Consider the following 57,671-nt stretch of genomic DNA (forward strand, 5'->3'; position numbering starts at 1 on the left):
TTTTCGCTGGATGATCTCATAGAAAAGTGTCGGACGATCCTGCACGGGCTTGGTGAAGATCTGGAGCAGGTAGCCTTCTTCATCGCGGTCAACGAGGATGTTGAGATTTTTCAAGGGTTCGAGGTCTTCATCGATCTTTCCCACCCGATCCAGCAGATCGTCGTAGTAGGAGGCGGGAACTTCCAGAAATTCCACACCACGTCTTCTCAGTTCGCTTACGGTCTGGCAGATGTCATCCGTAGCTATGGCCATGTGTTGTACACCTGGCCCGCCGTAAAAGTCGAGGTATTCTTCGATCTGAGATTTCTTTTTGCCTTCGGCGGGTTCGTTGATTGGGAATTTGATATAGCCGTTGCCGTTGGAGACGACTTTGGACATCAGGGCGGAGTACTCAGTGGAGATGTCCTTGTCGTCAAAAGTCAGGAGCAGCTTAAAACCCATCACGTTTTCATAAAATTCTACCCAGCGGTTCATCTGGCCTAGCTCCACATTACCGACGCAGTGGTCAATGTATTTCAATCCGATGCCCTCGCTTTTGAATGTGCTTTTTCTGGGTTGAAAGCCGGGAAGGAAAACGCCTGAGTAGTTTTTTCGCTCGACAAACGTATGGATTGTTTCTCCGTAGGTTTTGATCGAAGCGAGTTTCACTTCCCCATATTGATCTTGAATCACTTCAGGGGCAGACGCAGACTCGGCTCCTCGGGTTGTGGTTTCCTGCCAGGATTTTTCGGCATCATCCACCCAAAGTGCCAGGACTTTTACACCATCTCCATGTAGACGGATGTGCTCTGCAATCGGGTGATCGGAACTGAGCGGAGAGGTGAGGACTAGACGAATTTTGTCCTGCTTCAAAACGTAGGATGCACGGTCACGAACACCGGTTTCTGGACCGGCATAGGCGATCAGTTCGTATCCAAAGGCATATTGATAGTAGAGTGCACTTTGCTTGGCATTGCCGACGTACAGCTCAATGTAGTCTGTCCCGTTGAGCGGGAGGAAGTCCTGAGTCATAGCTAAGTTAAATTTGGGTTTTGAATTCTTTTCTAAAGTTAGAAACAAAACCAAAGATTATTTGGCGAGACTCAATTCTTTTTTTGACCATCGAAAAATAGAGGTCTGCTACTCCTGCGGGTTCTTGTTTCTCCAAAGAGTGATCCAACCCAGAATCAGGAATGTCAATCCCCAACTTCCTAACGCGGTGTCCATTGCCAGCCACAGCAGGAAAAAGTAGTAGGGGACAGCGAGTGTAAATCCGATCAGAAACTTCCAAGTGGAGCTGAATACTTCATCCTTCACGCTTGGCTTCTTCCAAAGCCAAAGTGCATAGAGTGGGAAATTGAAGATCTTCATCATCTTGTTTCCAATGCCGCTGACCGACCCGATGGGATTTGACACGGCCCCGGTTTCAAGGAAGGTTTCTACATCTTTCTTCGAAGTCAAATCGACTTCATGCTCAATCAGTCGTGTAATTGTTGCCTCATAGCCTTCGTCTGGAATGTCGACAACAAGCGATCTCAGGGCTTTTTCCACGCTCTTTGTCAGTTTGCCGGATTGAGAGGAAGGCATGTCCACGGGGATGGTTTTGCCGAATGTGATTCTGACCAAACTTCCCGAGCGCATGTGGGCGCTGAAACCGATTCCGACAGGCAAGATCACCGGCTCGAGCGCCGGGTATTTTTCTTTGAGACCAAAAGCCATCCGGGTAAATCCCTTGCTGAGTGGTCTCAAGTTTCTTACCCGACTGTGACTGCCTTCGGCAAAGATGACCACAGTTCCATTTTTGCGCAGCACCTCATAGGTATCGTCAAAGGTCTGCTGGTTTTGCTGGATTGTAGAAAAACCGTCCCGCAGGCGATACACGGGAAGCATTCGGATCAGGTGAAGGAGCCTGCGGACAAAAGGGCTGGTAAAAACCGCTGCGCGGGTCAAGAACCAGGGATTGAGGCGGGTGTGAGTGGCCAAAAGCAGCGGGTCAATGAGTGCATTCTGATGGTTGGCTACCAAGATCACCGGCCGGTCTTTGGGGAGATTTTCTTTGCCTTCGACAATGATCTTTTTGAAATAGCCGTGCAGCGCAACTTTCACAAGCAGTCTGAGAATGGCATTGATAAGGTTTTTCACGTGTTTACAATTGCTTTTTTATGCCCATTCCCCCGAACGCTTCCGGGACAATCGGAGAAATCTCGCTAGAGCGTTAATCAGCGAGCAGTTTAATGTCTCGCTTAAGCCTGTCAGCCTCTGACGGACTCGGTTTCATGTAAATTTATTCCAAACACTGGCGATAGTCATCCCCGAGATCAGGTGCCAGATACCCCACCAAGCGGCGATGATGGCCATGCCGCCAAGGCCGTCAAAGTAAGTGAAAATCAAAACCAGCGCCAAGCCGGAATTTTGAATTCCTGTCTCTATCGTCAGGGTTTTTATATCAGTGGGCGGTAGTTTGCCAAGTTTTCCAGTGAAAAAGCCGGCCGAAAGCGCAACAAAGTTGTGAGCCAAAACCCATAAAAATATGACACCGATGTACCTGAGAAACAAGTCAAAATTGCCGGCGAACGCGATGACGACAAATGCCGCAAAAATCAGCATACTCAGTGGCTTTAGGATTTTGGTCGCTTTGTCTGCAAATGCTGGAAATTTTTGACGGGTGAGGATTCCAAGTACAAGCGGTGCTCCAAGAATTAGGATTACCGTGAAAAAGACGTCACCCGTATCGAGTTCGATGACTCTCAACAGCGCGGCTGTAGGAGGGTAGAAGCCGGCCCAAAGCGTGAAATTCAGTGGAGTCAAAATGACTGCTGCCACGGACGTAAAAGCAGTCAAACTCACCGACAGCGCTGTATTTCCTTTGGCGAGGTTAGTCAGGAAGTTGGAGACATTGCCACCAGGACAAGCCGCGACCAGCATCATTCCCAATGCGACGCTTTCCGGAGGCGCGATCAGTTGGATAAGCACCCAAGTCAGGAATGGCAGAATCAGGATTTGAGAGAAGACGCCGAGAAAAAAACCTCTGGGATTATTGACCAAATATCGAAAATCCGCCCAGCGTAGATCCAAGGCTACTCCGTACATGATCAAGGCCAGCGCCAGGTTGAGCAGGAGCAGATCTCCTTGCGAGAAATTCAGGCGAATCGAGTCGAGTGGTTCGGGTGAAGACATTTCCCGAAAGTCACGGGAATTGATGAGATAAGCAAACAACAGAGAAGAGGGAAATGGAAAATCACCTATTTATTATGTCAGTTATGATTTTTCTTCTATCCGGTTGTAACGAATTCCTTATGTTTGCCGTCAAGGCTAAAAAATAATCCCATGAAAAACTTTGGCTACCTCATCGTGCTTTTAACTCTTGTTACTTTTTCCTGCTCGGACGATTCAGATCCGATTCAGGCCTGTAACGTGGACAATGTGTTGGACTTGCCTTGGCTACAGGAAAAGATCGAAATGTATCAAGTCGGAGACCACACCATTACCATGGGAACCTATGATTCCCAAACTGTTTTTGTGGCTACGACCTGCTGCGCGCTCTGTAATATGACGGCACCCCCGGTGTTTGATTGCAGTGGAAATCTGATCGGGAAGATCGGTTATGATGGGATCATGCTAGAGGAAATTGCCGACAAGGAAATAGTCTGGAAATCGGAAGATAAATCTTGTGGGATGTAGGGGATTGGAATTAGAGATACTCACGGTTTAGCTAAAAGAAATGAAAAACCTACTATTCGCCTTCCTGGTATTGGCAGCTTTCTCCTGCTCGGAGGATCTCAATCCGGTAGCAGGTTGTGATGTGGACAATGTGTTCGATTTGACTTGGCTGAAGGAGCGGATTGAGGACTCGGAGAAGTCCGAAATTGGCCGAAAGTACACTTCGCTTCATGCTGCACAGTATGGTTCTCAGACGGTTTTTATGTTTATGAACTGTTGTCCGTATTGTAGCATGGCACCTCCATCGTTGTATGATTGCAGTGGAAACAACCTGGGACAGGTCGGAACTGACCGTATCGATTGGGAAGAAATCACAGATTTTGAAGTGATCTGGAAGTCGTCCGAAAACGAATGCATCTTCGATTAAAACTTTTACCAAATCAAAATAAGAAACGGTGAAAGTCCTCTTTTACCTCTTCACCTTTTCGCCAAACAATTCCTCTGGTACATGATGGGGAAAAGCAGTCACTGGCAACTTTTAGTTTCGTGTCACTTTTCCAATGCCGTTGATTTCTTCCTTGATCACATTTGGATTGCCGGTGTAGCTAACTGCGCCGATGCCATTCACGGTGATTGACAGATCGCCGGTACAATTCACGGAAACTCTGCCTATACCGGAGCTGTTTAAAGTCATGTCTTGAGCCTGTAAACCGGAAGCTTCGATATTTCCAATGCCTTCATTCGAAATTGTGATCTCCTCGGCACTGCCTCCCAAAGTAAGATTTCCCATCATGTTGAAGTCCGCATCGATTTTTTTAGCCTCAAATTGCAATGAGATATTCCCGACTCCATTGCCTTTTAAACGGAGGTCATCCACTTTAAAAGGACGGTCAAACTTAAGGTTGCCGACTCCGTCAAACTCCATCATTTCCAGTTCGCTTAGCGTCAGGTAGACGTCAGGACGGGATTCGCCGAAGAAATTATTCTTGATTTCGTCAAATTTCAATTCCAAAGTCTCTCCGTTTTGGATGACTTTGAGTTTCTTGATTTGTTCTTCGTCGCCGTCAATTTTCAGTGAGGGCTTGTCTCCCTGCGATAGGTAGAGGTTGAAAATTCCGCTGACTTTCAGCTTCGTTACCTTGTCCAAATCGCGTTCATCCGTTATCCGGTTGTCGGAATCTTTGGAGGAGAAATTTGCGGTGCAGGAGAATAGTGCTAAGACTGCGAGCAGGCTTAGGAGTGTGGTTTTGGTTTTCATGGGTAGGTTCGGGCTAGATTTTGATTTAGGCGAATGCCGCTTTTCGTCTTTTGAAGGTAATCATGTTCCTGTAAGAATCATAGAGACGTGGTTTCCAATTGAAGACAAGTGAAAATGGTGAAATCAATGAAGTCATAACGGGACAAATTGATTTCCCTTTGCGTCGACTCGATCTTTTGTCGATGAAGAAATGGAGAATGCCCCGTTGAGGCGAATGTCACCAAGTCTAATTTCGGATTCTCTGTTTTTTTCAAATTCGAATCAGGAAAATCCACTTGAATTGTCTATGTTTTCAAGGTCGAATCAAACCACTGCAATGAGAAAACTGCTATTTCTTTTCCTCCTCAGTATTACGGCGGCTGTTGCCCAGCAAACCAGTCCACTGCCACAGAGAACTTCCGTAGAAACCACCACTCGCGAGATCCGGCGTGATGTCCCGCTGACCAATTCGATCCGGAGAGCATTTGAGGCTGGAACCCGTGATTTTTCGGGAAAGCCCGGCCCGAATTATTGGCAACTGGAGACGGACTTTACCATCCACGTCAGCCTCGATCCACATACCCAAACCCTGACTGGAACTGAGAAAATCCTGGTTCACAACAATAGCAAAGACGATTGGGACAGAATAGTGCTGAGGCTAGATCATAATATCTTCAGAGCGGACGTTCCCCGCGGATTTTCTACTCCGGCAGAGCAAACCAAAGGGATGGTCGTCACCAGCATCAAAGTCGCTGGTGAATCCATTGATCTCACAGAACAGCGCTTAGGACGCAATCAAGCTCCAAAGCCAGGCGCGACCGGACTCAAGAAAACCGTTGCCACGGTTTACCTTACCCAACCCATCAAAGCAGGGAGCAAGACCGAAGTAGAGATCGACTGGCACACCAAGTTGCCCGGCGGACCAGATGGGCTAGGTCATCGGATGACACAGCGCTTTGACAGCACCTTGTTTCAGCCTACCCAATGGTTTCCACGATTGGCAAAGTATGATGATCTGAGAGGCTGGGAAACCAGTCCTTACCTCGGCCCTGCTGAATTTTTCAACAACTTCGGACGCTTTGACGTGTCGGTCACCGTTCCGGGTGGTTGGATCGTGAGCGGAACCGGAGTTTTGCAAAACCCAGAGGAAGTCATGACCGCAGAGGCGATCAAGCGTTATGCTCAAATTTTGGACTCAGACGAAGAGACCACCATTGTCGCTGAAGAGGAAAGGGGCCCGGGCAAAGCCACTGCCGCGGGTGATCAACTGACTTGGCGCTTTGTTGCGGACAAAGTCAATGATTTCGCTTGGGCGACATCTGCGGATTTTATCTGGAAAGGAACGCGGGCAAACATCCCGGGCAAAGGCTACGTGCCAATCTATATGGTGTACGAACCCGAGCGGGCCAAGTCTTATCTAAACGCAGCCAAGCTTACCCGTCACGCGATGGAGTTTTATTCCAAGCTTTGGGCGCCTTACCCTTTCCCCCAACTGACCTTACAAGACGGCCCCAGTGCGGGAATGGAGTATCCTATGGTGATCAATTCAAATCAGGGAGCTGCTGATCACGAGACCGCCCACCAGTGGTGGCCGATGATGCTTGGCACAAACGAAACCCGATACGGGTGGATGGATGAGGGTTTCAACCAGTACATGAATATTTTATCCGGCGCTGATATGAGAGGAGTTCCAGTTAGCCTGGATGGATTTGGCCAAAGCTACGGTAGGATCAGCGGGAGCGAGGATGAAGCGCCACTGATGTGGAGCGCCAATGACGCAGGGACGGGTTACAGCTTTCAGACCTATCAGAAAACGCCACTCATGCTATCCATGTTGGGAGGAATTGTCGGAGACGAGGCTGTCGTCAATGCAATGAAAAAATACACTGCCGCTTGGAGTTTTAAGCATCCTTCACCTTGGGATTATATGTTTTTCATGAACAACGAATTGGGGCAAAATCTAGAGTGGTTCTGGTACTATTGGTTGTTTACGACGGAATCTGTGGAGGGATCTATCGCAAATGTCAGCGGCAAAGACGACAAAACTGTAGTGACCGTAAATCAGGCAGGGCAGATGCCTTCGCCAATTGTGCTGAAAGTCGAATTTGAAAGTGGCAGCGAAGAAATCAAAGCGATGCCAAACTCTAAATTATTGGATGCAAATACGGCAGAAGTGACCTGGCCGGTCGACGTTTGGTGGAATGGCAGCAAAACTTTTGATGCAGTGTTGGATTTTGGAGGGAGAAAGGTCACCAAAATTACGCTTGATCCTCATGGCCGTTTTCCGGACGAGGATGTCACGGACAATGTATGGCCAAGGGAATAGAGTTTCCCTTGGCCGGTTTTCATGCAATGAAAGAAAATGGTTTGTGACCCTGTGGCTCTCTGTTTAAGAAAAATCGGGCATGCGGCGGATTTTGAGTGGATGGGGGTAATGGGGATTTGGCAACAGAACCTACGTTATATTTAATTCAATTGATTGATTTCTACGTATTTTTGAAAATAAATCAATTGTATTCAGCTTTCGTTACTTTTTAATTCAATTTTTGGATAGCTTCGCGCCAGAATTAAATTTGGAAGTACGGCCCGGAAAATCAGCTGAATTGCACCGTCCGAAAGCTCCCAGTGCAAATCTCGGAAATTGAATTTTTCGGATTTCAGTCTTAAGTTCTTTAGGAAAAGAAACCAGTTAGTCGAAAGAGAGATTCGGCGGGCTCCTATCATCGCTATTGGCATGTCGGTAGATGTTTTCCGTTTTGGAGACGGTTCAAATCGCGCCTCTTTTGTGTCATAACGAAACGAGTTGTCAGCACCTGTCTCATGGGTAGGATGGAACCGGAAGTCTTTCGAAGAAAAGTGTAAATCGCTCCTATACCTTATAAGAAGGTCAAAAATGGAAGGATCAGCATATTGGGTAACACTGCGCGACCCTACCTGCTAAATTGGGTGGTTGAAACGCACTTTTATTTATATGAAAAAACCGGCAAAAAATTGAATAAAAAATGGCAGATTAAATGAGTACTAAAATTGCTCATTTTGTTACCTTTGCGAAAGTTAACAAGTTGAAATGCCTCTAATATTCATTTGGAGGCCATTTTTTTACTTTAAAACCACTAAAAAAAGGCAGAAGGTTTGCCAAGAAAAGCAGAACGTTGCTAAGACCAGAGAACTAATACCGAATCATCTTCTGAGTGTTCCCGGCTTTTTACAAGAACGTCGGGAATGTTTTTAGGTTCGGATTAAGGGTTCCATGGGACTGAGAGGGCGAAGCTGTGTCTAGGGGAGTGTCTCCATTCGCCAACTACGATACCTCGAGGATTTTATTTCTAGCTAAGTTTTTTTGCAAATGAGGCTCGTAGCAATTTGCAGCTAAATAAAGGTGTTTGTCGATTTTAGTGGCAGTGTCATTTAATCTCTATCAAGAAGATGAAAACGATTAATGTAATTCTTTCAGGTGGTGTCGGCTCGAGGCTTTGGCCCTTGTCACGCAAAGCACGACCGAAGCAATATTTGCCGATTTTTGAGGGCCATACCTTATTTCAGAAGACTGCTTTAAGAAACAAGGCGTTTTGTGATCAGGTGATCGTAGTAGGCAATTGCGACAATTACGAGCTGTCTCGGGCCGACCTGAGAAATGCAGGAATCGAAAACTACAGTGAGATCGTAGAGGCCTGCCCCAGAAACACCGCAGCGGCGATTGCCTTTGCGGCTTTTGCAGCCGAGCCGAGCGACATTTTGTTTGTAACTCCGTCGGATCATCTGATCCAAGCGGAAGATCTGTATGCATCCGCGGTTTCCAGGGCGATTCAGCTCGCCAATGACGGATTCATTGTGACCTTCGGGCTGAAACCCACCAAGCCAGAAACCGGTTTTGGATACATCGAGTCTGAGGGAGAAGAGGTAAAGAGCTTCCGGGAAAAGCCTGATTTGGCAACCGCACAAAGTTTTTTGGATCAGGGGAACTTCTACTGGAACTCGGGGATGTTCTGTTTTCAGGCAGGTGTTTACCTGGAGGAGCTTCAGAAATTTGAGCCGGAGGTTTTTCAAGCTTCGAACAAAGCCTTTGAAGATGCGGTTGATGGAAGGCTTGATTTCGACCTTTCGATGAGGATTCCTTCCATTTCTGTCGATTATGCCGTCATGGAAAGAACCAAAAAAATAAAGGTAGTCCCCTCGGCCTTCCAGTGGTCAGACATGGGCTCTTTTGAATCCATCTATGAATACCTCAACGAAGTCGGACATCCCATAGATGAGCAGGGAAATATGGTCATCGGCACGACGGTTCACACCGAATTCACCGGTTTGACAAATACCATTCTCGTTCAAACCTCCGATGCAATCCTCGTGCTTCGAAAAGAGAATGCCCAGGACGTCAAGAAGGTATATGAACGCTTAGAACGGGACAAGTCAGAGTTGGTTTAGAGGTTAACAGTTAAGAGAGAAAGTAAAGTATGAATAAGAAGATTTATATAGCCGGACATAGAGGGATGGTAGGTTCGTCTATCTGGAGAGCCCTGGAAGCGAAAGGATATGCCAACTTGATTGGGAGAACTTCCGCTGAACTAGACCTCAAAAACCAGAATGCAGTGGTGGATTTCTTTCAGACCGAAAAGCCTGAAGTGGTCATCGATGCGGCTGCGAGAGTCGGTGGGATTATGGCAAACAGCTCCTTTCCCTACCAATTTTTGATGGAGAACATGCAGATCCAGAACAATCTAATCGACTCGGCGTTCCATTCCGACGTTCAGAAATTTATCTTTTTAGGCTCCTCTTGCATCTATCCCAAATTCGCTCCGCAACCACTGAAAGAGGAATATCTATTAACCGCACCGCTTGAACCTACCAACGAATGGTATGCAATTGCTAAAATCACAGGAGTAAAGGCCTGCGAATCCATCCGCAAGCAATACGGCAAAGATTATATATCCTTGATGCCGACCAACCTGTATGGGCCTTATGATAATTTTGATTTAAACACTTCTCACGTTCTTCCGGCTATGATCCGTAAGTTTCATGAAGCGAAGGAAAAAAACGAAGCAATCGGGGTCAGTGAGCCCGTCGAACTGTGGGGCTCTGGTAACCCGATGCGTGAATTTCTCTATGTGGAAGACTTGGCGGATGCGGTGGTTTTTGCGCTGGAAAATGAGTTTCACGACAACCTTTACAATGTCGGAACAGGAGTGGATTTGACGATCAGAGAGCTTGCACAGCTGATTCAACGCACGGTGGGGCATACGGGCGAAATACTCTGGGACGTAGACAAACCTGATGGCACCCCGCGTAAGCTAATGGATGTTTCCAAGATGGAGAATGCCGGTTGGAAGGCAAAGGTTGGACTGGAAGAGGGCATCGCAAAAACCTATCAGTGGTTTCTAGAGCATCAAGGGACTTTTAAGGAAGTGAAAATCTAGTCACTGTAACACAGAGTCTAGCGGAGATGACACGGAGTTTTTCTCTTGATTGATATGCTTGAAAAAGAAAAGTTGACTGAAATATTTTAGGATGCGCTTTTAAAGTGCACTCTAAGCTGGGGCCGGGACTTTTGGAATCCGCTTATCAGGCTTGTTTAAAATATGAGATTTTCAAAATGGGGCTAACTGTTGTCACAGAAGTTCCTGTACCACTAATTTATGAAGAGATTAAACTTGAATGCGGATATAGGATCGATTTGTTGGTAGACAATCAAATTATTTTAGAGCTCAATGCGGTAGAGAAATTGACTGATGTTGACGAAGCTCAGATTCTGACCTATTTAAAACTTTCTGGATATAGAGTAGGGTTGCTTTTGAATTTCAATACTAGAAGTCTTAAGGACGGAATTAAAAGATATATACATTAATTAAACTGTGAGACTCTGAGGCCACTCCGAGAAACTCCGTGTAATAGATATTATGAAAACAGCATTAATCACCGGCGTAACTGGCCAAGACGGGTCCTATCTAGCCGAACTTTTAATAGAGCAGGGGTATATGGTGCATGGGATTAAGCGTAGAGCTTCATCTTTCAATACCCAGCGGGTCGATCACCTGTATCAAGACCAACATGAAACGTCTGTCAATTTTAAGATGCACTATGGAGATTTGACGGACTCTATGAATATCATCCGGATCATCCAGGAAGTCCAACCAGACGAAATCTACAATCTAGGTGCGATGAGTCACGTGAAGGTTTCATTCGACTCGCCGGAATATGTAGCTAACGTTGACGGCATAGGAACATTGAGAATACTCGAAGCAGTCCGAATCCTGGGGCTGGAAAAGAAGACAAGAATCTACCAAGCATCAACATCCGAACTCTACGGTGGCCTGCCGGAAAACAAGAATGCGCAAGGGTTTTATGACGAGAGCTCCCCTTTTTATCCTAGATCTCCATATGGAGCGGCCAAAATCTACGGATTCTGGATCACGAAAAATTATCGCGAAGCCTACAACATGTTCGCATGCAACGGGATCCTCTTCAACCATGAATCACCGCGAAGAGGAGAGACTTTTGTCACCAGAAAGATCACGATGGCTGCTGCTGCCATCGCTTTAGGTGTTCAAGATTGCTTATATCTTGGAAACCTGGAGGCCTTAAGAGACTGGGGTCATGCCAAAGACTATGTCAGAGCGATGTGGTTGATACTTCAGCAAGAGAAACCTGAGGATTTTGTAATTGCGACTGGTGTCACTACCAAAGTGCGTGATTTTGTGGAAATGTCTTTTGCCCATGTCGGATTCACGATCCGTTGGGAAGGTAAAGGGGTGGAGGAAGTAGGCGTTCTGGCGTCGATAGATCAGGAAAAGTACGAAAGAGCTACCAGTGAGGCGATCAAACCTTCAGTCCTGAATCTCTTAGACTCCTCCGTCGTAAAAGTCGATCCCCAATATTTCCGTCCAACGGAAGTGGATTTGCTGTTGGGCGATCCAACCAAGTCTAAAAATCAATTAGGTTGGACTCCTGAGTATGATCTCGCGGGATTGGTAGAGGACATGATGGTATCAGATGTCAAGCTGACGCAAAAGGACATCCTGCTGGCCGAAAGGGGACATGAGATTTTTAGACAATCTGAATAGTTTTTTACTGAAAGCTTAATTTTGATATAGATTTTCTCCCACCATCGAACAAAAAAAAAACTAATAATTTATTTATTTTATGATTCCAACTTTAGAAAACAGCAAGATTGCCATTGTGGGCTTAGGCTATGTAGGTCTTCCTTTGGCAGTCGCTTTTGCAGAAAAATTCAAGACTGTAGGGTATGATATCAACGCTGCAAGAGTCAATGAACTCCAAAAGGGTCACGACCGAACCCTGGAAGTCGCTGATGCAGAACTAAAAAACGTGCTGGTAACGACAGGTATGGAACTCGATCAAAAAGGCAGAGGACTGTTAATCACCGATGCAATCTTGCCGGTGACTTCTGCGAATATTTATATCGTCACCGTTCCTACACCTACAGACAAACATAACAGACCGGTGCTGACTCCGATGATCAAGGCCTCAGAGATGATCGCCAAGGTCCTGAAAAAGGGAGACGTCGTAATCTATGAATCTACGGTTTACCCGGGCGTGACCGAAGATGAGTGCGTTCCCGTTTTGGAGAAAATATCGGGTTTGAAATTTAACGAAGACTTTTTTGCCGGGTATTCTCCAGAGCGGATCAATCCGGGAGATAAGGAACATACGGTCACCAAGATCCTAAAAGTCACTTCGGGCTCTACGCCGGAAGTAGCCGAGTATGTAGATCAACTTTATAAAGCGGTAATTACCGCCGGTACCCACAAAGCTTCTTGTATCAAGGTAGCGGAAGCAGCCAAGGTGATCGAAAACTCCCAACGGGATATCAATATTGCCTTTGTCAATGAACTGAGCAAGATATTCAATTTGCTGGGTATCGATACGCAGGAGGTTTTGGAAGCGGCAGGTACCAAATGGAATTTCCTCCCCTTCAAGCCAGGATTGGTTGGTGGACACTGCATCGGTGTAGACCCATTCTATCTGGCTCAGAAGGCTCAGGAAATGGGCTATCATCCGGAGATTATCCTAGCGGGACGCAGACTTAACGATTCCATGGGCAAGCACGTCGCCACTGAGGTGATCAAGCTGATGATGCGCAAGGATCTGAAGGTGATCGATTCCAAGGTCTTGATCTTGGGCTTTACCTTCAAGGAAGACTGCCCGGATGTAAGAAATACCCGAGTGATTGACATCTACAACGAATTGAAGTCCTTTGACATGGATGTCTGTGTGTATGATCCTTGGGCGGATGCAGCTGAGGTGAAGCATGAATACGGGATTGATGTACTCAGTGGAGCTGATAAACCAGACTTGGGCGATTATTCCGCTGTAATCTTGGCTGTTGGACACAAAGAATTCAAAACCTGGGATATCCGAAAGTCGGACAAACAGGTGGTATTTGATGTGAAGTGTGTCTTGGATAAGGAATTGGTCGACTCAAGACTATAATTTTATAGCAATGTTTGAACGATTCAAAGAGAAATTAAAAAATAAGAAAATACTAGTCACAGGTGGAGCCGGTTTTATCGGCTCCAACTTGTGTGAAGTGCTTTTGGGTCTAGGCGCAAAGGTCACTTGTTTGGATAATTTCGCAACAGGTCACCGACATAATATCGAGCCTTTCTTTTCTAACGCTGATTTTACCCTGATAGAAGGCGATATCCGAGACTTGGCTACTTGTCACGCCGCATGCGCATCGCAGGATTTCGTATTGCATGAGGCAGCTTTGGGTTCAGTTCCAAGATCGATCAACGACCCCATTGCCACGAATGATGTCAATGTTGGGGGATTCTTGAATATGCTCGTAGCTGCCCGGGATGCGGGCGTGAAGCGTTTTGTATATGCAGCGAGCAGTTCTACCTACGGAGATTCCGAAGCATTACCCAAGGTAGAGGATGTAATCGGCAAACCCCTTTCTCCGTATGCGATCACCAAGTACGTAAATGAGCTGTATGCAGAGAACTTCTACAAAACCTACGGTTTAAATACCATCGGCCTTCGATACTTCAATGTTTTTGGTAAAAGACAGGATCCGAATGGCGCTTATGCTGCCGTTATCCCGCTATTTGTCAAGAAATTTATGAATCACGAGAGCCCGCTGATTAATGGAGATGGCACCTACACTCGTGATTTTACTTATATAGACAATGTGGTGCAGATGAATTTGCTTTGTATCACGACTGAGAACGAATCTGCGCTGAATCAGGTCTATAATACGGCGGTAGGGGATCGGACTACCTTGGTGGAGTTAACTGAATTAATCAAGAAACATCTGACAGCGTACGATGCGGCTATCTCTCAAGTGGAGATCGTGCATGGCCCGAATCGCAGGGGCGATATTCCGCATTCCTTGGCATCGGTGGATAAGGCAAGAGAGATGTTGGGATACGAACCAACTCATTCGATAGATAAGGGGATTGAGGAGGCTGGTGGATGGTATTGGTATAAATGAACAAAATTATATATGAATAAACGACTACTGTATTGATTTCTAAGAATAAGAGAATCGCTAAAAACACAGCTTTTTTATATATCCGAATGTTTGTGATGATGGGCGTGTCGTTCTATGCGGTAAGGCTTTTATTAGCAGAATTAGGAATTGCCGATTTTGGTATATATAATATCGTCGGCGGCGTGGTTGCAATGTTTTCCTCTCTTCGAGGGTTATTTGCATCTGCAACACAGAGGTTTCTCAACTTCGAAATGGGAGGCGGACGGAACTCAAATTTGAATAATATTTTCAATATGAGTTTAAATATTCATTTAATACTATGTTTGATAGTTCTCATTTTCGCTGAAACTATTGGTTTATGGTTTTTAAACCATAAATTAAACATTGATCCTGGAAGGTTAAATGCTGCCAATTGGGTTTTTCATTGTTCTGTAATTGCAACTTTGATCACTATTATGACAATTCCCTTTGATGCGGTAATAATAGCAAGAGAAAAAATGAAGGCTTTCGCGTATATTTCCATCATAGATAGTGTTCTCAAGTTGGCAGCAGCGTATGTTTTAGCTGTCTCTACAGGAGATAAATTAAAAATATACGGGTTTCTTATTTTGATAATTGCTATTGTAATTAGAGGAATTAATTCATTTTATTGTAGAAGAAATTTTGAAGAGTGTAAATACAGAGTATATTGGAACCCTGATTTATTCAAAAAAATGGGGACGTTTGCAGGTTGGAATTTTTTAGGAAATACATCTTATGTTTTAACTAATGAGGGTACAAATATTTTGCTTAATTTTTTTGGCGGACCTACTTCAAATGCAGCTCGCGCAATAGCATACCAGGTAAGAGCCGCTACCATGAAAATTGTCACTAATATTTTCACTGCTGTTGATCCGCAGATAATAAAATTGTATTCTCAAAATGAATATCAGCAACTCTACAACCTTTTGTTCTTTACTTCAAAAATTTCTTATTTGGTTTTATTGGCAATTGTATTGCCATTATATATGTCATTGGAATTTATAATGAATATATGGTTAACCGTAGTTCCAGTAGATACTATTATATTTGTTAAGTTGATTTTGGTGCTAATTCTTGTTAGAGTATTTCATGGTCCGCTCGATACTTTATTTAAAGCTACTGGGGATATAAAAAAATATCAAATTTCCAATGTAATTATTAATATTTTTAATCTTCCTATTTCATATGTTTTATTGTTAAGTGGATATCCTTTGTATATTGTATTCGTAGTAATGATTGCGTTGGATATTGTGTATTGGGGAATGTTAGTAATTCTAACAAACAAAATAGAAAAATTTAACATGACGGAGTATTTCAACAAAACAATTTTTCCGTGTTCTTTCGTCACAATACTATCATTGTGCATTTTTTATGGAATTAATCTTTTATTTGACTCTAGCATATTTATAGAGCAACAAATTTACTCAACTCTACTAGGTTTTTTCTCTGTAATAATTTCTATATGGATATTTGGTTTATCTAGCAATGAGAAGAGTAAATTGAGAAAAATTATTAATAATAAAATTAGTTTAAAAACATCAGATGGTTTATGAAAATTGTTTTCTTTATTTCCTCACTACGAGGTGGTGGCGCGGAAAGAGTTATGACGATTCTATGTAACAACTTAGTTGAAAGAGGACATCAAATATTTTTAATTACAGATTTACGTGAAGAGATTAAATATCATGTTGATAACAGGATTAATTTAATTGATTTGAAAACCCCAAGTAGGTTTGATGGAGGATTTTTTTCTAAATATTACAAATTTTATGCGCACATCAGGCAAGCTATAAGGGAAATTGATCCAGACTTAGTGAATTCATTTATGACGGGAATGAATTTTCATGTTCTCATATCAACAATAGGGTTGAGGTATCCCATTGTTGTATCAGAGCATTCGACTTTTCAGAACTTTAAATCGTGGTTTAATTACTTTACCAGATTTTATGTCTACAAATTGGCTGAACAGGTTACTATGTTGACAAATCAGGATTATTGTTTTGTTGGGAGTAGGATTTCTAGAAAGGTTGTTATACCCAATCCTTTACCATATAAGATCAATCATGGAGAAGATATACGAAACAAGAATATTTTAGCCGTTGGTAGTTTAGATCGATGGAAGGAAAAAGGATTTGAAAACCTGATCCGTATTTGGGGAGAAGTTGCCAATAAATATCCCGAATGGGCTTTAGAAATAGCCGGGACCGGAAGTATAGAAAGCCGAACTTATTTAGAGAACTATTGTGAGTCTAAAGGAGTACGAAAGTCGGTTCGTTTTCTAGGATTTCAAAAGAACATTGATAAAATAATGCGGAGCAGTACTATTTTCGTACTCTCGTCGACCTTCGAAGGTTTTGGTATGGTATTACTTGAATCTATGTCACAGGGTTGTGCTGCAATTAGTTTTAAGTGTAAGGGAGGCCCATCCGAGATTATCAGGCACTTGGAGACAGGATTATTAGTGGAAGATCAAAATTTTAATTCGATGAAGGAATCAATTTGTTTGCTAATAGAAGACGAAAAGTTAAGGGCTGCTCTTATAAAAAATGCTATTATCGACGTCGAGCGATTTTCCGCCGATAAAATCGTTGAGAAGCTGGAATTTACTTACAACGAGGTTTTATTCAATTATAGAAGAAAATTATAAGTTTTTATTTATCGATTTATATGATATCAAGGCTATTTAAAAGCATTTACTTTCGTAATGAGTTAGAAGTTTTTTTTCAATTAAAAAAGCATATACATTTTAATGAGAAGCAAAAGTTAGAATATCAAATTTCAAAATTACAAAATGTGTTGTCGATAGGACGGAATGTTCCGTATTACTATAGAATTTTAAATAGACTTAATATTGAGAATCTTTCTTATCAGGAATTTTCTAAACTTCCTCTGCTCACCAAAGATATTATCAGGGAATTTGGACCAGATCTAATTAATAAAGAGTATAAGAACCTCAAATCAGTTTACAGTAATACCTCTGGTGGATCAACAGGCGAGCCAGTCGAATTTATGCAGACAAAAGAATTTAGGGATAGGGCTGCCGGTAGCTATCATTTCGCCAATTACTTAAATGGGATTTCTCCTTATGATTCTATGTTAATTTTTTGGGGTGCCTTGAGAGATATGCATAATACTGAATCAAATCCTATATTAAAAAGGGTTAAGAATTTTCTTCTGAATTTCAGGTTTCTCAATACATTTGTTTTAAATGATAAGATCATTTTGTCTTATATTAAAACAGTTAATTCTTACAAACCGAATGCTATTAAAGCATATGTTCATTCTTTTTATGAAGTTTCCAAATATATAAATAGAAATAGTATCCCCATACTATGTAGTCCTGTTATTCAAACATCTACTGGACCTTTATACCCAGAGGTAAAAGAGGAAATACAAAAGGCTTTTAAAAATTCACATATTTTTAGTTTTTATGGTTCTCGAGAAGTAAGCTCTATAGCGACAGAAACTCCTGCGTATTCGGGTATGAACGTTCTATATGATAATGTTTTTCTTGAAGTTCTTGACGAAAATGGCATCCCCGTAAAAAAAGGAGAAGAGGGAGAAATTGTGATAACAACACTTAACAATTCTTACATGCCTCTTTTGAGATATAGAATAGGTGATAGAGCAATAAAGGGTGATAACCTTGAATTTGGTACCCTGATTTTACAATCTGTTGTGGGGAGAACTTTGGGAGTTATTCATAGAGCGGACGGTTCTAAAATAGACGGTCAATTTTTTACCAGCTTATTCTTTAAATCAAAAGGGATTAGAAATTTTCAGTTGATACAGAATCAGATTGATAGTTTGACGCTAAAAATTGTGAAATCAGTTGACTATGATGAGAATGAAATGAAAGTCATTATGACTAGAATAATGGAAGAATTACCTGGCGTTAAAGTAGATTTAGTTTTTTGTAAAGATATTGATCTTACTGCGACTGGGAAAAAAATGTATGTTTTTTCTCGTTTGTAAATTTCGATTCGGCGGCATTGATTTTTTATACATGGTCGTGTGGTGTAATTTATTTTTTCAATATTTATCGCGACGTTAATAAGTCAGATAAAAGTCGAAATACTAGTGTCTCAGTCGATCTTCAATAGAAACCAACTTCAGTTGTTTGGAGATTATAGTAAAAAGTTATATTAAAAAATAATGCTTCTGAGATTAGTCAATTTATTTTTAATAGCAATAATAGCGCTCTTTAGTGCTAGTAGTGGTGTCTTGTTTTTTTTAACTACAACCTATTTTGTCGGTATTATTACAGCTATTTTTTTATCAGATAGAGATCAAGCTGATAAAACTAATCTATTATTTTTATTTGATTTAGCTTTTTTAGTTTATAATTTGTTTGTTTTCGTTGCGTATTATTCATTTATTGAAGCAGATAATAGTTTTTTCAAATATTCTGATCAGTATGTTTTTTATGAAATTGCTGAACAACTAGGAAGAAACAGTTCTTTAAAGCAAATTTATCATGATTGTTTCGTGTATAGATTACATATAGAACAGGAAGGTGCCTATTTTTTATTTGGTACAATAGCATACCTTTCTAATAATTTTTTTGATGGAAATTCTATTCTTATTCAAAGTATTAGTGTTTCTTTCTTTGCTATTTTAATTAATTTGTTTGTTTATAAAATAATTTCTCATCACACCACTAAATTTATTGCGCTTAGGTATGCGGTTTTATATTTAGTATTTTCTCATATTTTGGCTTATTCTCCTTGGTTGTTGAGGGATGTACATATTGCATTATTGTTCGCAATTGCAATATATATATTGCATTTAGAATTTTCATATATAAGTTTAGTACTTCTTTTGTGTTTAAATTTGTTTACGTTTGAGTTTCGGTTTGAGCATGGATTGGTTTTTACATTTTTTCCATTATTTTATATTGTTAATAATTCAATACAAAGTAAGTATAAAGAAATATACGTTTCAATATTAATTTTATTCCTTTTGGTTGTAGGTATAAATTATTATTCTTTAATTATCTCTAATTTTTCGAAAGTTTCAAACTCTCTTGATAATTATACTGAATTTACGGAGGAAAGTGTATCGTCATCTGATGGTTTAGGAGCTATTATTTACAGGTTACCGTCCGGAGTGAGTCATATTGCGAGAGTTGTCTTTTCACAAATTTCTCCATTTCCTCCTTGGGTTGAGATTCAAAAGTCAACTACTCTCAGTCAAAGTATAATTGGACTTGTTACAGGAATCTCTTCGTTATTTTGGAGTTTTGTTTTTTTTATAAATGTCAAATATTTTAGGTATTCCAGGTACATGTCGAGTCACACCAAATATTTGCTGATTTTCGCTGTTGTTTTTCTTTTCCTGAATTCATCAAATATTAGTGAGCGACGTATAATGGCTATATATCCACTACTTTATGTTTTTTTTATTTTCGTTACCTCGAGGCTATCCAAAGATCATATTTCAACAAATATATTTCAGTTTTTTCGTTTATACAGTTCACTTTTATTAGTCTATTTTCTATTTAAATTCTTATGAGGATTTTATGTGTAATAGATAGTTTGGGTTCAGGTGGAGCCCAACGTCAGTTGGTGCAATTAGCTATTGGATTTAGGCAACGAGGATACGATGTGTCTTTCATAGTTTATCATGAATTAAATTTTTTCAAACCGGATCTAGATCTTAATGGTATTTCGGTAAAGCAAGTGATAGAGCATAACTATCTGCTTCGTATTTTTAAGATAGCTAGGGAAATTAGTCGTTGTCGTCCTGATGTGGTTATTTCCTTTTTAGAGGGGGCTAACTTTATATGTGAGGTTGCTGGGTTATTTCCACGAAAATGGAAATTGATTGTTGGGGAAAGAAGCGCTAATCCTGAAATATTGACTTCATTTAAATTGATATGCTTTAGGTATTTTCATTTGTTTGCAGATAAAATTGTTTACAACTCATTTTCCAATCAGCGACTTGTTCAGAAGATCAATCCTTTGTTATCTAACAGGAAGTGTCATGTAATTTACAACCTTATTGATTCGGAGATATGGGGAGAAAATAAATTTAGAGAGTCACTGAATGGTAATTTAACTCTTGTGATTGCTGCTAGCCATCAATATCTGAAGAATGCAAAAGGTCTGATCGAGGCTGTCAACAGACTAAGTGGGAAAAATAAGAAAATTCTAAAGATTGAATGGTATGGTGATATTAGCCCCGATAATTCCTTTATGGAAGCGAAGAATCTTGTTAATGAATACTCATTAGGCGATATTATCAGTTTTTTTCCTTCTGTAAGGAATATTTTTGAAAAATATTATTTAGCGGATGCCGTGGGTTTATTTAGTTTCTATGAAGGATTTCCGAACACTATTTCTGAAGCGATGTCTATAGGAAAGATTGTTGTTGCCTCAAGTGTATCGGATATTCCGCTGGTACTTGATCATTGTCCTGACCTCATATGTGACCCAGCTAATGTTGAAAGTATTCAGAAGTCTTTAGAGCATCTAATCGAATTGACATTGAATGAAAGAATGGAGATCGGTTGCGAAAACAGACGAAAGGCACGGACGCTTTTTAAAAAAGATAAAATAATATATGATTATTTGCAATTAATGAGATGAAATGAAGTTATTAGCGAAGTTACTATTATTCATTAGTAAGGTTGTTAGAAGAATATTAATGGTTATATTTAGGGATTTATTTGCATCCGCTGGAAGAAATTTCATCTTTAATCCTTATGACGACTTTTCCTATCAAAATATAACAGTTGGCAATGATGTTTTTATTGGATCTGGAGCAGTTTTTGCTTCTTCTAATAGTAAAATTTTGATTGGAAATAAGGTTATGTTTGGGCCAAACGTCTCAATATTTACAGGAGATCATAACACTTCGGTTTTAGGTAGATATATGTATGATGTTAAGGAAAAGCTTGCAGAAAATGATGCACCTGTTACTATCGAAAATGACGTTTGGATTGGAACACGAGCAATTATTTTGAAAGGTGTTACGATTGGATCCGGAAGTATAATAGCTGCTGGGTCTTTAGTGTTAAAAGATGTTCCTCCCAATTCAGTTGTTGGCGGTGTGCCATGCAAATTTTTAAAGTTTAGATTTGATGAACATCAACTGTTAGAGCATAATCGTATATTAAGTATTAAAGGAAATAATAGTCAATATTGATATTTACATCGTTAGTAATTTGAACAAGGAAAAAGTTTTGATTTTAGGTAAAACACCTCTTCCGATTGGAGGGGTGACGGTGCATGTGGATCGGCTATTGTTTCATTTGAAGCAAAACAATATTCTTTTTGACTTTGTGGAGTTGATTCCATCAAATTTTTTTTCTATTTTAAAGTTTTTCTTTGCTGCTAAGAGTGTTCACCTTCATACTTCTAATGTTTATATTCGCTTTATATTTTCTTTTTTATGTAAATGTTTTTCAAAGAGATTTGATTATACTCTTCACGGAGATTTAAACCGTTATAAGTCAAAGTTCAAAAACTATTTAGATTTTTTAACCATTAAATTTTCCTATAGACCGATACTACTTAATAGCAAAAGTTATTTTAAGGCTTTGAGCATTAATAGTAATGCAGAGCTAATATCTTCTTTTCTTCCCCCCAATTTAGATAATGAAGTACTTGATTATCAAATATTTTCTACTATTGTCGACCTAAAAGCGAGGTTTTTTCGTGTTTTTTGTACTAATGCGTTTAACTTGGCTTACGATAAGGATTCTGTTGAAATTTACGGAATTTTTGATTTGATTGATTCTTTTGTAGTGTTGCCCGATTTTCTTTTAGTTGTTTCAGATCCCTCGGGTGCTTACTCAAGATATATAAACGAGAATAACATTGCTATAGGAAATAATGTTTATTTTATTTCTGTCCCTCATTCTTTTTACAGAGTAATAGAGTTGTCTGATGTTTGTATAAGAAATACTTCCACAGATGGTGATTCTCTTTCTGTTAAAGAGTCTCTTTATTTAAATAAGTTTACATTTTGCACTGATGTCGTTTCCAGACCGGTTGGGTGTATTCTTTATTCGCGAGGAAGCTTTCTAGAATTGGTAATTGGTTTTGATTTTACTAACCGGATACGGGTTGATACAACTAAGTTGTTTGAGATTCAAAAAATTATACAGATTTATACGATATGAAACAAATCATACAAGACCTTAAGGACGGAAATACAATTTTAGAAGAAGTGCCTGCACCGTTAGTAAAACCTGGTCAAGTACTTATTCAGACAACCAGAAGTCTTGTTTCGCTGGGAACGGAGCGAATGTTGGTAGAGTTTGGCAAGGCCAATTTCTTACAAAAAGCAAGACAGCAACCTGACAAGGTTAAAGAGGTTATCAATAAAGTAAAAACGGATGGTTTGCAACCTACACTTAATGCTGTTTTTAATAAACTGGGACAACCGCTGCCTTTGGGTTATTGTAACGTGGGGAAGGTAATAGCTGTAGGTAAAGGTGTAGAGGATTTTGCAGTGGGTGATCGAGTAACTTCTAATGGGAATCATGCAGAATACGTATCTATTCCTAAGAATTTGGTTGCGAAAGTCCCTGAGAATGTATCGGATGAGGAAGCGTCATTTACTGTAATAGGTGCCATTGGTCTGCAAGGAGTTCGTTTGGCCAATCCAACATTTGGAGAAACAGTTGTTGTTGTGGGTTTAGGTCTAATAGGACTGATTACCGCACAGCTGCTGAAAGCAAACGGCTGTCAAGTGATTGGATTTGATTTTGATCCTGCTAAGGTTTCTTTAGCCAAATCGTTTGGAATAAAAGCAGCTAATCCAGGTGAAGGAATCGATCAGGTAGCTTTTGTGAATAGCATTACCAATGAAGTAGGCGCCGATGCGGTCATCATCACAGCATCCAACAAAAGCAATGATATCATCTCCCAGTCGGCTAAGATGTCTCGTAAGAGAGGTCGGATTGTCCTGATTGGCGTAATTGGTCTCGATATTTCTAGAGCAGATTTTTTTGAAAAAGAACTTACTTTTCAAGTTTCCTGCTCTTACGGCCCAGGTAGATACGATGAGGCTTACGAACAAAAAGGACAGGATTATCCATTGGGCTATGTGAGGTGGACTGAGAAGCGAAATTTTGAGGCTGTATTAAATGCGATTAGTTCAAAGGCGATAGTAGTGGAACCCTTGATCACAGAGCGAGTGCCCTTAGATCAATATGAATCCATTTATGGGGATATGTCCGGCAGCAAGTCCATTGCCAGCATCTTGGTGTATCCAGAGAAATCAGGAGAACCGGCTCGTTCAGTGACTATCACTTCTAACTCCTTCTCTCCAGGAAAAGGTACCGTGGGAATCATTGGTGCAGGTAATTTTACCTCAGCGATGATTCTCCCTTGTTTGAAGAAAACTCCAGCGAGATTAAAATTCATCTCCAGTTCAGGAGGACTTTCGGGAACAACGCTGGCCAAGAAATTTGGAGTTGCTCAGTCTACAACTGATAATTCACTGATTCTTCAGGATTCCGAGGTAGATATGGTGATGGTGACAACCAGACACAATTCTCATGCAAGAATGGTAATTGAAGCTTTGAATTCAGGAAAGCACGTTTTTGTAGAGAAGCCATTGGCATTAAACCAAGAAGATTTGGATGCGGTACTAGCTGCCTATAAGGATTCTGGAAAAACAGTTTCAATCGGTTTTAACAGGAGGTTCGCTCCTTTGGCTTTACAGATGAAGAAGGCTTTGGGTTCTGGAAATACGCCCATGAATATCATAGCTACCATGAATGCTGGCTTTATCCCGGCTAATGTTTGGGTTCATGATATGGAAGTAGGCGGGGGAAGAATCATAGGAGAAGCTTGTCATTTTATTGATTTAATCACTTATCTCTCTGGATCAAAGGTCAAGGCAGTGTGCATGAACGCCATGGGTGTCAATCCGGAAGAAAATACAGACAATGCTACCATCCTTCTCAAATATGAAAATGGAACAAATGGCGTAATTAATTATTTTGCCAATGGAAGTAAATCTTATTCTAAAGAAAGAGTAGAGGTCTATCATCAAGAACGCACTTTGATTATGGACAACTGGAGAAAACTGAATGGTTTTGGATTCAAGAATTTCAGTTCTGCTTCATCTAGCCAAGATAAAGGTCACCAAAATCAATTCAACCTGTTGGTCGATTCAATTCAGAAAGGTGGTAATCCAATCATTCCGATGGATGAGTTGGTAAATACAACTAAAGCTAGTTTTGCCGCAATTGAAAGCCTTAAAACTGGGGCTTGGGTTAGTGTCGAATAACACTGCGTCTGATTCGCTGCGTTTGCTGAATAAAACCTTTGGCCCAAATTACAAATTGAAGTATTTTGATTTCTAAACTTGCTACGCTCTTCCACACCCTATCTTATTTAAGGCCCATTCAAGGGGTTTATCAAGTGATGAATAGAGTATTAAGGGTTGGGACACTATCCTCCTTTAAACTGACTTCTGATTCTGGTAAGAAACTTGATTTTTTTTCAATACCATCTGTTAATCAGATATTAAGCGTTGAGTCCAATCTACTCAAATTTGAATTTCTAAATCTTCGTAAGACTTTCCCGTTTGATTCAATAGACTGGAACGACCAATCTCATGGAAAGCTCTGGAATTATAATCTTCAATACCTTGATTATTTGAAGCAGGAAGATATTTCTCTCGAGGTGAAGATCACACTCGTCAAAGATCTGTATTCTTGGCTTTGGAACGGTAAACTTCCTCTCGAACCTTACCCGGTTTCACTGCGAGTGATGAATATGATCCGTTTTTTGAATTCTGATCAGCTTTCGGAGGATGATTTGGCGTTTTTAAGATCCTATATTTTTGCAGAGGTAAATTATCTCTCGCAAAATTTGGAATACCACATCCTTGCAAATCATCTATTGGAGAATGCATTCGCACTATGGATGGGCGCTACCTACTTTGGAGAGAAAGGATGGTTAATTAAAGCTGAAAAGTTGCTTAGATCGGAGTTAAAAGAACAGATCCTCCCAGATGGGGCACATTATGAGTTGGCACCGATGTACCATCAGATTATTCTTTATAGAGTGATGGAGGCCTATTACTTGACTTCTGAAGATCATTCTTTGAAGTCTTTTTTGAAGCAAACCGGTAATTTGATGCTGGGCTGGCTTGCGCAGATGTCCTTTGCCAATGGGACACTTCCCCATTTTAATGATACTACTGAGGACATTGCCCTTCCTCCATCAGAGCTTTTGGAATTAGGTGAATCCATAGGATTGGTTCCGGAATTTAGGGAACTCAAAGACTCGGGGTATCGGATATTGCAATCTGCTGACCTCAAATTGGTCGCCGATGTAGAGGGAATAAAGCCAAGCTATCAACCAGGACACGCCCATGCTGACACGTTTTCTTTCGTGCTTCATCAAGGTTCCATACCGGTGATAGTAGACCCTGGTATCTCGACTTACAACATCTCGAAACGTAGAAACTGGGAGAGATCTACAGTTGCACACAATACCCTTACGATAGACCGGCAAAATTCATCTCAGGTGTGGTCAGGCTTCAGAGTGGGCAGGCGTGCAAAAGTGAAAATGTTGGCCGATGGTGAGAATTTCTACTCAGCTCAACATGATGGTTTTGGAAAACAGATTCATAACCGAATTTTTGAGATGACAGAAACTGGATTTAGAATTACTGACAAAGTTAGAAACCGAAGATCTGAAGCTCTTTTAGAAGTGAGGTTTTATCTTCACCCTGATGTTCAAGTAAGAATGGTCGATGATTTGTGTGTTAAGCTCAACAATCAAATTTCCTTGGCTTTCAAGGGAGCATCTAAGATCGGTTTAGAAGATTACGAATTCTGTTTAGGCTATAATAGATTGAAACAATCCAAGGTTCTTTTAGTGAATATTCATGAGGATCAGTTGGTTACCCTCATAACAACAAATCAATGAGAATTCTATTTATAACGGACAATTTTCCCCCAGAAGGAAATGCGCCTGCGAACCGGACGTATGAGCATTGCCTTGAATGGGTTAAGTCCGGACATGAAGTGACTGTGATCACTTGTGCTCCAAATTTCCCAAAAGGGGAAGTCTTTGATGGATACAGCAATTCTTGGAAAACTGAAGAAAACATTGGTGGAATCAGGGTGATACGGGTCATGTCTTATATCACCTCCAATGAGGGTACATTCAGGAGAATTCTTGATTATATCAGCTTCGGCTTAACTTCTTTTATCCATGGGTTATTTATAAAGACTGATATTATTATAGGTACCTCACCGCAATTTTTTACTGCGACGTCGGCTTGGCAGCTAAGTTTTTTTAAGCGGAAAAAATGGATCATGGAAGTTCGGGATCTCTGGCCTGAGTCAATTGTGGCAGTTGGGGCGATGCAGAATCGGAGTGTTATCGGATTTTTGGAATGGATTGAGATGAAGATGTATCGGTCCGCAGACAGGATAGTGGTCGTAACCGACGCGTTTAAGACTAAAATCAGCGCTCGTGGAATAAATTCTGAAAAGATAATTGTTCATAAGAATGGGGTGGATCTATCCAAATATTTTCCCGGAACCAAACCACAATATCTGGTAGATTCGCTTGGACTACAAGGTAAATTTATCCTGGCTTATATCGGGACGCATGGGATGGCCCATGGGCTGGATTTTGTTTTGGATCAGGCAATTGAATTGGAAAAGCACTATCCAGACGTACATTTTTTGTTTATGGGAGATGGGGCAAACAAGGCGAACTTGATCAAGCGTTCCCATGATGCAAATATCAATAACGTGACTTTCTTGGATTCGGTGCCCAAAGACAAGGTAATAGATTACCTGCATCTGATGGACGTAGCGCTGGTAAATTTGAAGAAGTCTGATACGTTCTCCACGGTAATACCTTCAAAAATTTTCGAAACGGCGGCTGTCCAAAAGCCGATTATGTTAGGTCTTGTTGGGGAAACGAAAGGGATAATCGAAGAATACGGAGCCGGAGTTTGTTTTGAGCCAGAGAATGCTATTGAGTTTCGAAGAGCTTTAGAAATTTTATATGATTCGAGAAACGATCTGTCAAAGTATAAGGAAGGATGCAAAAGATTGGCATCTGATTTTGAACGTAAAAAGATTGCCAGAGAGATGCTAGACACTATTGAATCAATATAGTTTTCTATTTTTTGAACATCTTGTAAAATTTTAAGCCCTGAAGCTATTCAAGTAGTTCAGTCATTTTAATAGAGTATTTTCAAATAAATATACAAACCAAATAGGACATATGATTAATCTTACCATAGTTGCGGGAGCAAGACCGAATTTCATGAAGATTGCCCCAATCATTCATGAGATCCAAAAGCAGAAAAATGCCGGAGTAGCGATCGATTTTAGATTGGTGCATACCGGGCAGCATTATGATAAGAAAATGTCTGGGGATTTCTTTACTGAATTAAATATTCCGGACCCTAATGCCAATTTGGGTGGGGGAGGAGGTACTCAGGCAGAGCAGACTGCTTCTATTATGGTAGCCTTTGAAAGAGAATTACTGGAAAACAGGCCTGATTTGGTTATCGTAGTAGGTGATGTGACGAGTACACTCGCTTGCTCCATTGCTGCCAAAAAACTTCAGATCGACGTTGCACACGTTGAGGGAGGAATTCGCTCCGGGGATTTGTCGATGCCGGAGGAGATTAATCGGATGGTAACGGATAGTATTACAGATCACTTCTTTACAACTTCTGAGATCGCCAATACCAATCTAAGAAATGCCGGTGTCGCTGAAGGACGAATTCACTTCGTAGGAAATACCATGATCGATACTTTGATGGCTAATCAGGATAGATTGATAAAGCCGGAAGGTGATATCTATGATACGCTTGAGCCACAAAAATATGTTGTGATGACCATGCACCGTCCTGCAAATGTGGATGAGGAATCCAAGTTGAAGGCATTGATCGAGGCGATAGTGAATGGAGTTGAAAACATGCCAATTATCTTCCCGGTACATCCTCGCACTGCCAAGATTCTGGAGACCATGGGAATAGAATATCCAAATCTGCATTACTCCGCTCCCTTATCTTATCTGGAGTTTAATTATCTGGTAAAGAATGCAAAAGGAGTCATTACCGATTCCGGTGGAATTACCGAGGAGGCTTCTGTGATGAATGTGCCCTGCATCACGTTAAGGGACAATACCGAGCGGGCTGAGACCATTCATTTAGGCACCAATGAGCTGATCGGCACTAATCCTGTAAATGTGCCACCGGCACTTGCAAAACTGATGGGAGGCAACTGGAAGCAATATCAGGGTATTCCGCTATGGGACGGAAAGACTTCTGAACGAATCATAGCTGCGATTATTTCGCTGTATTTATGAGGAAAATAGGCTTACTTACTTTTTTCACTTCGTTCTTTTTCGCACAGTTTGCTGCTTCCCAGTCCTTACCATCCAATTTCCCGGTTTTAGAAGAAAACCTTCGAAGGAATCAACTCCTAGACACGTTACCCAGTAACGTGTCTTTTTTGTTGAAGCCTATCTTGGCAGACTCAAGCACCTATCCACTTTCCGATAACTTGATTGATTCAGAGTTGTCAATCCGGCTCACTCCCATAATCAATACGACCCGAGTGTCTACTAAGCGTCCTTATGCTTGGGGTGACTATGGGATGATTCCGAATCCCGGTTTTCAGACTTATTTTTCCGGAGGCGTGGAGATGAAGTACAAATTTATCAACCTGACCTTTAGACCTGAATTGGTCATCGCCCAAAACAAAGGTTTTTTTACGGGCCTCGATGAGATGTCAAACTCTGAAATTCGAGACAGATTTTTTTTCTGGAATAATGGTGATTTTCCAGAGCGCTTTGGTAAAACTTGGATAGCGAATCCCTGGTGGGGACAGTCCAAACTTACGGTTCAATACGGTGCTTTTGAGATTGGAGGTTCTACTCAAAATATTTGGTGGGGTCCGGGTCAGTTTAATGCCTTGACTTATTCCAACAATGCCCAAGGATTTCCGCATCTGAGCCTAAATACGATTAAACCAGCGAGGACCTTGATAGGTAACTTTGAGGGACAGATTATTATGGGGCGACTGGAAAACTCCGGTTTGGCTCCATCTCAAGAGCAAGCATTGGATGACTTGTATTTTAGACCATTCACAGGAGACTGGAGATATACTAATGCGATTACTATATCTTGGAATCCGAAGTGGGTCAAAGGCTTTTTCTTGGGATTTTCCAGAACGTTTCAACAATATGATGCAAATCGAGGAAATGAATTCCTGGATTGGTTCCCGATCTTTGAAGGCCTTCAAAAGAAGAACTTTTTTGAAGATGGAAACACAGTTGACTTTGATGCAAATGGAAGAGATCAGACGATCACATTTTTTGGCCGGGTGGCAATACCAAAGAGCAAATCGGAGTTATATTTTGAATTAGGAAGACGTGATCATGCGTATAATTGGAGAGATTATATTTTGAACCCCGATCATGCAAGGGCCTATATACTGGGTTTCGTCCAACTGTTTGATTTGCCGCAGTCAGGAAGAATGATTCAAGTTCGTGGAGAGATGACTCAACAACAGGAATCGGTTAATCGATACATTAGATATTTGGGAGTAAAAGGAGGACTAACCTGGCATACGCACACAAGAGCTAGAGGATTCGTTAACTATGGGCAACCCTTGGGAGTAGGAATAGGGGTAGGTTCTAACGTACAGACGATGGAATTTGCTTTGGTGGATGGGCTTGATAAAATCGGAGTGTCGTTTGAGCGTTTGGCAAACAACCAGGATTTTTACTACAAGGCTCAGCTGCAGGAAACTGAGCGTAAACCCTGGATCGATCTTTCCCTTGGCTTCTTGTATGACAAGAAATTTGAGAACCTCTTAGTCAGCTCCAAGCTGCAAGTGATTCACGCAAAAAACTATCAATGGCAGTTGGATCCAGCCAGCACCGCGGAGTTCCCAAAGGGGGAGAACCTGACTAGTATGCTTGCGCAGGTGAGCTTGATTTATTTTTGGAAGCAGAACGAAAACTAAACGATTTTTTTCACCGCAACGCCGCAAAGGTCCCGAAGTTTGGCAGGGAATTTTTGATACCAAGTCCGTAGCATTTCAATTGTTAGAAGTCCCCGCATCTGGGCACTGCCAAGCTTTTCGCGCTTTTCACCTTCTATATTATATGAAAATCTATAGCGGAGGGCTCAAGGATTAGGTTTTGACTTGGTTAGAGTGCTCGGTTTTTGAAACCTGTGAGGTTTCGTCCTTTACAGCCGAATTGACGGAGCGGATTTTTATTTGTAAACACTTAATCAACTCTATTTTCTCCAATGCATAGATTTTTCGAACGTCCGTTAAATTGGGTGTTTTGGGGTAAGTGTTTCCTCAACTTGTGGCTTTCTCACTTCAGCTTTTTTTTTATTTAAAGCGTGAGTTAAACTATCACGTACAAAAGCAACTGTCTACATAAGAAATAACGCTTTTGTAAACACAATTTATGAGTTTTGACACTACTTTTTCTGGTTTGTTAATTTACGGCTAAATCGTCTTAATAATTATTTTATTTACAATTAGTAGGTATAATAATTGTTGAATCGTAAATTCGCACCGGCTTAGGCTCTTAAACCAAACATCTATGTATTTTCTTTTAGCTGCACTTACCGCTTTTTCAGTTGGCTTGTTAGTCACACCCGTCGTAATTTCCGTTTTGAAGAAAGCCAAGATCGGAGATATTCCCGGCGGACGTAAGATCCATAAGAAGGTAACTCCTTCCATGGGTGGGATTGGATTCGTGATCGCGACTTTTGTAGCCCTGGGCATTTGGGGCTGGCAGTTTCCTGTTCCGGATATCCGATATTTGCTTGGCGCCATTGCGCTGATGTTTTTCGTCGGCCTGAGAGATGATATGGTTGAACTGAAGGCGAAGCATAAAATCTTGGGCCAATGTGTCGCGGTACTTCTCGTCATTTTCGCCGGAGATATCCGGATCAGCAACTTTCATGGATTTTTAGGCCTTTATGAAATCCCACTTATCGTAAGCTATTTATTCAGTGCGTTTGTATTGCTCGCTTTGACCAATGCCTTTAACTTGATAGACGGACTAGACGGCCTCGCGGGGACGGTTGCGTGCATCTCTTTGGGTATGCTAGGAGCGTGGTTCTACATACAAGGGCTTGACAGCTTTGCAGTGCTTAGCTTTACTTTGTTGGGAAGCGTTCTAGCCTTTCTGATATTCAATTGGGCTCCTGCAAAAATATTCATGGGTGATACCGGATCGCTAACCTTAGGCTTTGCCTTGGGGAGTTTGGTGGTCGCATTTATCGGTCAGAATGCTGCATTGCCACAGGGCACTTTTCTCAAACTAGAGCCATCTTTTACCGCCGGTGTGGTACTGATGATCTACCCACTCTATGATATGGCACGCATATTTGCCAAAAGGATCTCTCAGGGTCGTCCTCCCATGTCTGCAGACAAGAGCCATATCCACCATTTTCTGATGCGAATGGGCATGAAACATAGTCAAGTAGCCTTGATTTTGGGCTTTTTGCAGTTTACCCTTATTTGCTTGGTCTTTTCCTTAGGAAGTTTTTCAGATAATATAGTGCTGCCAATTTTATCGGCAATCGTATTAACTCTTGGGTATCTGATGGAACGGGTCACCGTGAAGTTTGTAAAGAAGAAAGTGCATAAATTGCCTAGAATACTGGAAAGCAGGCCATTGCATGCAATTCCATCCGGTAGACTCCGATTGGACAAGCAGTCTGTAGAATCAGGAAGTATGAATATGAATTAAGTTCACCCTTTTCAACGTCGTAAAAAAGAGCCCTAAAGAGGGCTTTTTTTGGTTTTTGCTCATTTTTGTTGGTTTGGATTTCGGAGTAATGTAGTAAGTTTAAAACATTCTAGACCACCTCCTGCCTATTTCATGGCCGATACAATCCCGCTTTCCTTTCCTGTCTTTGACGGCAAGGAAAATTTCTATTTACAAAAAGCCCTTTCCTCAGGACTTTTAGCCACAAATGGCGAGTTTATAGGATTGTTCGAATCTAATCTGTCCATGAGAATGAAATCACACCAAGCTGTGGTTTTAAATTCTGGGACTTCGGCCTTGCATCTGGCGCTTGTCCTTCTCGGCGTCAGTCCTGGTGATGAGGTAATTTGTCAATCCTTTACTTTTTGCGCTTCGGCTAACCCAATTGTTTATTTAGGAGCAAAACCGGTGTTTGTGGATAGTGAGAGTGATACTTGGAACATCTCGCCGGAACTACTAGAGGATGCGATCTTGAGCAGACTTGCTTTGGGAAGAAAGCCCAAAGCGATCGTGGTTGTTCATCTTTTTGGGATGCCCGCCAAGATGATGGAAATCAATGCGATCTCAGAGAAGTATGAGATTCCCGTCTTGGAAGACGCCGCTGAAGCTTTGGGCAGCACCTACCATGGTCAGCCCTGTGGGACGCTGGGATCGATTGGTATTTTCTCGTTTAACGGCAACAAGATCATTTCCACGGGTGGTGGGGGAGCATTGATCTCCGATGATACCCAAACGATCAGTAAAGCCAAATACTTGTCGACTCAAGCGAGAGAAGAGCTGCCCTACTATCAGCATCTGGAAATCGGGTACAACTACCGCATGAATAATCTTGCCGCCGGGATTGGTATTGCGCAATTGGAAAGGCTAGACGATTTTGTCTGCAAACGAAGACAGATTAATCAGAGGTATCGAGCTCATCTTGAAGAGTTTCCCGGTATCGCTTTCCAGCCTGAGCAGGCCGGGTCTTCTTCGAACTTCTGGCTGAGTACAATCCTGATCGATGAAAATCTAACCGGGATTTCTAATAAAGAACTTCGAAAGGTCTTGGATGAGGAAGGTATAGAAACCCGATTCTTGTGGAAGCCCCTTCACTTGCAGCCGATTTACCGCGATGCCCCATTCTACGGAGGAAATGTCGCTGAAGCGTTGTTTTCGAAAGGTCTTTGCCTTCCCAGCTCTACAAGTCTCAATCCGGAGGATCAGGAGAGAATTGTCCATATTATAGAAAATGCGCTAAGTAAAGCATCCTAAGATGAAGTACAGGGATTTGGGAAAAAGGGTCTTAGACCTGATCTTGGCAACGATAATGTTTATGATTATTCTACCTGTTTTCTTGGTTTTGCTGGTACTTCTTTCCATTCATTTCAAGGGGAATCCATTTTTTTTTCAAGAAAGACCGGGCAAAAATGAAAGTCTGTTTAAGATCATTAAGTTTAAAACGATGAATGATAGGAGAGAGCAGAATGGGCTCTTGGCCTCAGATGATAAGAGAATTACTGCGTTCGGAAAAATCGTGCGAAAATCCTCCCTTGATGAAATACCCCAGCTGCTTAACGTAATTAAGGGTGATATGAGCCTTGTTGGACCGAGGCCACTTTTGGTGGAATACCTTCCGCTTTATAATGAAGTTCAAGCCCGAAGGCATGACATCAAACCGGGTGTCACGGGCTGGGCGCAGATCAACGGAAGAAATGCCATTAGTTGGGAGCGGAAGTTTGATTTTGATGTTTGGTACGTCGGTCACATTTCGCTGGGATTGGATTTGAAGATCTTGTTTCAAACGAGTTGGAATGTGCTGAGATGTAAGGGAGTCAGTCAACAGGGCCATGTGACGGTTGGGAAATTTACCGGAAGCAGTCCAATGCCGTAATTGAGTTGGAAATTAAGCCTCTGATTTTCGATTAGATTAGCCAGATTGAGGAACATCACTTAATTTAAGGGGATTTGTTAGCGGGCGTGGTAGAGGTTATGTAGTCGACCAGAGGCGGGAACAGGAAACTCGATGGAAAGACTTGGATCGCACGTCTCTATGACAGACAGATTTAGAAAAAGCTGGAAGCTGAAGAAGAGTTTGCCGGGACAATTCGAATATATCGCTTTGGCTTTGCCTGAAATGGAATATCTACACCTGTTGAAACCATGAAAAAATTATCTAGGTTGAAGATCCTTCCGAGATGGATTATAGCCACACTCGATCTATTGATACTTTTCCAATCGGCGTTTTTTGGATATTTGGTTCGATTTAATTTCGATCTAGATCCTGTCGAACAGCAAGATGTATTGTTGGGGAGCCTCACCTTTACCATTAGTGGTCTGTTTGTCATGCAGGGTACAAGAAGTTGGAGGGGGATTGTGCGACATACAGGTTTTCAGGACGGGGCAAACCTTTTGAAGACGATAGTTTTAAATTTTTTCATTATCCTATTTTTGAATTTTTTTCTGGGAATTTTCTACAACGACACCTACTTACTTCCCACTTCTGTATTGATCATTGCCAGCCTATCCGCAATGTTCATTTTGATCTTTTATCGCTTGCTGGTCAAAGAGCTTTTTGTGTACCTAAAGGGAGGTGTGACTTCAACCGAAATTCGGAATGGAGTGATCTTTGGAGCCGGTGAAGCCGGTATTATTGCTCAAAAAACGATAAAAAGCGATGGGCAATGTAGAATGGATATCGTCGCTTTTTTGGACGACGATTCAAAAAAAGAAGGCAACTATATCGGTGGCAAACGTATCTATAATGGAATCGAAGCACTCGAAAAACTGACACAAATTTACGGAGTAACAGAGCTGATCATCGGAGTTCGTGACCTCTCTGTCACTCGCAAAAATGAGATTATTGACGAATGTCTGAGGCTGAATGTTGCGGTGTCCGTGGTTCCGCCTGTAGAGCAATGGATTGACGGAAGTCTCACTGCCGGAGCAATTCGAGAGGTCAAAATCGAGGATCTGTTGAGCCGTGAACCAATCATCCTGGATAACCCACAGATCGAACACGATCTGAAGGGAAAGGTGGTATTGGTAACCGGGGCCGGCGGATCTATTGGTTCTGAGCTTTGTAGCCAAATATCCCACTACCAGCCCAAGCTTATTATCCTATTGGACATTGCTGAATCCTCGCTATACGAAATAGAACAGGAATTCAGAGAGTTGCGTCCATCATCTGCGATCAAAGTCATATTGGGTGATGTGAGAAATACAAAGAAGATGAAGGAAGTCTTCAGGGAATTCAAGCCTGAGGTGGTATTTCATGCAGCTGCTTACAAGCATGTACCGATGATGGAGAGATATCCCGAGGAAGCCATTCACTCCAACGTCATCGGAACGAAGATTTTGGCGGATTTGTCTGTTTTGACCAAGGTTGAGAAATTCGTATTCGTGTCTACAGACAAGGCGGTAAACCCGACGAATGTAATGGGAGCTGCCAAAAGGGCTGCAGAAATTTACGTACAAGCGCTGAATCAATACCTAGAGGCTAACCATAAAACAGGCCATACCCGATTTATCACCACACGATTTGGAAATGTGTTGGGCTCAAACGGTTCTGTGATCCCTCGTTTTAAAAGACAGATCCTAGAGGGGGGCCCGATTACCGTCACTCATCCGGAAATCACGCGCTATTTTATGACCATCCCGGAGGCCTGTCAATTGGTATTGGAGGCAGCAGTAATGGGGAGCGGAGGTGAAATCTTTGTGTTTGATATGGGGCAACCGGTGAGGATCTTGGATTTGGCAGAAAAGATGATTCGGCTTTCCGGTAAGAAAGTAGGAACTGATATCAAGATTCAGTTTAGTGGTTTGAGGGAAGGGGAGAAGCTTTTCGAAGAACTACTGAATGATTTTGAGACGGTCAAGATCACGCACCATCCTAAAATCAAGATCGCTCAGATGTTGCCCTCCTCTTTTCATCGAATAGAAGGTCAAATAGAATTGTTCCAGGAGATGATCGGGAAAAACAACGAAATCGATCTGGTTAGGCATTTAAAGGTTATGGTGCCAGAGTTCATTTCCAATTCCTCTAGGTTTGAGGTGTTGGATAGATTGAATTGATAAAATGATACAAAGGCTATTTTTCCGTTCTGTTAAAACCACGTCACGGAAAATCTCCCGAATTAATAATCTACTGATATAGCTTTTAAAAGCCCTTGCCGATCACTCAGCAAGGGCTTTTGGTATTTTAGAAATCGCAAGAATTACAGCATTGGGATATCAGCCTTGTATTTGCTGATCAAGCTGTCGTTGTGCGATCCACCTACATCTGAATTAGAGCTATTGAATACTTCTGGCACTACACCGTTTTCAAGCGCCATGGCCGCGGCCTGCACCATAATCGCATTGAGCAAAGCAGCTCCGACGACGGTGGACGTAGCACCCACGTTGGTATGTAGTCCGTCGAGATCTATAGCTGCGTCTCCGATTTCCCCAAAGGTGTCCAAGAAGATATCGCTCACCTGAAACAATTTCAAGCCGGATGAATGCCTTGAGTCCACAGATTTGCTGTGTGCATAGTTGGTAATCACGATGACCTTTGCTCCGTGCTCTTGTGCGATTTGTGCCATCTCTACACTTACAGAATTTCTCCCTGAGTTGGAAGAAATAATGAACACGTCCTTGGAAGTGAGGGTGTAGGGCTGAAAGAGCTTTTTGGCGTAACCTTCGCGTCTTTCTACTTCGGTGCTTCCGGATGCATCCTCGTGGAGCATCAAGGCTGGGTCCAAGATCGGGATGACTCTTGCAAATCCGCCAGCCCGATAGAAGATCTCCTCTGCCAGCATGTGGGAATGGCCCGTTCCACTGGTGTAGATCCATCCGCCGTTTGCGATGGCATTCGCAATCCATCTTGAAGCGATTACAATTTCTTTTTCCTGCCGGAACGCCTTCTGAAGTTTCTCAAAGACGGTTTCTCTATAGCGTTTATACGGTTCTGAACTCATTTTATACTTTAGGGTGATTGGCTAATTAAGTAATATTTCATCGACAAATACCCACCCTTTTGCTCCGGCACCGGGGTGCCAGGCAGGTAGCTTTGAAATAGGTCTCAGCCTGATTTTGACCTTGTCAAAATCTGTTTCCGGGAGCGGAAACGTCAACATCCCAAATCTGACTTCTTCAATTTTCGTAGACTGGGCGTTGTCAGTGTTTGGTAGTTTCTGCCAGCCCTGCTGATTTCCTGTCCAAATCTCCACATTTTCTGGAGGAAAGATGTAGGCGATCTCGTTTAGAAGTAAACTGATGCTAATCTCATTTGGACTAGTATTTTCAGCAATAAAAATCTCCAGCTCCATGGAGGTGTCCTTGAAGCCGAGCCAATTTCCGGATCCATGTCCGGTTTTTCCTTTTATTCCGTCGAAAAGAGACGCCGCACCCTTAGCCTTATACTTGGTGTTTGGCTCAAAAGCCAAACGGTAGGACTCGGGTTGAATGCCTGACTTGAACAACAAGTCTGAAACGGTCAAACTCCCCGTCCAGTCAGCGGCGAAGGCTTTGGCACGGATCTGAGCGGTTTTTTTGAGCCAGATCGGAGCGGTGTAAACGGGACTGGAAATGCTGTCCGGCTCCGTTCCGTCCAGAGTATACCTGATTTCGGCGGTACGGATCGGATGCGAAAGCACCAACTCCATGGAATCTTGGAAGAGCTCCTTATCGAAAGTGATCTTAGGTGGATTGAGCGCGTAGATGATTCCCTTTCCGTCAAATCCGAAGTCAATATGCGCTGTGGTCAGCGCTTTGCGGAGATTTTCTTTGGACGATTCGTCCAATCCGGAGTTCCAAAGAAATATTTTTTTGACTTGCGTCAATTTTTCCAGGACTGAAACAGCCTCAGCGCCAAGACTATTTCCGGAAATAGCCAGATTTCTCAGGTTTTCCAAACCTTCCAAGTTGGATAGTTGATTGGGTGTGACCCCTGTAAAGTTCATTTGCAATTCTTCCAAATTCTGGAAGTCACGGAGAAAGCTCAGGTCCACAGACTCCAATGGCATTCGATTGAGGTTCATTTTTACCACTTGCTCCTTGATACTTTTCAGGTCTTTGAGCGAAGTGGGATCAAAAGCAGAAGTGCCGTAGTAGGCGACTTCGAGTGCAGGAGAACCGGGGAAAACCGGATTGACCTTACGGAAGAAATTATTCAGCTCCGAAATGTCTGAGTCAGACGCTGCGTCAAAGGTGTAGGATTTCTGATTGGAAAACTTGTTGGAAGCCAGCTGGAAAAGTGGTTCTTCTGACTCGAGCTCGGTGACTTTTTGCTCAAAAGAACTCCCTGATTCTACCCAAAGCTGGAGGATTTCCAGTTCCTCATCGGTCAACTGTGCCTTGTTTTTTGGAGGCATATGCTCCTTGGAATCTTCCGGAAGATGGATCCGCTGGATTAGGAGAGATTCCTTCAAATCTCCGGGGACGACAAATGGGCCGTTCTTCCCACCTTTTTGCAAACCAGCCAGATCGTCCATCCGAAGTTCGCCTTTTACCTTACCTTCTTTGTGGCAGGAAATGCACTTGGCTTCCAAGATTGGTTTTACCATGTGCTGGAATACCTCGGCGTCATCCAAAGCGACAAATTCTTCTTCATTGGATTGAATCGGTGTCAAAAGGAAATTTTCTCCATGAGTCAAATCTGCTCCGAAATGCCCGGTAAGAACGATCGCGACGGCAAGCGCTCCGGTGGAAATCTTCAGAAAACTCGACGATTTGTCTCTGTAAAAGTAGATCAACACCGACAGGCCCAGGGAGGCCACGCCTAACCATTGGTGCCAAAACAGCATGGCTCCGTCATAGTCCTCGTTTGCCAAAAGCAATCCTGCAAGGACAGTCAATCCGGTAAGATTCGCTCCTAAGAGCAAGACCCAGGTACCGATTTCTTTGATTTTCTCGTCTTTGATCCACAGCATCGCCACCGCCATCAGCAGAAGGACGATCGGGAAATGCAAAATCAAAGGGTGGGCTCTCCCCAAAACTTGCAGCAGCGAAGGGATATTCAGGCTATCTCCAGCCAAACTCAACACCAAGGCAAGGCCAAGCCAGAAGAAAAGCAGGTTTTCTAGAATCGGTATTATCCGGGATACTTTGGGCATAATTGGAAATTAAGCAATCAGGTCTTTTACTACTTTACCGTGCACATCTGTGAGGCGATACCTTCTTCCGAGGTGTTTATAGATGAGTTTTTCGTGGTCGATTCCCATCAGGTGCATGACCGTGGCTTGGAAATCGTGGACGTGAACCGGGTTTTCGGTGATGTTGTAGCCGAAGTCGTCGGTCTCTCCATAAACCATTCCTGACTTCACGCCGCCACCGGCCATGAAGATGGAGAAGGCCCGTGGGTGGTGATCTCTGCCGTAGTTTTCTGGGAGTATCTTGCCCTGGCAATAGTTGGTTCTGCCAAACTCGCCGCCCCAGATGATGAGTGTTTCATCGAGTAATCCACGCTGTTTCAGATCCGTGATCAATCCGGCTGTGGCTTGGTCGACATCCTTTGCCTGACCGATCATCTGATTCGGTAAGTTGTCATGGGCATCCCATCCCTGATGGTAAAGTTGGACGAAGCGGACACCATTTTCGGAGAGCTTTCTAGCCAAGAGGCAATTGGCGGCGTAGGTTCCCGGCACCAAACAATCCGGTCCGTAGAGCTTTACGACGCTGTCGGGTTCTTTAGACGTATCGGTGATTTCGGGCACAGCGGTTTGCATGCGAAAGGCCATCTCGTACTGTTGTACTTTCGCTGTGATCGAAGGATCGTTGAATTCCTGATAGTTCAACTCATTCATCGCAGCGATCTGATCGATCATCTTGCGACGCTGATCCCGGCTCATTCCGTCTGGATCAGAGAGGTAGAGCACAGGATCTTCGGAATTGGAAAACTGAACTCCCTGGTGCGTCGCATCCAGAAATCCGTTGCTCCAGAGTTTGGAATAGACACCTTGCCCATTTCCTTTGCCCCGGCTAAGAAGCACACAGAAGGCGGGAAGATTGGCGTTTTCACTGCCCAAGCCGTAGCTCAGCCACGAACCCATGCTGGGACGATTGCCGACTTGAGCTCCAGTCTGGAAAAAGGTCAAAGCCGGATCGTGGTTAATCGCCTCGGTATGCATGGATTTGACGATCAACAGATCATCCACCACGCTGGAGATATGGGGAAAAAGGGAGGAGATCCAAGCCCTGCTTTCTCCATATTGGTTAAAGCCAAAATACGAGCCAACCAGCGGAAAAGACGTTTGTCCTGCGGTCATTCCCGTCAACCGCTGCCCGGCTCTGATGGAGTCGGGAAGTTCCTGTCCAAAGTTTTTGGTCAACAGCGGCTTGTAGTCGAAGGTCTCCAATTGGGAGGGAGCTCCGTTTTGGAAGAGGTAGATGATCCGCTTCGCTTTAGGGGCGAAATGTGGCAAAGCACGCATCAGGCCATCTTCGGCCTCCTGTTTTCCAGAAAACAAATCCGGAACCAACAACGAACCCAAAGCCACACTTCCTATTCCCAGACTCAATCGGGAAAGAAACTTCCTTCTGTTGTGATTCAGCCCCTGCTCTAATAGTTCCTTTTCCATCTCAGCTTTTGGTTATTGTTTCTTCCAAATTATACAAACTCACGATGACCTGCATCAAGGCTGCATTTTCGGGAGTGATCGCTTTTTCGTTCATCGGGTATTCCCCGACATCCAGTGCTTTCTTGGTGTTTTCTGGATTTGCTTTGAAGTCTTCCAATTCAGCTTGGTAATAATCCCACAAGAGCTCTTTCTCCTCCGATTTCATTTCCCGACACACAATGCGTTTGAAAGCTTGGGCGATGGCTTCTTCCCCTTCGTACGTCTCAGAAAGCTTGGTCGCCAAAACTCTTGAGGCCTCTAATACCATCGGATCATTCATCATGAGCAGCGCCTGAAGCGGAGTATTCGTCCTGTTTCGGGTGATCTCGCAGCGATCTCGGTTGCTGGAGTCGAAGATGATCGCTTTGGGAGGAGGCACAGTCAGTTTGATAAAGTTGTAAATGCCTCGGCGGTAGAGTTTGTCGCCTGAGTCTTGGATATAAGTCGCCAAGGTGCCGCGCCCTGAGGTGGCTGCTTCCCAAAGTCCGGAAGGTTGATAAGGCTTGACACTTGGGCCACCGATCTCGCCATGAAGGAGTCCACTGCTTGCCAGAACCAAATCCTGGATGTTTTCCGCAGGAAGTCTCAGACGAGGAGCACGCGCCAAGTAGAGATTGTCTGGGTCGATATTCATATGGTCTTTGCCAATGGCCGCCGATTGGCGATAAGTGGACGACATCAGGATCTGCTTCAGGAGACGCTTGATGTCCCAGCCGTTTTCCATGAAGTCGGCCGCAAGCCAATTGAGCAGATCGGGATGTGTGGGCAAGTCTCCCTGCATACCGAAATCGCCGGCAGACTTGACGATTCCTTTGCCGAAGATTTCCTGCCAAATCAGGTTGACAAAAACTCTTGAAGTAAGTGGATTGTTTCGATCAGTCGCCCACTTGGCCAAACCCAGTCGGTTTTTCTCCAGATTGTCGGGGAATTCAAAGATGGACGCAGGCGTGGATACATCCACTGAATCGGCCGGAGCGTCGTAAACACCGCGATCCAGAATGTAGGTCGTGCGCTTCACTTCGTTTTCTCCCATCACCGAGACACTGAGTTTGGTGGTATCTGAGTGATTGATGAACGTCAGGATGCTGTCCAGGTCATTTCGCTCGATCCAGAGGATTGGGGTTTTGGCGGGTTTTGATTGGCTCACATCGCCCTCGAAGCCCTTTTCTTTCGAGTTGTTGAAAAAGGCAAAGAGTTCGTAATATTCTTTCTGCGAAAAGGGATCATACTTATGGTCGTGGCACTGGGCGCATTCCATCGTAATTCCCAAGATGCCTTTGCTGAATGTGTTGGTTTTGTCCAGCACATATTCGATCCGATATTCTTCGGGAATAATCCCGCCCTCTTCGGTGTATTTATGATTTCTGTTGAAAGCGGTGGCCAAGATCTGTTCTTTGGTGGCATAGGGTAGGAGGTCACCGGCAAGCTGCCATGTCAGGAATTGATCGTAAGGCAGGTTATTGTTGAAGGCATGGATCACCCAATCGCGATACGGCCACTGAGATCGGACTTCGTCGTCCTGATACCCATAGCTGTCGGCATATCGGGATATATCCATCCACAGCACCCCGAGTTTTTCGCCAAAAGCCGGCTGCGCCAGCAGTTCATCCAACAATTTTTCGTATGTATTTTCTCCTGAAAATTCCGCGTATTTGTCCAACATCGCCGGAGTAGGGGGCAGGCCAGCCAGATCCAAACTTGCCCGCTTGATGAGTTCATGTGGCTTGGCTTCCGGATTGGGTTCCAGTTTTTTTGATGCCATTTTCCGATAAGTAAAGGCGTCGATCTCGTTGGTTCCCCATTCTGTTTTTGGTACAGCCGGTTTTTCAACTTTTAGGAAAGCCCAATGTGGTTCATATTTGGCACCTTGTTCGATCCACTTTTTAAGGAGACTGATTTCCTCGGTTGTAAGCTTCAAGTTGGACTCTGGTGGCGGCATCAGCTCTCCGGGATCCTCGGAAATGATGCGGTGGTAAACGGCCGACTCCTCGGGCTTACCTGCGACCAGCGCAAACATGCCGGGGCTTTCCTTCAGACCCTTGAAAGCACCTTCTTCGGTATCCAACCGTAGGTCAGCTTCCCGCTTGTTGGCATCGGGGCCGTGGCAAGCAAAGCATTTATCAGAAAGGATAGGTCGAATATGGAAATTGTAGCTAACCTGGCCGCTGCCGGTCAGATCAATGGAATTGGACTCGTTTTGTCCGCAACTCCATAGGCCACTCATCGACGCCAGAATTCCGAGGCGTAAAATGGATTTTCGGAGATTCATTTTGGGAAAATATTGTATGGAGCGAAAAAGTTACTGAAAAATTTTAATAAAGTTGTAAGACTTCGGGAAAATACCGACGTCGCTAACGTCTATTTTTAGAAGCGGTGATCCCTCAGGGTTTTTCCGGTTTTGGATAGCCGGATTCTCTTAAAAATAACCGAACTGGTTTGGTGAATATGTTTTCCCGAAGTTGGTGTTCGACCTAGTTTGCTTCTGCTTTTTGATAAATATCAATCAAACAAAAAGGCGCCCTGAGAAGCTTTTCTTGGGTATTTGAGAAGTTCTATTTTGATAGGTGAAAAACTACCATTTGAATGGAATAATTACCAATTCTCAACAAATTCTCATCCCACATCAAAAACATTAGGCAGATTTGCAAAGCCAACTCTACTACCGAATTTGAATGAAAGCATTCTTTGCATTAATAGGCTGTTTTTTACTTTATGCCACAGCCTCGGCCCAAACGGATGCTGATGCCAACATTTTGGCACAAAAGCTGGAGCGCTATTTTCAGATGACCGGACAGCGCATCCTGATCCTCGACAGCGACATCGCAGAGCTCAACACCCTCAGTGGGGATGACTTACAAAATCTCCCTGCCGCCCTGACCGAAGGCAGCTCCTACGCCTTTTATACTTTCCAGGGAAAATATGTGGTCATCTACCCAGCCTATCTCAGGGATCGATACCGATCGACAGCCAATTCCAGCACACAGAGTGCTCAGAAAGGAATGTTTTCTGTAGCCGGGAAGATCAAGGACAACGAGATGAAGACCTTTCTGCCGGGCGCGCTTTTTTCCATTCCACAACTGGAACTGTCGGCGCAGGCTAACAACAAAGGGGAGTTTTCACTGCAAGTGCCTGAGGGAACCTATATCGGATATTTCAGCTCGATGGGAAAACAGACTGAGCAGAAGATTCTTAAGATCTATCGGGATCAGGAGTTGGACGTGACGCTGTATGAGTCGATCAGTGAATTGGACCTGGTGACTGTGACCGATCGGGCGATCGATGCCAATGTGATGAGCACCCTTCCCGGAGCTACCCGTATGCCGATGGAGGAGCTAAAGCTTCTGCCTCCTTTGCTCGGGGAGGTGGATGTGGTCAAAAGTATGCTTCTGTTGCCTGGCGTTTCTACAGTTGGAGAGGGTGCTTCAGGATTCAATGTCCGTGGTGGGGGCGTGGATCAAAACCTCATCTTGATGGACGGCACACCGGTTTTCAATCCTTCCCACATGTTTGGCTTTTTCAGTATTTTCAATCAGGATGCCGTCAGTGACGCGACATTTTACAAAGGCGACATTCCAGCACAATATGGAGGCAGGCTCAGCTCGGTGCTGGACATCAAAACCCAAGCAGGTAGTGCTGAACAATGGTCGTTAAACGGCGGTGTGGGATTTCTGTCTAGTAGACTGGGTGTAAATGGTCCGATGGGTGACAAGACTCAGGTGATGGCTACTGTCCGTACGGCCTATCCGACTTGGGTATTGAAAAAGATCCCAAACAGCAGCGTTAATGCAAGCAGTACCAATTTTATTGATGGGAATTTAAGAATCGATCATCAGCTTAATGCACGAAATAGCTTGGTCGCAAGCGGCTACACGAGTTCGGACTACTTCCGGTTCGGTGCGGATACCGCCTATACCTGGCAGACCAATCTGGCGAGCTTAAAATGGAAGGCCTATTTGGGAGAGTCCTTTGGTACTGAGGTCAATCTAACCTATTCGGGATATCGCTATTCCGTGGTAGGAGAGGGCAGACCGCTGGACTTTGAACTGCGTTCCACGATTGACAATATCGGCTTGCAGCAGCAGTTTGAATGGTCGGGTGAAAAGTTCGAAGGCCTACAGTTTGGTTATCAGCTCAATTCCTATCAAATGGGAATGGGTGATTTGAAAGGCACTTCGGAGGAAAGTGTGATTGACCCGAAACAGGTTCAGGACGAGCAGGGGGTCGAGGGCGCACTGTTTATGCAGTTGCCTTGGAAAATCAGTGACCGCCTGCAGGGACAATTGGGCTTGAGGTATTCCCATTTTGCGGCTTTGGGGCCAAAGGATGTTTACATCTACGAACCGGATGTGCAGATGGAACCCGAAACGATTATTGATACGGTCCGCTATGGTTCCGGCGATGTGATCCAATCCTATGGAGGGATTGAACCCAGATTTACGCTGCGATACGCATTCACCGAGGATTTTTCAATCAAAGCTTCTGTCAATCGCAGCATCCAGTATCTGCATCTCCTGACGAATAATTTCGCTGCGGCGCCAGTTGATCTTTGGAAGTTGAGCGACAGCTACATCCAGCCTCAAAAGGCCTGGCAATACGCAGTCGGACTGTATCGCAACCTCAACCAAAACAAGATCGAAACTTCTCTGGAGGTGTATTATAAGGATATGCCGAGCATTGTCGAATACCGCGACGGTGCGCAGCTTTTTCTTAACCCGACCTTGGAGACTGATCTGGTCATGGGCACCGGCTATGCCTATGGAACTGAGTTTTTGATCAGAAAAAACTCTGGTAAACTCAACGGTTGGGTGTCTTATACCTTCAGCCGTACGCTCCGTCAGGTGGTGCCGGAGTATGGTGATCCGATCAACAAGGGGGAGTATTTCCCGGCAAACTGGGATCAACCGCATGATCTGACTTTGGTGGCGACTTGGCAGCCGGTGAAGCGGATGTCTTTCAATGCCACATTCAACTACCGAACCGGTAGGCCGATTACTCTTCCCAGTGGGATCTACGACATCGACGGAGAGATCGTGATCGATTACCAAGAGCGCAATCAGGCGCGGATTCCGGACTATCACCGCCTGGATTTGGGAGCGACATACTATTTCTACCAAAAGAAAAACAGCAATTATAAGAGTTACCTCACCTTCTCGTTTTACAACGTGTATTCCAGAAAGAATGCTTTCTCTTGGTTCTTTCAGCCGGGTCAAATGTCCGGAGTTCCAAAATCCTATCGCCTAGCGGTGATCGGAACTGTCATCCCTTCTGTTACCTATAACTTTACCTTCAAATGAAAAAAGCAGGAATTTGGCTCGTCTTTTTTTCTTTGACTTTGATCGCCTGCGTGGATGAGATTTACCTCGAAGTCCCCGCTGCTGAGTCCAATTTGGTCATAGATGCTTGGCTCGGTCCCTCGACTGACCAGTCTTACGTTCGGGTATATCGCTCGGCTCCCTTTCTCTCGGGCACCATCAACCCCAGCTATACCAAAGTACCGGTGGCTAGGATGTACTTCGAGGATGAAAGTGGCCAGAAGACGTACCTGTTCAATATTCCCGATACGACCTTGTTTTATCGGACCCAGCATTTCAAAGAGTTTGAAACCGGAAAAAAGTACCGATTGAACGTGTTGACCCGTACCGAGGAGGAATATCAATCTGACTGGGTCGTGATGCCGGAGCCTTCGGTAGTCGAGAAGATGGATGTTATCCCGCGAGAGAAGCCTGTAATCGTCTATTCTAGCGGAGTCCCACTTACAGTCAATGCCGTCGTAGCTGATCTCAATCTCAGCATCAGCAATCCATCTGGGGAAGAGGTGGGCTTTTTTATAGAAACCGATGGGATATCGGAGGTGTTTACCACTGGTGATTCTGAAAATTGTATATGCAACTGCTACAGGCCAGTGCCGGCGATGTACGGTGGCATGAATCTGGAGTCCAGCAAATACGAACAAGGCAATCGCTCCTCGGTGAAAGTAGGGGAGTTGAGCGTGACTTCCTTGGGGCGGTTTTACACGGAGTCGATTGTGAAAACTGTGTCTAGAGATAACTTGGGTTACCTAGAGCAAATCAATAAGCAGCAGCGAAGCACGGGAAGTATCTTTGACCCGGCCCCGTTCAAAATCAAGGGAAACATCAAAAGCCTCACCGAACCAGACAAAGAAGTTATGGGAAACTTCATGGTTTTTCAAGAAACGACTTTTTCGCAGATGCTTTACCGGGCAGAGATTTTTCGGCAAAACCCTCAAATGAACTTTGCCTTTGAGCCGACCCAACATGTAGGTTTCTATTGCGGAACCTACTACACTGATGCCTTGCCGTATACTCCTGAACCTTTTCAGCCATGAAATTCAAATCAGTCTTTTTGGCGTTAATCTGTTCGTTCTCGCTTTCTCAGTCTTTTGCTCAGAAAGTAGAAATGAAGGCGATGGAATTGGAAAATTTCATCCTGATCACTGATCGGGATTCCTACTTGACTGGAGACCGGGTTTGGTTCGCTGCCAAACTTCTCAAAAATCACGAAACCTATCGCTACAGCAAGCTTGCTTACATCTCGGTCTTAGACGCGGATGGAAGCCCGATCCACGAGGAAAAGATGCTGCTCACCGGTCAGGACATGATCTACGGAGATTTGTTCATTCCCGAGACTGCCCAATCCGGCGTGTTTACGATAGTCGTGTATTCCAAGTGGATGGCCAACTTCGAGGATTTTCCGGTTGCGAAGCGGGATTTTCTGGTGGTGAACCCAACTGCGCCGAGACCCAACGGTGAGCCCGCTTTGTTTTGGGAGCAAATTCCATTTGAAAACGCACCCGTCAGCATCTTCCACACTTCTGATCAGGCAGAAGTGATTGAGATCCAGGACAAATCTGGAAAAACTCTAGAAGTGATGGAGGCCGTCGCTCCTTTACAAAAGACGCTTTCCAAAGTGAAACCTTCAGAAGGCTACCGCCTGATCTTCAGGAATTCCGAACATATGATCGAAGCCAGTGAATGGTATTGGGATCCTGCCGACTTTTCCCTGACCTACAACTTGCCGGAAGGAGATTTCAAGGTCATCACCCATTCCGACTGGAATATGTTGGAGGAAGTAAAATTGGTCGCAGGAAAGTCGCTGCTCAACAAAAGCCTTTACACCAACCTAAATTCTTTCAAGATTTCTGTTGTCGATTCAAGCGGTGCGCTGGTTTGGAGCTATCAGGTACAACTTCCGGCTCGAAGTTCCGGTCAGTTGCAGCTCAGCTCCAGGGGTACGGCGGGGGAAGAGATGAAGCTTGATCTGCTTGGTTTCCCTTCTCAAATCAAAAACGGCTTTATTCTGGCAAGCGAGGTTTCGCACGTTCAGATCGCTGATTTGGTAGAGATACTCAACCATCCCAACTGGAAAAATCTAAGCCATGCGTCGAGTGACCCGAACCTGATATCGGCTTTGAGCAGAGAAGTGGAAAGCACATTGATGCTGAAGGATTACAGCCCAATGTTCGATTACAAGCTTTGGTCAGTGGCGATTTCCTCTCGATTTAAGAGTTCTGTAGATCCTGCTGGATTGAGTTTTACTTTTCCCCAGGAACTGCTACACTCTCAAATCGACCGTAGAATCTACCAAGACCATTTTGAAATTGTTGACGAGGTGGTAGAGCTGCAGTCTCCCTTCACGCCGGACAAAATTTACGATTTGGAAGACTATGAGGAGTTTCCAGACTTGGAGACTTTCATCAAGGAAACGGTACCTCAGATCCGATTGAAGAAAGTGAAGTCGGGAAACAGCAAGGAAGTATTTGTTGCAAATACAGACAATGAGCACGTGAAATTCAACAAGAAACCCTTGATCCTGATCGATTTTTATCGACCGGCTTCCATCGAGGAAGTATGGAATTTGGACATGGGTTACGTCGATCGGATTGAGGTCTATTACCATCGGTCAACTGTGGAGGCTACCAATTTGGGTGAATCGGTCGGCGACGGACTGGTCCTGATCTACACTAAAAACAACGGATATTTTCTGAAAGCCAATGCGCCGAAGGATCGATACTTCCTGTCAGATGTAAGTGTACCCCGCAGACCGGATTATTCAGGGAGAAATGCCAGCTTAGTGAGCGCTAATCCCCTCCAGTTTATGGATGCTGGGTTGGGCTTTGACCGAGGGAAAAGCAAGTTGGGAAGCCTGAAGTTTGACACCGCTGGCACTTGGCTGGTGCAGGCTTGGGTTTTCGGCAATTCGGACTTTGAGTGGATTCAGAAGAAGGTTCAAATTGATCCTTGAAATGAATACCTGCCGTCACCTGAAATTAAAAAAGCCACTCGAACGAGTGGCTTTTGCATTATATGGTTTTTGAAAATCAGTACTTGACCACAGAGAAGTCAAAAGTCTCCAAAAATTTGGTAGTGAAGTCGCCTGCCTTGAATTGTTCGTTTTCCAAGAGTGCGATGTGGAAAGGAATCGTGGTTTTGATCCCGTCGATCACAAACTCTTCCAAGGCACGTTTCATCCTAACGATTACTTCTTCTCTGGACTGCCCACTCACAATGAGCTTGGCAATCATAGAATCGTAGTTTGGCGGAATGACGTAGCCCGCGTAGACGTGAGAATCGACTCTGACTCCACGGCCACCGGGGATGTGGAGGTTTTGGATCTTGCCCGGACTCGGTCTGAATCCATGTGCCACGTCTTCGGCGTTGATTCTACATTCCATTGCATAGAGCTTTGGGTAGTAGTTTCTTCCGGAGATTGTATCTCCAGCCGCGACTTTGATTTGCTCTTTGATCAGGTCAAAATCAGTCACTTCTTCGGTAATCGGATGCTCCACCTGGATTCGGGTGTTCATCTCCATAAAGTAGAAGTTGCGATCTTTGTCCACCAAGAATTCTATCGTCCCGGCACCTTCGTAGGCGATGGCTTCTGCGCCTTTGATGGCGGCTTTGCCCATAGCTTCTCTAAGCTCCTCAGTGATGAATGGAGAAGGCGTCTCTTCGACCAGTTTTTGGTGTCGTCTTTGGATCGAGCAATCACGCTCAGACAGGTGGCAAGCTTTTCCGGTTTTGTCTCCAATAATTTGGATTTCGATGTGGCGCGGCTCTTCGACGAATTTCTCGAGGTAGAGTCCATCATTTCCAAAAGCAGCTCCGGATTCCATCTTAGCGTCGTCCCAGGCTTTTTTGAATTCCTTGTCTTCCTTTACAATCCGCATTCCACGGCCCCCGCCACCGGCAGTAGCTTTCAGGATGACCGGATAGCCCATTTCGTTGGCGATCTTGAGGCCTTGCTCGATGGTGTCCACCAATCCGTCCGAACCAGGAATAGTCGGCACGCCGGCAGCTTTCATCGTTGCCTTTGCGGTGGCTTTGTCGCCCATTTTTGCGATCATGTCCGGAGACGCCCCGATAAATTTGATGCCGTATTCTTCACAGATTCTGGAGAATTCAGCATTCTCAGACAGAAAGCCGTAGCCAGGGTGGATCGCGTCAGCGTTGGTGATTTCAGCTGCTGCGATGATTCTTGGAATATTCAGATAGGATTCGCGGCTGGGAGCCGGTCCGATGCATACGGCTTCATCTGCAAAACGGACATGCAAGCTGTCTTTGTCCGCGGTGGAATAAACAGCTACAGTTTCGATCCCCATCTCTTTACAGGTTCGGATGATTCGTAGCGCGATTTCTCCGCGGTTTGCAATCAATATTTTTTTAAACACGGTCTTGTTTTGTTTAGTGAAAAAATCAGCCTGCCGGATCTACCAAGAACAATGGCTGATCGTACTCTACCGGTGTGGCATTGGCAACAAGGATTTTTACGATTTTACCGGAAATTTCAGACTCGATTTCGTTGAAAAGTTTCATCGCTTCGATGATGCAGACGGGTTCACCCGCTTTTATTGACGATCCTTCGCTCACGAAAGCAGGAGAATCAGGATTTGGGGTTAAATAAAACGTGCCAATCATCGGTGATTTAATCTCCAACAAATTGGAAGGTGTTGCTGCCGGAGCCGGAGCTGGTGCGGGATTGGCCGCCGGAGCTGGTGCAGCTGCGGCAGGTGTAGGTGAGTGAGCAGGCGCAGGTGCGGCGGCATGAATTACCTGAGCGCTTTCAGCGTATTTCTTGATGGAAAGTTCGAATTCCTCGGTCTTGATTTTGACCTCGGCCAGGCCGGAATTGGAGATGTAGTCGATCAATTCCTGGATCTCTTTAGCTTTCATAGGGTTCTTTTTTTGTGCAATGTCTTGAGACATTTTGGTTTGGGTTAAAACAGAAAAGCTGCATAATTTAATCAAATCATGCAGCTATTAATACTTATTTCACTCTTTCTGAATACGAGCCATCCCGAGTATCCACTTTAATTAGGATATCCTGCTCTACAAAAAGCGGTACCATTACGATCGCACCTGTTTCCACCGTGGCCGGTTTCAGGGCGTTGGTTGCTGTATCACCTTTGATTCCAGGCTCGGTATAGGTGATCATCAGCTCAACAAAAGGAGGCAATTCCACGGAAAGCGGAATTTCTTCTTCCGCATGTACGAGTATGTCGACATTTTGCCCGTCTTTCAGCAGGTTGGGTCTTTCGATCAGGCGTTCTTCCAAAGACATCTGTTCGAAATTCTCAGTGTCCATGAAGTTATAACCCATGTCGTCTTTGTACAGGAATTGATGAGGTCTTTTTTCGACGCGGGCGGTGGTTACTTTTTCACCTGCGTTGAAGGTTTTTTCCAGGGTCTTGCCAGTTCGGAGACTCTTCATCTTGGTGCGGACGAACGCGGCACCCTTTCCTGGTTTTACGTGCTGGAATTCGACGATGGAATAGATATCGTGGTTCAATTCCAGACAGAGTCCATTCTTAAAATCTGCGGTACTTGCCATAAAATTTAATGTATATGCGATAAAATTATTTTGGGTCGTAGCCCCATTTCAAGAAGATCGAGCCCCAAGTGAATCCGCCTCCGAAGGCCGCTAGGATCAGGTTGTCTCCTTTTTTTAACTGGCTTTCATATTCCCAAAGACATAGAGGGATGGTAGCTGCTGTGGTGTTACCGTAGCGCTCGATATTCATCATGACCTTTTCTGATCCGACGCCCATTCGGTTTGCGGTGGCGTCGATGATCCGCTTATTAGCTTGGTGGGGCACCAACCATGCGATGTCATCTCCGGATAGTCCGTTTCTTTCCATTACCTGCGCACTGACATCGGCCATGTTGGTCACGGCGAATTTAAAGACGGTAGAGCCTTCCTGATAGGCATAGTGTTCACGTGCGGCTAGCGTCTCAGCCGTGGCTGGCTTGCGGCTTCCGCCAGCTTTCATGTGGAGGTAGGGTGCACCTGCGCCGTCTGATTTCAAGATAGCGTCCATTATACCGAATTCTTCAGTAGTAGGCTCCAGCATCACTGCTCCTGCGCCGTCTCCGAATAGGATACAGGTGGTCCTGTCCTGATAGTCCACGATGGAGGACATTTTATCTGCTCCAATTACAACGACTTTTTTATGCGTCCCGCTCTGAATGAACTGTGCTCCAAGTTGAAGCGCGTATAAGAAACCGGAGCATGCGGCGCTGACGTCAAAGCTGTAGGAGTTTTTGGCTCCCACCAGGTCTGCGACCAGATTAGCCGACGATGGAAAAGGCATGTCAGGGGTCACAGTGGCACAGATGATAAGCTCCACGTCCATGGGATCTGTACCTGTTTTTTCCAACAGTTCTTTTACCGCTGCTGCGCCCATTACGGAAGTTCCCTGGTTTTCGCCTTTTAGGATTCTTCTTTCTTTGATGCCAGTGCGGGAGATGATCCATTCGTCGTTGGTTTCTACGAGTGATTCCAGCTCCTTATTTGTCAACCGGTATTCAGGTACATAGCCTTCAATGCCAGTGATCATGGCTCTTATTTTGTCCATTTGAATTGGTTTAATTGGAACAAGAATAGGTTGAAATGTTCCAAAATGGGTTGTTTTCTTTTCAGGAAGCCCCTGAGGAAGGCCAAAAATAGTATAATGGAATCTGACCACCAAAACCTAAGCGTCTATCAAGGTACAAGTTATTGCAATTCAGTTGCTTTCAGTTGATAAAAACGAAAAATCCACTCCTTGGCGGGAGTGGATTTATTAGTATTAAATTTTGAATGCGATTAAGACGCTACTTCTTTTTCGATGATTACCTGTCCCTTGTAGTACAGTTTGCCATCAAGCCAGAAAGCTCTGTGCGGCAGGTGCATTTCGCCGGTAGTTGGGCATTTTGCCAATCCCGGAGCTTCCAGTTTGTAATGAGTTCTTCTCTTATCTCTTCTGGTTTTCGAAATTTTGCGTTTAGGATGTGCCATTTTATGTGTGGTTTATGATTGTTCTTTGTTTTTTAATTTCATTAATTGTTCCCATCGGGGATCGACAGGCTTGGATTCTTGACTTGAATCCGGAGTTTCATCTTCAAGCTCGGTTTCCAGTTCGTCATCAATGTAGACGTAGCCGCCCTCTACCTCCAGATCTTCATTATCCAACTCATTTCTGTAGTCAGGATGGATCTTTTTGGCTGGTAATGCGAGCAAAATGAATTCATAGATGAGTTGGGCGACATTGATCGAAGGAGTGTCCCTGGTGATCATATACACGTCTTCATCTATTTCCTTCTCCTCAGCACCGTATTTATAGATCATTTTTTCGGAAAAATCCAAGGGCTGATCATATACTTCCAGGCTGCGGTCGCAGGTCAACTGCACGGTTCCTTTGATGTGAAAATTGAGCTCAATTACGTTGGCTCCTTTGTTGACGATGACCCGTGTGGTCAATCGGCCTTTCTCGACAATTTCGTTGTCTTCGAAGTTTTGGAAAAATGAATCGCCAATTTCAAAGTCGATTTCGTGTTTCCCTTCTTTGAACTTAATTACTTCAATATCAAAGGTTTTCCAGAATTTCACGATTTGTCCTCCCGATTTAAGTCCGCAAATGTAGGTAATTTTTTAAAATTGCTAAAGCGGAATTTAAAATAATATTTGGTTTTGCTTACTATTTTTGAACAATTACGTGCTAAGCATCCGAATGTTCAGGTTCATGCTGATAGATGATGTCTGCAGCCAGTAGCAAAGCGGCTCTCATGGAGCCTTCGTCTGCGATATTTTTTCCGGCAATGTTATAGGCCGTACCATGATCTGGAGAAGTGCGGATGACAGGTAGTCCGGCAGTGAAATTCACCCCTGAGCTGAATGCAATAGACTTGAACGGGATCAATCCCTGATCATGATACATGGCCAGAACGCCGTCAAATTTTTTCTGATGCATCATTCCAAAGAAACCATCCGCTGGGTAGGGGCCAAAGACATATTTGTTTTGATCCTTAAGTTCTTTGATTGCAGGCTTGATGACCTTTTCTTCTTCTTCACCCAAGAGCCCATCTTCGCCTGCATGAGGATTCAAGCCAAGAATCGCGATTTTTGGCTTATTGATTCCGAAATCTTGCTCTAAGCTTTTGAGGAAGATATTCGCCTTCTGCTGAATACGCTCTTTTGTGATGGCTTTGGAAACTTCCGCCAATGGCAGATGACCGGTTACCAGGCCAACGCGAAGGGTTTCATCCACCATCATCATTAGGCTGTCCCTCGCGCCCACGACTTGGGTGATGTATTCGGTATGTCCGATGAATTTGAAATCCTCGGAGTTAAGGTTGTTTTTGTTCAGCGGAGCGGTTACGAGTCCTTGGATTTTTCCGTCTTTTAGATCATTGACCGCTGCTTTGAGCGCTTCCAAGGCCATCTTGCCGGCTTCGACCGTTTCAACACCGGGGATAACCTCCGGGCAGTCCTCGGCTACATTGATCACATTTACCTTTCGGTGGTTGATCTCTTCCAAGGACCGAATCTGGGTGAAGTTGAAATCATCCAGATTCAAAAGCTTTCGATAAAAGGTAAGCGCCTTACCATGCCCATAGATCAAAGGTGTGAAAGATTTGAAAACGCGATTGTCCGCCAGGGCTTTCAAGGTGACTTCTATACCGACTCCGTTGATGTCTCCTATGCTGATTCCCAGGATGGGCCTTTGTTTTTTCACGTTCATGTTTTGAGCTGCTGATATTGGAGTCAGGGCAAAAATCCCCGACCGTTCTGGAATATTCCCTTAATTTTGGTCTGCAATTTATAAAAATTTATCAGAGCCAACCGATGGAAAAAGTCAAACCTAAAAAGCATCTTGGACAGCATTTCTTGACCGATTTGAGTATTGCCGAGCGTATTGCTCAGGCAGTCACCGGTCATAGAGGCGTGAATCAGGTGCTCGAAATCGGACCCGGGATGGGAGTGTTGACTGATTTCCTTCTCAAAAATCCCCAAGAGCTCCACTTGATCGAAATCGACAAGGAAAGTATTGTCTATCTCCATCAGAAATATCCTCAGCTTGAAGCTCGGATCATCGAGGGGGATTACCTCAAATACGATTCAGAACGGATTCTCCCGGCTCAGTATGCCATCGCGGGAAACTTTCCCTACAACATTTCCTCCCAGATTTTTTTCAAAGTATTGGAGGAAAAAAACCGGGTAACTGAAGTGGTGTGCATGCTGCAAAAAGAAGTAGCCAAACGAATAGCATCTCCAAAAGGAAACAAAGACTACGGAATTCTGTCCGTTCTTTTGCAGGCTTGGTATGACATTGAATACTTGTTTACAGTGCCTCCGGGCGTTTTTAACCCACCGCCAAAGGTCGATTCCGGGGTGATCCGACTGACTAGAAATTCCGTGGAAAAACTGGATTGTGACGAAAGGTTGTTTTTTAAAGTAGTCAAAGGAGGATTTTCAACCCGACGGAAAACCCTGCGAAATGCACTAAAGCCCTTCGGTCTTTCGGAGGAATTTAAGACAAACCCGATCTTAGACAAGCGTGCCGAGCAGTTGGATGTGGCCGAATTTGTGTATTTGACCCAACAAATCGAAAAGGATCGTGGAGCCAATTAAGCAGTTTGAACTTTCGAAAGAATACCTCGAAAGCCTCCGTATCGGGATCGAAGAGGAGCAGATCGATTCGATTAGAGAGTCTCTGGATGGAGTCAACGTGGCCGATATTGCTGCGCTTCTGGATGAGCTCGATATGCATGATTCGATCTACGTCCTGAGGTTGCTGGAAAAGCAACTTTCCGCGGACATTCTGATTGAGCTGGATGAAGACACAGCCACTAAGGTTCTACGCGAGCTGGAGACTTCTGAAGTAGGGTCGTGGATTGAGTTGATGGACTCCGATGATGGGGCCGATATTTTGAGTCTTTTTGGAGAAAAGGAAAGAGAAGATGTCATCGCCGAAATCCAGGACCGACTCAAACTGGAGCAGATCCTCGAACTCCTCCGCTACGAAGAAGATACGGCGGGTGGTATCATGGCCAAGGAATTTATCCGTGCCAACAAAAACTGGAATGTCGTCCAGACCATCGCTGAGATTCGCAGACAAGCCGAAAACGTGGAGAAGATCTACTCCATCTATGTGATCAACAATCGACAACAGCTGCTGGGTAGAGTTTCTCTGAAGAAAATAATCCTCGCAGGATCCGACACTAAGATTGAGGACATTTTTGATGAGGACGTCATCTCGGTGCCTGTTCACATGGATCAGGAAGAAGTCGCCGCAATCATGCGGAAGTACGACTTGGAATCTGTGCCGGTAATCAATCCCAAAAACAAGTTGGTCGGTAGAATTACCGTCGATGACATCTTGGACGTAGTCCAGGAAGAGGCAGACGAGGATATTCAGGCGATGTCCGGGGTATCTGCGGACATTGAAGAGTCTGACTCCGTATTTCGGATTTCCAAGGCCCGTCTCCCCTGGTTGCTCATCGGCGTGTTGGGAGGACTGATGGGAGCTCGAATTATTGGTTTTTTTGAGGTTGAGTTGGCCAAATACTTGGCGTTGGCGTCTTTTATCCCTCTTGTCGCTGCGACCGGAGGAAACGTCGGAATACAGGCATCCTCGCTGATTGTGCAGTCTTTGGCGTCAAAGTCGGCATTTGATGATACCCCGATGCAACGATTTTTGAAGGGACTTTTTGTCGCGGTCTTGAACGGAGTCGTGTTGGGCGCTTTTGTGTTTTTGGTGGTGGTTTTTGTTTATGGTTTCGAGCCAATATTTGGAATCACTATCGGAACGGCACTTTTTTGCGTGGTTCTTTTGGCTTCTTTTATGGGCACGGTGACACCGCTGGTACTGAATAGATTTGGTATCAACCCAGCCATCGCATCCGGGCCATTCATCACCACCACCAATGACTTGTTGGGGCTGACGGTATATTTTGGTGTGGCGATGCTTTTACTCAAACTTTAAAAATGAAGATTCTGATTATCGATGAGATGCACCTCAGCATTGTGGACATGCTGGAAAAAAATGGGCATCAGGTGACCTATTCACCCAAAATTACCCGCACGGAAATCCTCGATCAGGTCAGTGAATACGATGGCTTGATTATCCGCTCCAAGACTCCTATGGATCGTGAGCTTTTGAAAAAGGCTACCAATCTCAAGTTTATCGGAAGGGCAGGAGCGGGACTGGATCAAATAGATTTAGACTATATGGAGGAGCGGGGAATTAAGCTTTTCCATGCCGCCAAGGGCAACCGGGACGCCGTAGCTGAGCATGCGGTTGGAGGCCTGTTGGCTTTGTTCAATAATCTGAAAAAGGCCGACTCGGAAGTTAGAAAAGGAATTTGGGATCGCGAGGGCAACCGCGGATATGAGCTCATGGGCAAGACAGTTGGGATCATGGGCTACGGCAATATGGGGAAATCTTTTGCGAAGCGCTTGGCTGGTTTTGGGGTCAAGATTCTGGCATACGATAAGTACAAGTTCGACTTCGGCAATGACTTGGTGGAGGAGGTGACCTGGGAAAAAGTTAAGGCGGAGTCTGATGTGCTGAGTATCCATGTGCCGCTTACTCCGGAGACTCGGAATTTTCTCACCCTGGAGGAGCTGGAAAGTTTTGCAAAGCCGTTTTGGCTGATAAATACAGCAAGGGGGGAAGTCATAAGTTTTGAGACGTTAAATGCGGCGTTGGATCGAGGGATTCTGAGTGG

General features: G+C 43.9%; 46 protein-coding genes (2 of these 46 only partly in view). 31 read left to right on the plus strand and 15 right to left on the minus strand.

All coding sequences use genetic code 11. The features are described 5' to 3' along the window. The 3 genes from hppD to ABD031_RS21990 all read right to left on the minus strand — a co-directional run. Positions 1 to 1,011, minus strand: partial view of a 4-hydroxyphenylpyruvate dioxygenase gene (gene hppD, locus ABD031_RS21980; protein ID WP_343855175.1) — the 5' portion only. The gene continues 84 nt to the left of window position 1, outside the view; 1,011 of the gene's 1,095 nt are visible here — the first part of the coding sequence; its start codon is at positions 1,009 to 1,011; the stop codon falls past the left edge of the window. A 108-nt stretch (positions 1,012 to 1,119) separates the two neighbouring features. Further along, positions 1,120 to 2,121, minus strand: a complete 1,002-nt coding sequence (locus ABD031_RS21985; protein ID WP_343855176.1) for a 1-acyl-sn-glycerol-3-phosphate acyltransferase — start codon at positions 2,119 to 2,121, stop codon at positions 1,120 to 1,122. Positions 2,122 to 2,253: 132 nt separating this feature from the next. Beyond that, positions 2,254 to 3,156, minus strand: a complete 903-nt coding sequence (locus ABD031_RS21990) for a bile acid:sodium symporter family protein (protein ID WP_343855179.1) — start codon at positions 3,154 to 3,156, stop codon at positions 2,254 to 2,256. Between the two features lie 150 nt (positions 3,157 to 3,306). Between ABD031_RS21990 and ABD031_RS21995 the strand changes: the two genes are divergently transcribed. Both ABD031_RS21995 and ABD031_RS22000 read left to right on the plus strand, forming a co-directional pair. After that, on the plus strand, positions 3,307 to 3,660 hold the full coding sequence (locus ABD031_RS21995; RefSeq protein WP_343855181.1) for a hypothetical protein: 354 nt from the start codon (positions 3,307 to 3,309) through the stop codon (positions 3,658 to 3,660). Positions 3,661 to 3,700: 40 nt separating this feature from the next. After that, positions 3,701 to 4,066 (plus strand): hypothetical protein, encoded by a 366-nt coding sequence (locus tag ABD031_RS22000; protein WP_343855182.1) that lies wholly within the window; start codon positions 3,701 to 3,703, stop codon positions 4,064 to 4,066. A 111-nt stretch (positions 4,067 to 4,177) separates the two neighbouring features. On the opposite strand, the gene ABD031_RS22005 is transcribed toward ABD031_RS22000, so the two are convergent. Beyond that, positions 4,178 to 4,897 carry a head GIN domain-containing protein gene (locus ABD031_RS22005; RefSeq protein WP_343855184.1) on the minus strand — a complete coding sequence of 240 codons (720 nt, stop codon included), beginning with the start codon at positions 4,895 to 4,897 and terminating at the stop codon, positions 4,178 to 4,180. 316 nt (positions 4,898 to 5,213) lie between these two features. Here ABD031_RS22005 and ABD031_RS22010 point away from each other — a divergent pair, with 316 nt between their 5' ends. From ABD031_RS22010 to ABD031_RS22120, 23 genes are all read left to right on the plus strand, one after another. Continuing rightward, a complete protein-coding gene (locus tag ABD031_RS22010; RefSeq protein ID WP_343855185.1) occupies positions 5,214 to 7,202 on the plus strand; it encodes a M1 family metallopeptidase in 1,989 nt (662 codons plus the stop codon). A gap of 1,100 nt (positions 7,203 to 8,302) precedes the next feature. Beyond that, positions 8,303 to 9,298, plus strand: coding sequence for a mannose-1-phosphate guanylyltransferase (locus ABD031_RS22015; protein WP_343855187.1), 996 nt, complete (start codon positions 8,303 to 8,305; stop codon positions 9,296 to 9,298). Positions 9,299 to 9,327: 29 nt separating this feature from the next. Continuing rightward, the gene (locus ABD031_RS22020; protein ID WP_343855189.1) at positions 9,328 to 10,287 is read left to right on the plus strand and encodes a GDP-L-fucose synthase family protein; all 960 of its coding nucleotides are present in this window, start codon (positions 9,328 to 9,330) and stop codon (positions 10,285 to 10,287) included. Between the two features lie 83 nt (positions 10,288 to 10,370). Then, positions 10,371 to 10,715, plus strand: coding sequence for a GxxExxY protein (locus ABD031_RS22025; RefSeq protein ID WP_343855288.1), 345 nt, complete (start codon positions 10,371 to 10,373; stop codon positions 10,713 to 10,715). A gap of 52 nt (positions 10,716 to 10,767) precedes the next feature. Beyond that, positions 10,768 to 11,931, plus strand: a complete 1,164-nt coding sequence (gene gmd, locus ABD031_RS22030; RefSeq protein WP_343855190.1) for a GDP-mannose 4,6-dehydratase — start codon at positions 10,768 to 10,770, stop codon at positions 11,929 to 11,931. Positions 11,932 to 12,010: 79 nt separating this feature from the next. After that, positions 12,011 to 13,321: a nucleotide sugar dehydrogenase gene (locus ABD031_RS22035; protein WP_343855192.1), complete on the plus strand. Its 1,311-nt coding sequence runs from the start codon at positions 12,011 to 12,013 to the stop codon at positions 13,319 to 13,321. Positions 13,322 to 13,331: 10 nt separating this feature from the next. Beyond that, the gene (locus tag ABD031_RS22040) at positions 13,332 to 14,324 is read left to right on the plus strand and encodes an SDR family oxidoreductase (RefSeq protein WP_343855195.1); all 993 of its coding nucleotides are present in this window, start codon (positions 13,332 to 13,334) and stop codon (positions 14,322 to 14,324) included. 32 nt (positions 14,325 to 14,356) lie between these two features. After that, positions 14,357 to 15,898 carry a lipopolysaccharide biosynthesis protein gene (locus tag ABD031_RS22045; RefSeq protein ID WP_343855198.1) on the plus strand — a complete coding sequence of 514 codons (1,542 nt, stop codon included), beginning with the start codon at positions 14,357 to 14,359 and terminating at the stop codon, positions 15,896 to 15,898. Beyond that, complete coding sequence (locus tag ABD031_RS22050) at positions 15,895 to 16,992, plus strand: glycosyltransferase family 4 protein (protein WP_343855200.1); 1,098 nt, start codon at positions 15,895 to 15,897, stop codon at positions 16,990 to 16,992. Before ABD031_RS22045 ends, ABD031_RS22050 begins: the two co-directional genes overlap by 4 nt. Positions 16,993 to 17,012: 20 nt before the next feature. Beyond that, entirely contained in the window at positions 17,013 to 18,320 is a 1,308-nt protein-coding gene (locus ABD031_RS22055) for a phenylacetate--CoA ligase family protein (RefSeq protein ID WP_343855202.1), read from the plus strand. Between the two features lie 180 nt (positions 18,321 to 18,500). Beyond that, positions 18,501 to 19,859 carry a hypothetical protein gene (locus ABD031_RS22060; protein WP_343855204.1) on the plus strand — a complete coding sequence of 453 codons (1,359 nt, stop codon included), beginning with the start codon at positions 18,501 to 18,503 and terminating at the stop codon, positions 19,857 to 19,859. Continuing rightward, complete coding sequence (locus tag ABD031_RS22065) at positions 19,856 to 20,935, plus strand: glycosyltransferase (protein ID WP_343855206.1); 1,080 nt, start codon at positions 19,856 to 19,858, stop codon at positions 20,933 to 20,935. The genes ABD031_RS22060 and ABD031_RS22065 overlap by 4 nt, the downstream gene beginning before the upstream one ends. A 1-nt stretch (position 20,936) precedes the next feature. Beyond that, a complete protein-coding gene (locus ABD031_RS22070) occupies positions 20,937 to 21,494 on the plus strand; it encodes a DapH/DapD/GlmU-related protein (RefSeq protein WP_343855207.1) in 558 nt (185 codons plus the stop codon). 19 nt (positions 21,495 to 21,513) lie between these two features. Beyond that, positions 21,514 to 22,473, plus strand: a complete 960-nt coding sequence (locus ABD031_RS22075) for a hypothetical protein (protein ID WP_343855208.1) — start codon at positions 21,514 to 21,516, stop codon at positions 22,471 to 22,473. Further along, complete coding sequence (locus tag ABD031_RS22080) at positions 22,470 to 24,593, plus strand: bi-domain-containing oxidoreductase (protein ID WP_343855210.1); 2,124 nt, start codon at positions 22,470 to 22,472, stop codon at positions 24,591 to 24,593. The genes ABD031_RS22075 and ABD031_RS22080 overlap by 4 nt, the downstream gene beginning before the upstream one ends. Before the next feature lie 65 nt (positions 24,594 to 24,658). After that, the gene (locus tag ABD031_RS22085; protein WP_343855211.1) at positions 24,659 to 26,245 is read left to right on the plus strand and encodes a heparinase II/III domain-containing protein; all 1,587 of its coding nucleotides are present in this window, start codon (positions 24,659 to 24,661) and stop codon (positions 26,243 to 26,245) included. Beyond that, positions 26,242 to 27,453, plus strand: a complete 1,212-nt coding sequence (locus tag ABD031_RS22090; protein WP_343855214.1) for a glycosyltransferase family 4 protein — start codon at positions 26,242 to 26,244, stop codon at positions 27,451 to 27,453. The genes ABD031_RS22085 and ABD031_RS22090 overlap by 4 nt, the downstream gene beginning before the upstream one ends. A gap of 109 nt (positions 27,454 to 27,562) precedes the next feature. After that, positions 27,563 to 28,657: a non-hydrolyzing UDP-N-acetylglucosamine 2-epimerase gene (gene wecB / locus ABD031_RS22095; RefSeq protein WP_343855215.1), complete on the plus strand. Its 1,095-nt coding sequence runs from the start codon at positions 27,563 to 27,565 to the stop codon at positions 28,655 to 28,657. After that, on the plus strand, positions 28,654 to 30,321 hold the full coding sequence (locus tag ABD031_RS22100) for a capsule assembly Wzi family protein (RefSeq protein ID WP_343855216.1): 1,668 nt from the start codon (positions 28,654 to 28,656) through the stop codon (positions 30,319 to 30,321). The genes wecB and ABD031_RS22100 overlap by 4 nt, the downstream gene beginning before the upstream one ends. Before the next feature lie 595 nt (positions 30,322 to 30,916). Further along, positions 30,917 to 32,074, plus strand: coding sequence for a glycosyltransferase family 4 protein (locus tag ABD031_RS22105; RefSeq protein WP_343855218.1), 1,158 nt, complete (start codon positions 30,917 to 30,919; stop codon positions 32,072 to 32,074). A 132-nt stretch (positions 32,075 to 32,206) separates the two neighbouring features. Beyond that, on the plus strand, positions 32,207 to 33,343 hold the full coding sequence (locus tag ABD031_RS22110) for a DegT/DnrJ/EryC1/StrS family aminotransferase (RefSeq protein ID WP_343855220.1): 1,137 nt from the start codon (positions 32,207 to 32,209) through the stop codon (positions 33,341 to 33,343). Between the two features lies 1 nt (position 33,344). Continuing rightward, positions 33,345 to 33,962 carry a sugar transferase gene (locus tag ABD031_RS22115; RefSeq protein WP_343855221.1) on the plus strand — a complete coding sequence of 206 codons (618 nt, stop codon included), beginning with the start codon at positions 33,345 to 33,347 and terminating at the stop codon, positions 33,960 to 33,962. A gap of 269 nt (positions 33,963 to 34,231) precedes the next feature. Continuing rightward, positions 34,232 to 36,142 carry a polysaccharide biosynthesis protein gene (locus tag ABD031_RS22120; RefSeq protein WP_343855223.1) on the plus strand — a complete coding sequence of 637 codons (1,911 nt, stop codon included), beginning with the start codon at positions 34,232 to 34,234 and terminating at the stop codon, positions 36,140 to 36,142. A 143-nt stretch (positions 36,143 to 36,285) separates the two neighbouring features. Here ABD031_RS22120 and ABD031_RS22125 read toward each other — a convergent pair whose 3' ends face one another. From ABD031_RS22125 to ABD031_RS22140, 4 genes are read right to left on the minus strand one after another with little or no spacing between them, the layout of a single operon-like run. Then, complete coding sequence (locus ABD031_RS22125; protein ID WP_343855224.1) at positions 36,286 to 37,026, minus strand: sugar isomerase domain-containing protein; 741 nt, start codon at positions 37,024 to 37,026, stop codon at positions 36,286 to 36,288. 21 nt (positions 37,027 to 37,047) lie between these two features. Then, on the minus strand, positions 37,048 to 39,162 hold the full coding sequence (locus ABD031_RS22130) for a c-type cytochrome domain-containing protein (RefSeq protein WP_343855225.1): 2,115 nt from the start codon (positions 39,160 to 39,162) through the stop codon (positions 37,048 to 37,050). Positions 39,163 to 39,171: 9 nt separating this feature from the next. Further along, positions 39,172 to 40,626 (minus strand): DUF1501 domain-containing protein, encoded by a 1,455-nt coding sequence (locus tag ABD031_RS22135; protein WP_343855226.1) that lies wholly within the window; start codon positions 40,624 to 40,626, stop codon positions 39,172 to 39,174. A gap of 1 nt (position 40,627) precedes the next feature. Next, the gene (locus ABD031_RS22140) at positions 40,628 to 42,934 is read right to left on the minus strand and encodes a PSD1 and planctomycete cytochrome C domain-containing protein (protein ID WP_343855227.1); all 2,307 of its coding nucleotides are present in this window, start codon (positions 42,932 to 42,934) and stop codon (positions 40,628 to 40,630) included. Between the two features lie 403 nt (positions 42,935 to 43,337). Here ABD031_RS22140 and ABD031_RS22145 point away from each other — a divergent pair, with 403 nt between their 5' ends. The 3 genes from ABD031_RS22145 to ABD031_RS22155 are packed head-to-tail and all read left to right on the plus strand — an operon-like array spanning position 43,338 to position 48,927. Then, positions 43,338 to 45,959 carry a TonB-dependent receptor gene (locus ABD031_RS22145; RefSeq protein ID WP_343855228.1) on the plus strand — a complete coding sequence of 874 codons (2,622 nt, stop codon included), beginning with the start codon at positions 43,338 to 43,340 and terminating at the stop codon, positions 45,957 to 45,959. Continuing rightward, the gene (locus ABD031_RS22150) at positions 45,956 to 47,011 is read left to right on the plus strand and encodes a DUF4249 family protein (protein WP_343855229.1); all 1,056 of its coding nucleotides are present in this window, start codon (positions 45,956 to 45,958) and stop codon (positions 47,009 to 47,011) included. Before ABD031_RS22145 ends, ABD031_RS22150 begins: the two co-directional genes overlap by 4 nt. Continuing rightward, on the plus strand, positions 47,008 to 48,927 hold the full coding sequence (locus ABD031_RS22155; RefSeq protein ID WP_343855231.1) for a hypothetical protein: 1,920 nt from the start codon (positions 47,008 to 47,010) through the stop codon (positions 48,925 to 48,927). Before ABD031_RS22150 ends, ABD031_RS22155 begins: the two co-directional genes overlap by 4 nt. A 76-nt stretch (positions 48,928 to 49,003) precedes the next feature. Here the strand turns inward: ABD031_RS22155 and accC are convergent, their stop codons facing one another. The 7 genes from accC to pdxA all read right to left on the minus strand — a co-directional run bounded on the left by accC (position 49,004) and on the right by pdxA (position 54,682). Further along, a complete protein-coding gene (gene accC / locus ABD031_RS22160) occupies positions 49,004 to 50,353 on the minus strand; it encodes an acetyl-CoA carboxylase biotin carboxylase subunit (RefSeq protein ID WP_343855233.1) in 1,350 nt (449 codons plus the stop codon). Between the two features lie 25 nt (positions 50,354 to 50,378). Continuing rightward, positions 50,379 to 50,855 carry an acetyl-CoA carboxylase biotin carboxyl carrier protein gene (gene accB / locus ABD031_RS22165; protein WP_343855234.1) on the minus strand — a complete coding sequence of 159 codons (477 nt, stop codon included), beginning with the start codon at positions 50,853 to 50,855 and terminating at the stop codon, positions 50,379 to 50,381. A 94-nt stretch (positions 50,856 to 50,949) separates the two neighbouring features. Continuing rightward, positions 50,950 to 51,513: an elongation factor P gene (gene efp, locus ABD031_RS22170; protein WP_343855236.1), complete on the minus strand. Its 564-nt coding sequence runs from the start codon at positions 51,511 to 51,513 to the stop codon at positions 50,950 to 50,952. 25 nt (positions 51,514 to 51,538) lie between these two features. Then, a complete protein-coding gene (locus ABD031_RS22175; RefSeq protein ID WP_343855238.1) occupies positions 51,539 to 52,537 on the minus strand; it encodes a beta-ketoacyl-ACP synthase III in 999 nt (332 codons plus the stop codon). Positions 52,538 to 52,767: 230 nt separating this feature from the next. Then, positions 52,768 to 52,959 carry a 50S ribosomal protein L32 gene (gene rpmF / locus ABD031_RS22180; RefSeq protein ID WP_343855240.1) on the minus strand — a complete coding sequence of 64 codons (192 nt, stop codon included), beginning with the start codon at positions 52,957 to 52,959 and terminating at the stop codon, positions 52,768 to 52,770. A gap of 12 nt (positions 52,960 to 52,971) precedes the next feature. Next, positions 52,972 to 53,550, minus strand: a complete 579-nt coding sequence (locus tag ABD031_RS22185; protein ID WP_343855242.1) for a YceD family protein — start codon at positions 53,548 to 53,550, stop codon at positions 52,972 to 52,974. Between the two features lie 109 nt (positions 53,551 to 53,659). Further along, positions 53,660 to 54,682: a 4-hydroxythreonine-4-phosphate dehydrogenase PdxA gene (gene pdxA, locus ABD031_RS22190; protein WP_343855244.1), complete on the minus strand. Its 1,023-nt coding sequence runs from the start codon at positions 54,680 to 54,682 to the stop codon at positions 53,660 to 53,662. A 104-nt stretch (positions 54,683 to 54,786) separates the two neighbouring features. On the opposite strand from pdxA, the gene rsmA reads away from it, so the two are divergent. The 3 genes in view from rsmA to ABD031_RS22205 are tightly spaced (at most 2 nt apart) and all read left to right on the plus strand, a layout consistent with a single transcriptional unit that may run on beyond the window. Then, positions 54,787 to 55,572: a 16S rRNA (adenine(1518)-N(6)/adenine(1519)-N(6))-dimethyltransferase RsmA gene (rsmA, locus tag ABD031_RS22195; protein ID WP_343855246.1), complete on the plus strand. Its 786-nt coding sequence runs from the start codon at positions 54,787 to 54,789 to the stop codon at positions 55,570 to 55,572. After that, positions 55,559 to 56,926: a magnesium transporter gene (gene mgtE / locus ABD031_RS22200; RefSeq protein WP_343855247.1), complete on the plus strand. Its 1,368-nt coding sequence runs from the start codon at positions 55,559 to 55,561 to the stop codon at positions 56,924 to 56,926. The genes rsmA and mgtE overlap by 14 nt, the downstream gene beginning before the upstream one ends. A gap of 2 nt (positions 56,927 to 56,928) precedes the next feature. Then, on the plus strand, positions 56,929 to 57,671 hold the 5' portion of the coding sequence (locus ABD031_RS22205) for a 2-hydroxyacid dehydrogenase (protein WP_343855248.1). It continues 190 nt past the right edge of the window; the window shows 743 of its 933 coding nt (coding positions 1–743); its start codon is at positions 56,929 to 56,931; its stop codon lies off the right edge, out of view.

Origin of the sequence: Algoriphagus jejuensis (genome assembly GCF_039523455.1) — a bacterium.
GTDB lineage: Bacteria > Bacteroidota > Bacteroidia > Cytophagales > Cyclobacteriaceae > Algoriphagus > Algoriphagus jejuensis.

What these genes read in the sequence shown, in the direction of transcription:
- ABD031_RS22070 (WP_343855207.1), top strand. Translation starts at nt 20,937, where the DNA reads ATGAAGTTATTAGCGAAGTTACTATTATTCATTAGTAAGGTTGTTAGA.
- ABD031_RS22010 (WP_343855185.1), top strand. Translation starts at nt 5,214, where the DNA reads ATGAGAAAACTGCTATTTCTTTTCCTCCTCAGTATTACGGCGGCTGTT.
- ABD031_RS22040 (WP_343855195.1), top strand. Translation starts at nt 13,332, where the DNA reads ATGTTTGAACGATTCAAAGAGAAATTAAAAAATAAGAAAATACTAGTC.
- ABD031_RS22105 (WP_343855218.1), top strand. Translation starts at nt 30,917, where the DNA reads ATGTATTTTCTTTTAGCTGCACTTACCGCTTTTTCAGTTGGCTTGTTA.
- ABD031_RS22125 (WP_343855224.1), bottom strand. Translation starts at nt 37,026, where the DNA reads ATGAGTTCAGAACCGTATAAACGCTATAGAGAAACCGTCTTTGAGAAA.
- ABD031_RS22090 (WP_343855214.1), top strand. Translation starts at nt 26,242, where the DNA reads ATGAGAATTCTATTTATAACGGACAATTTTCCCCCAGAAGGAAATGCG.
- ABD031_RS22140 (WP_343855227.1), bottom strand. Translation starts at nt 42,934, where the DNA reads ATGAATCTCCGAAAATCCATTTTACGCCTCGGAATTCTGGCGTCGATG.
- ABD031_RS22175 (WP_343855238.1), bottom strand. Translation starts at nt 52,537, where the DNA reads ATGGACAAAATAAGAGCCATGATCACTGGCATTGAAGGCTATGTACCT.
- ABD031_RS22150 (WP_343855229.1), top strand. Translation starts at nt 45,956, where the DNA reads ATGAAAAAAGCAGGAATTTGGCTCGTCTTTTTTTCTTTGACTTTGATC.
- ABD031_RS21990 (WP_343855179.1), bottom strand. Translation starts at nt 3,156, where the DNA reads ATGTCTTCACCCGAACCACTCGACTCGATTCGCCTGAATTTCTCGCAA.
- ABD031_RS22145 (WP_343855228.1), top strand. Translation starts at nt 43,338, where the DNA reads ATGAAAGCATTCTTTGCATTAATAGGCTGTTTTTTACTTTATGCCACA.
- ABD031_RS22005 (WP_343855184.1), bottom strand. Translation starts at nt 4,897, where the DNA reads ATGAAAACCAAAACCACACTCCTAAGCCTGCTCGCAGTCTTAGCACTA.
- ABD031_RS22155 (WP_343855231.1), top strand. Translation starts at nt 47,008, where the DNA reads ATGAAATTCAAATCAGTCTTTTTGGCGTTAATCTGTTCGTTCTCGCTT.
- ABD031_RS21995 (WP_343855181.1), top strand. Translation starts at nt 3,307, where the DNA reads ATGAAAAACTTTGGCTACCTCATCGTGCTTTTAACTCTTGTTACTTTT.
- ABD031_RS22050 (WP_343855200.1), top strand. Translation starts at nt 15,895, where the DNA reads ATGAAAATTGTTTTCTTTATTTCCTCACTACGAGGTGGTGGCGCGGAA.
- rpmF (WP_343855240.1), bottom strand. Translation starts at nt 52,959, where the DNA reads ATGGCACATCCTAAACGCAAAATTTCGAAAACCAGAAGAGATAAGAGA.
- ABD031_RS22000 (WP_343855182.1), top strand. Translation starts at nt 3,701, where the DNA reads ATGAAAAACCTACTATTCGCCTTCCTGGTATTGGCAGCTTTCTCCTGC.
- wecB (WP_343855215.1), top strand. Translation starts at nt 27,563, where the DNA reads ATGATTAATCTTACCATAGTTGCGGGAGCAAGACCGAATTTCATGAAG.
- ABD031_RS22015 (WP_343855187.1), top strand. Translation starts at nt 8,303, where the DNA reads ATGAAAACGATTAATGTAATTCTTTCAGGTGGTGTCGGCTCGAGGCTT.
- pdxA (WP_343855244.1), bottom strand. Translation starts at nt 54,682, where the DNA reads ATGAACGTGAAAAAACAAAGGCCCATCCTGGGAATCAGCATAGGAGAC.
- ABD031_RS22065 (WP_343855206.1), top strand. Translation starts at nt 19,856, where the DNA reads ATGAGGATTTTATGTGTAATAGATAGTTTGGGTTCAGGTGGAGCCCAA.
- ABD031_RS22110 (WP_343855220.1), top strand. Translation starts at nt 32,207, where the DNA reads ATGGCCGATACAATCCCGCTTTCCTTTCCTGTCTTTGACGGCAAGGAA.
- accB (WP_343855234.1), bottom strand. Translation starts at nt 50,855, where the DNA reads ATGAAAGCTAAAGAGATCCAGGAATTGATCGACTACATCTCCAATTCC.
- ABD031_RS22035 (WP_343855192.1), top strand. Translation starts at nt 12,011, where the DNA reads ATGATTCCAACTTTAGAAAACAGCAAGATTGCCATTGTGGGCTTAGGC.
- ABD031_RS22120 (WP_343855223.1), top strand. Translation starts at nt 34,232, where the DNA reads ATGAAAAAATTATCTAGGTTGAAGATCCTTCCGAGATGGATTATAGCC.
- efp (WP_343855236.1), bottom strand. Translation starts at nt 51,513, where the DNA reads ATGGCAAGTACCGCAGATTTTAAGAATGGACTCTGTCTGGAATTGAAC.
- ABD031_RS22100 (WP_343855216.1), top strand. Translation starts at nt 28,654, where the DNA reads ATGAGGAAAATAGGCTTACTTACTTTTTTCACTTCGTTCTTTTTCGCA.
- ABD031_RS22115 (WP_343855221.1), top strand. Translation starts at nt 33,345, where the DNA reads ATGAAGTACAGGGATTTGGGAAAAAGGGTCTTAGACCTGATCTTGGCA.
- ABD031_RS22055 (WP_343855202.1), top strand. Translation starts at nt 17,013, where the DNA reads ATGATATCAAGGCTATTTAAAAGCATTTACTTTCGTAATGAGTTAGAA.
- ABD031_RS22020 (WP_343855189.1), top strand. Translation starts at nt 9,328, where the DNA reads ATGAATAAGAAGATTTATATAGCCGGACATAGAGGGATGGTAGGTTCG.
- ABD031_RS22060 (WP_343855204.1), top strand. Translation starts at nt 18,501, where the DNA reads ATGCTTCTGAGATTAGTCAATTTATTTTTAATAGCAATAATAGCGCTC.
- ABD031_RS22130 (WP_343855225.1), bottom strand. Translation starts at nt 39,162, where the DNA reads ATGCCCAAAGTATCCCGGATAATACCGATTCTAGAAAACCTGCTTTTC.
- ABD031_RS22135 (WP_343855226.1), bottom strand. Translation starts at nt 40,626, where the DNA reads ATGGAAAAGGAACTATTAGAGCAGGGGCTGAATCACAACAGAAGGAAG.
- gmd (WP_343855190.1), top strand. Translation starts at nt 10,768, where the DNA reads ATGAAAACAGCATTAATCACCGGCGTAACTGGCCAAGACGGGTCCTAT.
- ABD031_RS22080 (WP_343855210.1), top strand. Translation starts at nt 22,470, where the DNA reads ATGAAACAAATCATACAAGACCTTAAGGACGGAAATACAATTTTAGAA.
- rsmA (WP_343855246.1), top strand. Translation starts at nt 54,787, where the DNA reads ATGGAAAAAGTCAAACCTAAAAAGCATCTTGGACAGCATTTCTTGACC.